This window comes from Actinomadura mexicana, assembly GCF_900188105.1.
Taxonomy (GTDB): domain Bacteria; phylum Actinomycetota; class Actinomycetes; order Streptosporangiales; family Streptosporangiaceae; genus Spirillospora; species Spirillospora mexicana.
Map to the genome: position 1 here is coordinate 56014 of NZ_FZNP01000022.1, position 56541 is coordinate 112554.

General features: G+C 72.6%; 56 protein-coding genes (1 of these 56 only partly in view). 30 read left to right on the forward strand and 26 right to left on the reverse strand.

Annotation, left to right across the window (positions count from 1 at the left end):
• Window positions 1-125 carry the 3' portion of a TerD family protein gene (locus tag CHC11_RS43620; protein WP_143227439.1) on the forward strand. Its footprint begins 1420 nt before the window's first position, so only the last 125 of its 1545 coding nucleotides appear in the window; its start codon lies off the left edge, out of view; its stop codon occupies window positions 123-125.
• 58 nt (window positions 126-183) lie between these two features.
• On the opposite strand, the gene CHC11_RS36135 is transcribed toward CHC11_RS43620, so the two are convergent.
• The 4 genes from CHC11_RS36135 to CHC11_RS36150 all read right to left on the reverse strand — a co-directional run bounded on the left by CHC11_RS36135 (window position 184) and on the right by CHC11_RS36150 (window position 3416).
• Window positions 184-816: an HhH-GDP family DNA glycosylase gene (locus CHC11_RS36135; protein WP_089316396.1), complete on the reverse strand. Its 633-nt coding sequence runs from the start codon at window positions 814-816 to the stop codon at window positions 184-186.
• 70 nt (window positions 817-886) lie between these two features.
• On the reverse strand, window positions 887-1606 hold the full coding sequence (locus CHC11_RS36140; protein WP_089316448.1) for a ribonuclease HII: 720 nt from the start codon (window positions 1604-1606) through the stop codon (window positions 887-889).
• 134 nt (window positions 1607-1740) lie between these two features.
• Window positions 1741-2346, reverse strand: coding sequence for a response regulator transcription factor (locus CHC11_RS36145; RefSeq protein WP_089316397.1), 606 nt, complete (start codon window positions 2344-2346; stop codon window positions 1741-1743).
• 5 nt (window positions 2347-2351) lie between these two features.
• Entirely contained in the window at window positions 2352-3416 is a 1065-nt protein-coding gene (locus CHC11_RS36150; protein WP_143227440.1) for a sensor histidine kinase, read from the reverse strand.
• A 333-nt stretch (window positions 3417-3749) separates the two neighbouring features.
• Here CHC11_RS36150 and CHC11_RS36155 point away from each other — a divergent pair, with 333 nt between their 5' ends.
• Together CHC11_RS36155 and CHC11_RS36160 are read left to right on the forward strand one after the other, a co-directional pair.
• Window positions 3750-6311, forward strand: coding sequence for an AAA family ATPase (locus tag CHC11_RS36155; protein WP_089316449.1), 2562 nt, complete (start codon window positions 3750-3752; stop codon window positions 6309-6311).
• A 146-nt stretch (window positions 6312-6457) separates the two neighbouring features.
• A complete protein-coding gene (locus CHC11_RS36160; protein WP_089316450.1) occupies window positions 6458-7153 on the forward strand; it encodes a histidine phosphatase family protein in 696 nt (231 codons plus the stop codon).
• Between the two features lie 17 nt (window positions 7154-7170).
• Here the strand turns inward: CHC11_RS36160 and CHC11_RS36165 are convergent, their stop codons facing one another.
• The 10 genes from CHC11_RS36165 to CHC11_RS36210 all read right to left on the reverse strand — a co-directional run bounded on the left by CHC11_RS36165 (window position 7171) and on the right by CHC11_RS36210 (window position 17276).
• Window positions 7171-8019, reverse strand: a complete 849-nt coding sequence (locus CHC11_RS36165; RefSeq protein WP_089316399.1) for a 5-oxoprolinase subunit C family protein — start codon at window positions 8017-8019, stop codon at window positions 7171-7173.
• Window positions 8016-8630, reverse strand: coding sequence for a 5-oxoprolinase subunit PxpB (pxpB, locus tag CHC11_RS36170; RefSeq protein WP_089316400.1), 615 nt, complete (start codon window positions 8628-8630; stop codon window positions 8016-8018). Before pxpB ends, CHC11_RS36165 begins: the two co-directional genes overlap by 4 nt.
• On the reverse strand, window positions 8627-9379 hold the full coding sequence (locus CHC11_RS36175; RefSeq protein ID WP_089316401.1) for a LamB/YcsF family protein: 753 nt from the start codon (window positions 9377-9379) through the stop codon (window positions 8627-8629). Before CHC11_RS36175 ends, pxpB begins: the two co-directional genes overlap by 4 nt.
• A gap of 46 nt (window positions 9380-9425) precedes the next feature.
• Window positions 9426-9794 (reverse strand): hypothetical protein, encoded by a 369-nt coding sequence (locus tag CHC11_RS36180; RefSeq protein ID WP_245920208.1) that lies wholly within the window; start codon window positions 9792-9794, stop codon window positions 9426-9428.
• A complete protein-coding gene (locus CHC11_RS36185; protein ID WP_089316402.1) occupies window positions 9791-11932 on the reverse strand; it encodes a TY-Chap domain-containing protein in 2142 nt (713 codons plus the stop codon). Before CHC11_RS36185 ends, CHC11_RS36180 begins: the two co-directional genes overlap by 4 nt.
• Before the next feature lie 59 nt (window positions 11933-11991).
• Window positions 11992-13578, reverse strand: coding sequence for an SseB family protein (locus tag CHC11_RS43625; RefSeq protein ID WP_281258422.1), 1587 nt, complete (start codon window positions 13576-13578; stop codon window positions 11992-11994).
• A 97-nt stretch (window positions 13579-13675) separates the two neighbouring features.
• The gene (locus CHC11_RS36195) at window positions 13676-15214 is read right to left on the reverse strand and encodes a hypothetical protein (RefSeq protein WP_089316452.1); all 1539 of its coding nucleotides are present in this window, start codon (window positions 15212-15214) and stop codon (window positions 13676-13678) included.
• Between the two features lie 187 nt (window positions 15215-15401).
• Window positions 15402-15662 carry a hypothetical protein gene (locus CHC11_RS36200; protein ID WP_143227441.1) on the reverse strand — a complete coding sequence of 87 codons (261 nt, stop codon included), beginning with the start codon at window positions 15660-15662 and terminating at the stop codon, window positions 15402-15404.
• Window positions 15663-15802: 140 nt separating this feature from the next.
• Window positions 15803-16585 carry a cytochrome b/b6 domain-containing protein gene (locus CHC11_RS36205; protein WP_089316403.1) on the reverse strand — a complete coding sequence of 261 codons (783 nt, stop codon included), beginning with the start codon at window positions 16583-16585 and terminating at the stop codon, window positions 15803-15805.
• Entirely contained in the window at window positions 16572-17276 is a 705-nt protein-coding gene (locus CHC11_RS36210) for a molybdopterin-dependent oxidoreductase (RefSeq protein WP_218826391.1), read from the reverse strand. Before CHC11_RS36210 ends, CHC11_RS36205 begins: the two co-directional genes overlap by 14 nt.
• Before the next feature lie 117 nt (window positions 17277-17393).
• Here CHC11_RS36210 and CHC11_RS36215 point away from each other — a divergent pair, with 117 nt between their 5' ends.
• The 3 genes from CHC11_RS36215 to CHC11_RS36225 all read left to right on the forward strand — a co-directional run bounded on the left by CHC11_RS36215 (window position 17394) and on the right by CHC11_RS36225 (window position 22332).
• Window positions 17394-17975, forward strand: a complete 582-nt coding sequence (locus tag CHC11_RS36215; protein WP_089316405.1) for an HhH-GPD-type base excision DNA repair protein — start codon at window positions 17394-17396, stop codon at window positions 17973-17975.
• A gap of 321 nt (window positions 17976-18296) precedes the next feature.
• Window positions 18297-20432 carry a SpoIIE family protein phosphatase gene (locus tag CHC11_RS36220; protein WP_089316406.1) on the forward strand — a complete coding sequence of 712 codons (2136 nt, stop codon included), beginning with the start codon at window positions 18297-18299 and terminating at the stop codon, window positions 20430-20432.
• Window positions 20433-20685: 253 nt separating this feature from the next.
• The gene (locus CHC11_RS36225; RefSeq protein ID WP_179279175.1) at window positions 20686-22332 is read left to right on the forward strand and encodes an RNA polymerase sigma factor; all 1647 of its coding nucleotides are present in this window, start codon (window positions 20686-20688) and stop codon (window positions 22330-22332) included.
• A gap of 188 nt (window positions 22333-22520) precedes the next feature.
• On the opposite strand, the gene CHC11_RS36230 is transcribed toward CHC11_RS36225, so the two are convergent.
• The 4 genes from CHC11_RS36230 to CHC11_RS36245 all read right to left on the reverse strand — a co-directional run bounded on the left by CHC11_RS36230 (window position 22521) and on the right by CHC11_RS36245 (window position 25750).
• On the reverse strand, window positions 22521-23264 hold the full coding sequence (locus tag CHC11_RS36230; protein ID WP_089316408.1) for a YaaA family protein: 744 nt from the start codon (window positions 23262-23264) through the stop codon (window positions 22521-22523).
• A 163-nt stretch (window positions 23265-23427) separates the two neighbouring features.
• Window positions 23428-23658, reverse strand: coding sequence for a DUF7455 domain-containing protein (locus CHC11_RS43090; RefSeq protein ID WP_089316409.1), 231 nt, complete (start codon window positions 23656-23658; stop codon window positions 23428-23430).
• Between the two features lie 119 nt (window positions 23659-23777).
• Window positions 23778-24851, reverse strand: a complete 1074-nt coding sequence (locus tag CHC11_RS36240) for an ABC transporter permease (protein ID WP_218826392.1) — start codon at window positions 24849-24851, stop codon at window positions 23778-23780.
• Window positions 24848-25750, reverse strand: coding sequence for an ABC transporter ATP-binding protein (locus CHC11_RS36245; RefSeq protein ID WP_089316410.1), 903 nt, complete (start codon window positions 25748-25750; stop codon window positions 24848-24850). The genes CHC11_RS36240 and CHC11_RS36245 overlap by 4 nt, the downstream gene beginning before the upstream one ends.
• A gap of 212 nt (window positions 25751-25962) precedes the next feature.
• Here CHC11_RS36245 and CHC11_RS36250 point away from each other — a divergent pair, with 212 nt between their 5' ends.
• The 5 genes from CHC11_RS36250 (at window position 25963) to CHC11_RS36270 (ending at window position 30584) form a co-directional block, all read left to right on the forward strand.
• On the forward strand, window positions 25963-28053 hold the full coding sequence (locus CHC11_RS36250; protein ID WP_089316411.1) for a DNA gyrase/topoisomerase IV subunit B: 2091 nt from the start codon (window positions 25963-25965) through the stop codon (window positions 28051-28053).
• Window positions 28054-28136: 83 nt separating this feature from the next.
• Window positions 28137-28349, forward strand: coding sequence for a hypothetical protein (locus CHC11_RS36255; protein ID WP_089316412.1), 213 nt, complete (start codon window positions 28137-28139; stop codon window positions 28347-28349).
• A complete protein-coding gene (locus tag CHC11_RS36260; protein ID WP_089316413.1) occupies window positions 28346-29473 on the forward strand; it encodes a sensor histidine kinase in 1128 nt (375 codons plus the stop codon). Before CHC11_RS36255 ends, CHC11_RS36260 begins: the two co-directional genes overlap by 4 nt.
• A 15-nt stretch (window positions 29474-29488) precedes the next feature.
• Window positions 29489-30148 carry a response regulator gene (locus CHC11_RS36265; protein ID WP_089316414.1) on the forward strand — a complete coding sequence of 220 codons (660 nt, stop codon included), beginning with the start codon at window positions 29489-29491 and terminating at the stop codon, window positions 30146-30148.
• A 73-nt stretch (window positions 30149-30221) separates the two neighbouring features.
• On the forward strand, window positions 30222-30584 hold the full coding sequence (locus tag CHC11_RS36270) for a hypothetical protein (protein ID WP_143227442.1): 363 nt from the start codon (window positions 30222-30224) through the stop codon (window positions 30582-30584).
• A gap of 59 nt (window positions 30585-30643) precedes the next feature.
• Here CHC11_RS36270 and CHC11_RS36275 read toward each other — a convergent pair whose 3' ends face one another.
• Window positions 30644-31210 carry a thioredoxin family protein gene (locus CHC11_RS36275; RefSeq protein WP_089316416.1) on the reverse strand — a complete coding sequence of 189 codons (567 nt, stop codon included), beginning with the start codon at window positions 31208-31210 and terminating at the stop codon, window positions 30644-30646.
• Window positions 31211-31262: 52 nt separating this feature from the next.
• Here CHC11_RS36275 and CHC11_RS36280 point away from each other — a divergent pair, with 52 nt between their 5' ends.
• Both CHC11_RS36280 and CHC11_RS36285 read left to right on the forward strand, forming a co-directional pair.
• Window positions 31263-31625, forward strand: coding sequence for a nuclear transport factor 2 family protein (locus CHC11_RS36280; protein WP_089316417.1), 363 nt, complete (start codon window positions 31263-31265; stop codon window positions 31623-31625).
• A gap of 428 nt (window positions 31626-32053) precedes the next feature.
• Entirely contained in the window at window positions 32054-32416 is a 363-nt protein-coding gene (locus CHC11_RS36285; RefSeq protein ID WP_089316418.1) for a hypothetical protein, read from the forward strand.
• An 88-nt stretch (window positions 32417-32504) separates the two neighbouring features.
• Here CHC11_RS36285 and CHC11_RS36290 read toward each other — a convergent pair whose 3' ends face one another.
• The gene (locus CHC11_RS36290) at window positions 32505-34994 is read right to left on the reverse strand and encodes a DNA gyrase/topoisomerase IV subunit A (RefSeq protein ID WP_089316419.1); all 2490 of its coding nucleotides are present in this window, start codon (window positions 34992-34994) and stop codon (window positions 32505-32507) included.
• A gap of 167 nt (window positions 34995-35161) precedes the next feature.
• On the opposite strand from CHC11_RS36290, the gene CHC11_RS36295 reads away from it, so the two are divergent.
• From CHC11_RS36295 to CHC11_RS36315, 5 genes are all read left to right on the forward strand, one after another.
• On the forward strand, window positions 35162-36328 hold the full coding sequence (locus CHC11_RS36295) for a lactate 2-monooxygenase (protein WP_089316420.1): 1167 nt from the start codon (window positions 35162-35164) through the stop codon (window positions 36326-36328).
• A gap of 65 nt (window positions 36329-36393) precedes the next feature.
• Entirely contained in the window at window positions 36394-37665 is a 1272-nt protein-coding gene (locus tag CHC11_RS36300) for an alpha-amylase family glycosyl hydrolase (RefSeq protein WP_089316421.1), read from the forward strand.
• Window positions 37666-37756: 91 nt separating this feature from the next.
• Window positions 37757-38401 (forward strand): ATP-binding cassette domain-containing protein, encoded by a 645-nt coding sequence (locus tag CHC11_RS36305; protein WP_089316454.1) that lies wholly within the window; start codon window positions 37757-37759, stop codon window positions 38399-38401.
• Between the two features lie 39 nt (window positions 38402-38440).
• Window positions 38441-39568, forward strand: coding sequence for a histidine kinase (locus CHC11_RS36310; RefSeq protein ID WP_089316422.1), 1128 nt, complete (start codon window positions 38441-38443; stop codon window positions 39566-39568).
• Window positions 39565-40170, forward strand: coding sequence for a response regulator transcription factor (locus CHC11_RS36315; RefSeq protein WP_089316423.1), 606 nt, complete (start codon window positions 39565-39567; stop codon window positions 40168-40170). Before CHC11_RS36310 ends, CHC11_RS36315 begins: the two co-directional genes overlap by 4 nt.
• Before the next feature lie 11 nt (window positions 40171-40181).
• Here CHC11_RS36315 and CHC11_RS36320 read toward each other — a convergent pair whose 3' ends face one another.
• The 5 genes from CHC11_RS36320 to CHC11_RS41790 form a co-directional block, all read right to left on the reverse strand.
• Complete coding sequence (locus CHC11_RS36320; protein ID WP_089316424.1) at window positions 40182-40871, reverse strand: class I SAM-dependent methyltransferase; 690 nt, start codon at window positions 40869-40871, stop codon at window positions 40182-40184.
• A gap of 38 nt (window positions 40872-40909) precedes the next feature.
• On the reverse strand, window positions 40910-41656 hold the full coding sequence (locus CHC11_RS36325; protein ID WP_218826393.1) for an SDR family NAD(P)-dependent oxidoreductase: 747 nt from the start codon (window positions 41654-41656) through the stop codon (window positions 40910-40912).
• 79 nt (window positions 41657-41735) lie between these two features.
• A complete protein-coding gene (locus tag CHC11_RS36330; protein WP_089316426.1) occupies window positions 41736-42317 on the reverse strand; it encodes a TetR/AcrR family transcriptional regulator in 582 nt (193 codons plus the stop codon).
• A gap of 40 nt (window positions 42318-42357) precedes the next feature.
• Window positions 42358-42927: a hypothetical protein gene (locus CHC11_RS36335; RefSeq protein ID WP_089316427.1), complete on the reverse strand. Its 570-nt coding sequence runs from the start codon at window positions 42925-42927 to the stop codon at window positions 42358-42360.
• Window positions 42928-43021: 94 nt separating this feature from the next.
• Window positions 43022-43573 (reverse strand): LPXTG cell wall anchor domain-containing protein, encoded by a 552-nt coding sequence (locus CHC11_RS41790; protein ID WP_179279176.1) that lies wholly within the window; start codon window positions 43571-43573, stop codon window positions 43022-43024.
• A 180-nt stretch (window positions 43574-43753) separates the two neighbouring features.
• On the opposite strand from CHC11_RS41790, the gene CHC11_RS36345 reads away from it, so the two are divergent.
• From CHC11_RS36345 to CHC11_RS36400, 12 genes are all read left to right on the forward strand, one after another.
• Window positions 43754-45016: a sensor histidine kinase gene (locus CHC11_RS36345; RefSeq protein WP_089316428.1), complete on the forward strand. Its 1263-nt coding sequence runs from the start codon at window positions 43754-43756 to the stop codon at window positions 45014-45016.
• Window positions 45004-45651, forward strand: coding sequence for a response regulator (locus CHC11_RS36350; RefSeq protein ID WP_089316429.1), 648 nt, complete (start codon window positions 45004-45006; stop codon window positions 45649-45651). The genes CHC11_RS36345 and CHC11_RS36350 overlap by 13 nt, the downstream gene beginning before the upstream one ends.
• Window positions 45648-46448: a DUF4097 family beta strand repeat-containing protein gene (locus tag CHC11_RS36355; RefSeq protein WP_089316430.1), complete on the forward strand. Its 801-nt coding sequence runs from the start codon at window positions 45648-45650 to the stop codon at window positions 46446-46448. Before CHC11_RS36350 ends, CHC11_RS36355 begins: the two co-directional genes overlap by 4 nt.
• 410 nt (window positions 46449-46858) lie before the next feature.
• Window positions 46859-47881: a methionine ABC transporter ATP-binding protein gene (locus tag CHC11_RS36360; protein ID WP_089316431.1), complete on the forward strand. Its 1023-nt coding sequence runs from the start codon at window positions 46859-46861 to the stop codon at window positions 47879-47881.
• Window positions 47878-48534, forward strand: a complete 657-nt coding sequence (locus CHC11_RS36365) for a methionine ABC transporter permease (RefSeq protein WP_089316432.1) — start codon at window positions 47878-47880, stop codon at window positions 48532-48534. The genes CHC11_RS36360 and CHC11_RS36365 overlap by 4 nt, the downstream gene beginning before the upstream one ends.
• Before the next feature lie 37 nt (window positions 48535-48571).
• The gene (locus CHC11_RS36370; RefSeq protein WP_089316433.1) at window positions 48572-49387 is read left to right on the forward strand and encodes a MetQ/NlpA family ABC transporter substrate-binding protein; all 816 of its coding nucleotides are present in this window, start codon (window positions 48572-48574) and stop codon (window positions 49385-49387) included.
• A 91-nt stretch (window positions 49388-49478) separates the two neighbouring features.
• Entirely contained in the window at window positions 49479-50453 is a 975-nt protein-coding gene (locus CHC11_RS36375; RefSeq protein WP_089316434.1) for an STM4015 family protein, read from the forward strand.
• Between the two features lie 13 nt (window positions 50454-50466).
• A complete protein-coding gene (locus tag CHC11_RS36380; RefSeq protein WP_179279177.1) occupies window positions 50467-51420 on the forward strand; it encodes an STM4015 family protein in 954 nt (317 codons plus the stop codon).
• Entirely contained in the window at window positions 51417-52487 is a 1071-nt protein-coding gene (locus CHC11_RS36385) for an STM4014 family protein (protein ID WP_089316435.1), read from the forward strand. Before CHC11_RS36380 ends, CHC11_RS36385 begins: the two co-directional genes overlap by 4 nt.
• Window positions 52475-53275 carry an STM4013/SEN3800 family hydrolase gene (locus CHC11_RS36390; protein ID WP_179279178.1) on the forward strand — a complete coding sequence of 267 codons (801 nt, stop codon included), beginning with the start codon at window positions 52475-52477 and terminating at the stop codon, window positions 53273-53275. Before CHC11_RS36385 ends, CHC11_RS36390 begins: the two co-directional genes overlap by 13 nt.
• The gene (locus tag CHC11_RS36395; protein ID WP_089316436.1) at window positions 53272-54552 is read left to right on the forward strand and encodes an STM4012 family radical SAM protein; all 1281 of its coding nucleotides are present in this window, start codon (window positions 53272-53274) and stop codon (window positions 54550-54552) included. The genes CHC11_RS36390 and CHC11_RS36395 overlap by 4 nt, the downstream gene beginning before the upstream one ends.
• Window positions 54552-55406: an STM4011 family radical SAM protein gene (locus CHC11_RS36400; protein ID WP_089316437.1), complete on the forward strand. Its 855-nt coding sequence runs from the start codon at window positions 54552-54554 to the stop codon at window positions 55404-55406. The genes CHC11_RS36395 and CHC11_RS36400 overlap by 1 nt, the downstream gene beginning before the upstream one ends.
• Window positions 55407-55495: 89 nt before the next feature.
• Here CHC11_RS36400 and CHC11_RS36405 read toward each other — a convergent pair whose 3' ends face one another.
• Window positions 55496-56494, reverse strand: a complete 999-nt coding sequence (locus CHC11_RS36405) for a helix-turn-helix transcriptional regulator (RefSeq protein WP_089316438.1) — start codon at window positions 56492-56494, stop codon at window positions 55496-55498.
• Window positions 56495-56541 lie beyond the last annotated feature (47 nt).

Sequence of the window (56541 nt, forward strand, 5' to 3'; positions counted from 1 at the left end):
TGGTCGTCCGCCGTGAGGGCCGGTACGTCATGCCGCCGCCCGGCCGTCCGCGCTGGGGCAAGATGTCGGTCGACGAGGCGTACGGCTGGAACCTGGAGTGGGTCGCCTCGCGCGGCAAGGACTGAGCGCCCCGCAAGCTGGTGGACGAGGCCGCCGTCCGGAGATGACGCGTGCGTGCGGGGCTCACGCGGCCTTCAGATGGTCGGCGAACTTCTTGTCCCGGGCCACCCTGACGAGCGCCGCGGTGAGCCGTGCCAGGTCCTTCTCCTGCACCTGCGAGGCGAGCTTCCCGGCGTCGCTGGGCAGGCCGAGCCGCTCGGCGCCCTTCTTCACCTGCCCGTCGACGTAGGGGCGGAGCCAGGGCCAGATGGCCTGCGCCTCGCGGCAGAAGATGTCCACTCCGGTAGGGCCGATACCGGGGAACTCCCGCAGCAGCTCCGCAGCCTTCTTGGGGTCGCGTCCGGCTTCGATGGCGAGCCGCCTCAGATCGCCCTTGTACCTGTCCTGGACGATCTCCGCCACGCCGCCCAGGCGGGACGCGGTGCTCTCGTCGTAGCGGACGTAGTGGCCCCTGCCGAGCGCGTCGACGCGTTCCTGCCAGGTGAGTCTGCCCATGCCGCGTGCCGTGCCGCCCCCTGCCTCGAACAGCTCGCGGGCCGCGGCGAGGGCGATGTCCGAGGAGATGCGGGCGCTCAGCAGGTCGGCCAGGACGAGCAGCTTGAACAGTGCGGCCGGCTGGTCCTTCAAAGTTATGCCGGCCTCCTCGGCGAACGTCCCGCCGGATTCCCGCAGCAGCTTCTTGACGACGGCATCCATGGCATCCACCTCCCGTGTCCGCCGCTCTACCCGAGCCATCAGGGATGACTCATGCGCGGCTCACAGGGGGTCACAGCAAGCTGAGCTGCCCTTCACCGGCGAGTGGGTCCCGGTGCTTCTTCATGTGCCGCCAGCGTGGGAGGTCGTCCAGGTACGACCAAGACAGTCTGTGGTGCGGCGTAGGCCCGTGCTCCTCCAGAGCCTTCTGATGGACGGGTGAGGGGTATCCGGCACTGTCGGCGAACCCGTAGCCGGGGAACGCGCCGTCCAGATCCGCCATGAGCCGGTCCCGATGGACCTTCGCCAGGACGGACGCGGCCGCGACGGTGACCGACCTCTGGTCGGCCTTGATCTCGCACCGGACGCGCCAGGGACGGCTGAGGAAATCGTGCTTGCCGTCGAGGATGACCACATCGGGCTGGACGGGCAGCGACTCCAACGCGCGGACGGCGGCGCGCCTCAGCGCGACGGTCATGCCCAGCTCGTCGATCTCTTCCGGACTGGACGCGCCCATGGCGTGCCCGGCCAGCCAGCCAGGGAGGATTTCCGCGAACGCCTCGCGATGCGCATGCGTGAGGAGCTTGGAGTCGGTCAGCGCGACCGTCTTCTTCCCGCGTCCAGGCAGTACCGGCGGCGGGCTCAGATCCGTCACCGCCGCGCACACCACGACGGGGCCCGCCCATGCGCCGCGCCCGACCTCGTCCACTCCCGCGATCGCGACCGGGCGGCCGCTCCCGGACGGCGCGGCCCGCAGCTCCTCCTCGATCTCGTAGCCCGCCGCCCGCGTCACCTTCGCGGCGGCGGCGGGGGAGGGGACCAGCCCGGGGAGGGCGCCGGTGGAGTCGGTCAAGGGGTCTCCTTAGAGCGCGAACGGCCTGCGCCACCGATCGTAGGGGCGCGCCGTCCCGCGCGCCCGCAGGCAGGTCACAGCCAGCCGTTGTGGCGTGCGGTTCCCACCGCCTCGATGCGGTTGCGCGCCCCCGTCTTGCCGATGGCGGCGGACAGGTAGTTGCGGACGGTGCTCTCCGACAGACGCAGGCGCCCGGCGATGTCGGCGACGGTCGATCCGTCGGCCGCGGCGCTCAGCACGTCCCGTTCCCGTCCGGTCAGCGGGTTCGGGCCCACCGACAGGGCGGCGGTGGCCAGCGCGCCGTCGACGACCTGCTCCCCGGCCAGGATGCGGCGCAGGGCGGCGACCAGGCCCTCGATGGGGCCGTCCTTGACCAGGAACCCGCTGGCGCCCGCCTCCATGGCGCGGCGCAGGTATCCGGGGCGTCCGAACGTGGTGATGATCAGGATCTTGCATGCGGGCAGTTCCCGGCGCAGGTCGGCGGCCACGTCCAGGCCGCTGCGGCCGGGCATCTCGATGTCGAGCACGGCGATGTCCGGTTCCGTCCGCAGTGCCTCGGGCAGGACCCGCGCGCCGTCGCCGACCTGGGCGACGACCTCGATGTCCTCCTCCAGGCCGAGCAGCAGCGCGAGCGCGCCGCGCATCATGCCCTGGTCCTCGGCGAGCAGAATTCTGATCACGGCACTCATCGTCCACCGGCGTCCGCGGTCGCCGTGACGGGGACGGTGACGGTGAGCAGGAAGCCGCCGTCGGGAGCGGGGCCCGCCTGGACGGTGCCGGCGACCACCTCCATCCGCTCGGTGAGACCGCGCAGGCCGTGGCCCCCGGATCCGCCCTGCCCGCTCCTCCCGGCCCCGTCGTCCTTCACCTCCAGGACGGCACTGTCCCCGCCGTTGCGGACGGTGATCTCGCACCGTCCGGCGCCGCTGTGCCGGATGACGTTCGTGACCCCTTCACGCACGGCCCAGCCGAGCAGGGCGTCCGGCCGGGGCGCCAGTGGCGGCCCCGTGCGCCGGACGGAGACGTCCACGCCGCAGTCGGCCAGCGCCGTCCTGGCGGCGTCCAGCTCGTCGGCCAGCCCGCGGCCGCGGTAGCCGCTGACCGCCTGGCGGACCTCCTCCAGGGCCTTGCGCCCGACGGTCTCGATGTCGGCGGCCTGCTCGGCGGCAACCGCGGGGTCGCGTTCGGCGACGCGCCGGACGGCCTGCGCCTTGACCACCATCAGCGACAGCGTGTGGCCGAGCAGGTCGTGCAGGTCGCGGGAGAACCGGAGCCGCTCGCGTGCCACGGCGGCCTCGGCGAGTTCCTCCCGGGCGTCGCGCAGCAGCCCGATCGCGGTGAACAGCCGCAGGATGACCGCGGTCACGACCCCCGCCGTCACGGTCCCGTACCAGTTGGCGGCGAGGGCGCCGCCGTCCTCGCCGCCCAGCAGGCCCGCCAGGACGCTCAGCGACGAGACGCCGCCGACGCCGGCGAACAGGGGCACCTCCGGACGGCCCGACCTGCTGGGGAGATGCCCCACGACGACGCCGGCGGCGAGGCCGAGGAGGGGGAACAGCGTGTACCACCGCCCCTGGAAGGCAAGTGCGGCAGCGAACGTGACTCCCGCCTGGGCGACCAGCAGAAAGATCGGCAGCCGTATCGGGTGGCGCCCGTCGAACGCGGTGCGGACGACGGCGAGATGCAGGAGGGCGAAGGCGGCCAGTACCGGAATCGCGAGCCACAGCGGATGGGCCCGGCCCTTGACCATGTCCCAGACCGGAAACACAAGGATGACGAGCCAGAACACGAACGCCTGGCCACCTGGACCATTACGGTCCAACAGCTTCAAGTCCAAGGCTGGGACACGCCGAATCGGGGTGCCTCTCCAGGGGATCACGTGACGTTCTCCTCGTTCACGGGGCCACGGTACGCGGACCGCCCATGCCGGGAGCAGAGCTGAACATCTACTTCTGGACAGGACGAATGTCCTGCTCTCAGGTGCGGCCTGGGCTCTGCTCCGCACCAGGCAGGCTCGATGTGAGTCAACGAACCGGGCGCGGGTAGTCCCGTTCCGGGCGGTCCTGCGCTTTACTCGCTCTTGATGGCTTTGTTCGGCAGGTCTCGCTCCCGCCCGGCGAAGAACGCCGCGGCGCGGGATCTTTTCGAGCGCCTGAGATGGCGCTACTTCCAGGTCACTCCCGGGCTGAGGTTCCTGGGGGCGGTGCTGCTCGTCGCGCTCGTGCTGGTGGCGACGGTCCTCCTGGACGGGCCGATTCTCGGCGCGGCCGCGTTCACGGTGATTCTGCTTGTCGTCGTCCACCTGACACTGCGCTCGCCCACGGGCATGGCCGTAGTAGCGGTCATCCTGGCCTGGCTGGCCCTATCGGTGCCTCTCGGCAGGCTCTACCCGGGCGAGGGGAGTCCGCCCTATCTGAACCCGTCGCTGCTTCTCGCCCTGCTCGCCGTGCCCGTCGCATTCCTCGCCTTCCGTCTGCGTGGATACGCACCGTGGCGCACGACGCTCCTGGGGCTGGCCGCCGCGGGTGTGGCGACGGCCGCGTGCGCCCACCCGCTGCCAGAGGCCAGCGTTACGCCGGGCTGGCTGGCGGCACTGGCGGTCCTCGCTTACCGGTGGGACCGCGCAAGGCGAGCCGTTCCGGCGGAGGCCTACGAAACGGGTTGGGTGCAGGAGCAGGCGAGCCCTAAGGGGGACGCCATGGCAGGGCCGCGTAAGAGCTCCTCCGGGCCGGAAAAGCGTGACCGGACGGACAGGCCGAGCAGGCCCGACCGGCGCGGTTCCGGAGAGGACGGGGCCGCCGGCACCGCCGCGCAGGCGGTGCACGACCAGCGCGCCGCAGCGCAGGCCGCCGATTCCGGCGCCGCCCCCGAGCGCCAGGCGCCGCCCGAGCGCCGTACGGAGTCGCCGGACATCTCCGTGGCGGACGCGCTCGCGGAACTGGAGAACATGATCGGGCTGGAACCGGTCAAGCGGCAGGTCCGCTCCATCGCCGCGTCCATCGAGGCCGCGCACATGCGCGCCGCCGCCGGGGTGCCCACCGAGAAGCCCATGCGGCACTTCGTGTTCGTCGGGCCGTCCGGCACGGGCAAGACCACCGTCGCCCGCGTGCTGGCCAAGATCTTCTACGCGTTCGGGCTGCTGCCCGAACCCGCCCTGGTCGAGGCCCACCGCGCGGATCTCGTCGGTGAGTTCCTGGGGGCGACGGCCATCAAGACCAACCGCCTCGTCGACTCGGCCCTGGGCGGGGTCCTGTTCATCGACGAGGCGTACAGCCTGGTCAACTCAGCGGAAGGGCAGCCCGACCGGTTCGGCGACGAGGCCGTCCAGACGTTGCTCAAGCGAGCCGAGGACGACCGAGACAACCTGGTCATCATCCTTGCGGGGTACGAGACCCAGATGGCGGAGTTCCTCGACTCCAACCCTGGGCTGGCCTCCCGGTTCGGCACGCGTGTGCTCTTCCCGTCGTACCGGCCCTCGGAGCTGCTGCAGATCGCCGACTACCACACCGCCCTGCGCGAGGACCGGCTCGACGTGGAGGCCCGCAGGCGGCTCGCCGCCCGCTTCGAAGAGGTCGAACGGCGCGGCATCATCGACGACCTGGGCAACGGCCGGTTCGTCAGGTCGCTGGCCGAGGCGGCGGCGCGCGCGCGGGACGTGCGCGTGGTCGAAGCCGTCTCGTCGTCGGGCGCACCGGCCAGACCCACCGCCGAAGACCTGGTCACCGTACGCGCCGAGGACGTGGAGACCGCCTTCGCCGAGGTCACCGAGCGGTTCCGCGGCTACGCCGAGACCCCGACCCTGGACGAGGCGCTCGGCTCCCTCGACGCGATGATCGGGTTGGAGCCGGTGAAGCGGCAGGTCCGCGAGATCGCCGCCCAGTTGCAGGTGGCCCGGATGCGGCAGGAGCAGGGACTGGTCACCCGCCCCCCGACCCGCCACTTCGTGTTCACGGGGCCGCCGGGCACCGGCAAGACCACCGTCGCGCGGGTCCTCGGCCGCATCTTCGCCGCGTTCGGGCTGCTCGCCCGCCCGGAGGTGGTCGAGGCCCAGCGCGCCGACCTCGTCGGCGAGCACCTCGGCGCGACGGCGCTGAAGACGAACAAGGCCGTCGACTCCGCCCTCGGGGGCGTCCTGTTCGTCGACGAGGCGTACGCGCTGAGCAACTCCGGCTACTCGGGCGGCGACGCGTTCGGGGCGGAGGCGGTGCAGACGCTGCTCAAGCGGGCCGAGGACGACCGCGACCGCCTCGTCGTCATCCTGGCCGGATACGACGCCGACATGACCCGGTTCCTGGCCTCCAACCCTGGGCTCGCCTCCCGGTTCGACGTGCGCGTGGACTTCCCGTCCTACGGGCCGGACGAACTGCTCCGCATCGCCCAGCTCATGGCCGAGCAAGGCGGCGACCAGTGGGAGGAGCGCGCCCTGGACGACCTGGCCCTCGTGTTCCAGCGCGCATGCGGAACGGGCCGGATCGACGAGCTGGGCAACGGCCGCTTCGCCCGCTCCATGTACGAGAAGGCGTGCGCGTGCCGGGCGCTTCGAGCGGCACGGCTCGGATCCGCGGCGACCGCCGCCGACCTGACGCTCCTCACCACCGACGACGTCCGGGACGCCTTCGCCGAACTGTCCCACCGCCTCGCCTGACCCGCGCTCCGGGACATCCCCGCCGCGCCTCTCCAGGAAGAGCTGAACCGTCTGGCCCCGTTGCTGGGCTGACCCGCGTCCCGTCTGGAGCGAGACGACCGAACCCCGATGGTTTCCGGTGGGGGCGGTCGTCTAGGGTGCCCAGCGTGGACGAGCGGGATGAGCCGACCGAGTATCGGCAGACGCCGTACAAGGCGCCTGACGGCGCCACCGAAGTCCTTCTCATCAGGCACGGCGCTTCCGCGCCGGCGCGCCCCGACCGGCCGTTCCCGCTCGTGGACGGCCACGGCGACCCCGCGCTCGCGCCCGAAGGACGGGAGCAGGCCGAGCGGGTCGGTGAGCGGCTCGCCGGCGAGCGACTGGACGCCGTCTACGTGACGCCTCTGCGCCGAACCTCCGAAACGGCCGCACCGCTGGCCCGCCGCCTCGGGCTGGAGCCGCGGGTCGAGCGGGACCTGCGGGAGGTCCATCTCGGCGAGTGGGAGGGCGGCCTCTTCCGCAGGATGGTCGCCGAGAACGATCCGGTGGCGCAGCGGATGTTCGCCGAGGAACGTTGGGACGTCATCCCGGGGGCGGAGAAGAACGAGGCGTTCGCCGCGCGCGTCGAGGAGGGTCTCGTCCGGCTCGCGGCGGCCCACGCGGGCGGCCGGATCGCGGTCTTCACCCACGGCGGGGTGATCGCCCAGGCCCTCGCGGCCGCCACCGGCGCCAGGCCGTTCGCGTTCCTCGGCGCGGACAACGGCTCGGTCTCACGGCTGGTCAGGCTCGGCGGCCTGTCGTCGCTCCGCGGCTTCAACGACGTCTCCCACCTGGACCGGTCCTTCCCCGCACCGCCGACCTGAACGACCCGGACGCTGGGCTAGAGCCGGAAACGGAGCTTCTGCCCGGGGCGCAGCTGCGCGGCGTCGGCCACCGCGGACGAGGCGAGCACGGCGACCACCGGGTAGCCGCCGGTGGTCGGATGGTCGGCCAGGAAGATGATGGGCAGCCCGCTGGGCGGCACCTGGAGGGAACCGATGACCATGCCCTCGCTGGCGAGTTCGCCGTCGCGCGCCCGTACGAGGGGTGGTCCGTTCAGGCGCACTCCCACGCGGTTGCTGTCCGGCGACACCTCGTAGGGGGTGGAGGTGAGCGTGGCCAGCGCGTCGTGGGCGAACCAGTCGTCACGGGGGCCGGGCAGGATCCGCAGGATCGGGGTCACCGGTAGGGCCGCCGCGGGCACGACGTCCACATTGATGTGCTGGAGATTCGTGGCCGAACCGATCGGCAAACGGTCACCCGGCGCGAGCGGCGCGGGCCCGAGGCCGGACAGGAGGTCGGTCGAACGGCTTCCCAGCACTTCGTCCACGGCGACGCCGCCCCGTACGGCGGCGTAGCTGCGGAGCCCGGACGTGGGCGTGCCGAATTCGACGACGGCACCTGCCGCCACGAAGCAGGGCGCGTTCATCCCCTGGGCGCGGCCGTCGACGCGCAGCGTCACCGGAGCGCCGGTCACCGCGATCCAGGCGCGCCTGTGGAAACGCAGGGCCGCCCCGCCGAAGGTGAACTCAACGCCCGCCGCGCCCTCCGGGTTGCCCACGAGGCGGTTGGCCAGCCTGAACGCGCGCTGGTCCGCGGCCCCGGACCGGGGGACGCCGAGATGGGCTCGACCCGGCCTGCCGAGATCCTGGACGGTCGCCAGCGGCCCGGGCCGCACGACCTCGATCAAGAACGCTCCTCGGGGACGAACCGGACTTGCGTCCCCGGCCGGAGCAGGGACGGCGGTTCGCGCGACACGTCCCACAGCGGCAGGCGGCTGTGCCCGAGGAGCCGCCAGCCGCCCGGTGACCGGGACGGGTACACGGCCGCGTACGGGCCCGCCACCGCCACCGAACCGGCCGGGACGGCCTTCCTCGGTGACTCGCGCCGGGGCACGTGCAGCGCCGGATCCAGCCCCGACAGGTAGCCGAAGCCGGGGGAGAAGCCCAGGTAGGCGACCGTGTACGACCCCGCGGAGTGCCGCCGGACGACCTCCTCGCGCGACAACCCGGTGAGGGAGGCGACCTCGTCGAGGTCCTCACCGTCGTAGACGACCGGTATCTCCAGCGGCGCTGCGTGGCTCACCACGTCGTCGGACAGGCGCAGTTGCGGGAGGCGCGCGGCCAGGCGGCTCAGGTCGGCGGAATGGTCCGCCACCACCAGGACGGTCCGTTCCCCGGGAATGACGTCCACGACACCGGGCAGCGGGACGTCCCGGAGGGCGGCGTTCATCCGGTGGGCGGTCGCCAGATCCCCGGTCTCCACGAGCAGGGCGGTGTCGCCGACCCGCCGCACTTTCACGCGAACGATTCCAGGACGACGCCCGCTGCGGACAGTGCGGACCGGACCGACTTGGCGAGGACCACCGCGCCGGGGGTATCGCCGTGCACGCAGATGGAACGGGCCCTCAACGTGACCTCGGTGCCGTCCACGGCGACGACGGTGCCGTCCACCGCCATCCGCACCGCGCGCCGCACGACCGTGTCGGGGTCGTCGACGACCGCCCCCGGCTCGCGGCGGGACACCAGAGCGCCGGTCGGGGTGTAGGCGCGGTCGGCGAAGCACTCGGCGACGACGGTGAGCCCGTCGGCGACGTCGTGCACCGCGGAGCCCGGAAGCGTGAGCAGGGGAAGCGACGGATCGTAGGCCCGCACCGCGTCGGCCACCGCACGCGCCTGGACGGGGTCACGCGCGACCCTGTTGTAAAGGGCGCCGTGCGGCTTCACGTACGCCACGCGTCCGCCTTCCGTGCGGGCGATGCCGTCCAGCGCCGCGAGCTGGTACAGGATCTCGGCGGTCAGCTCCGGGGCGGCCACGTCCATCTCCCGCCGGCCGAAACCGGCGAGGTCCCGGTAGGAGACCTGCGCGCCGATCGTCACCCCGCGCTCGACGGCCTCCGCGCACACCCGCCGCATGATCAGCGGATCGCCCGCGTGGAACCCGCACGCCACGTTCGCGCTCGTGATGACGTCGAGCAGGGCCGAGTCGTCGCCCAGCCTCCAGGCGCCGAACCCCTCGCCGAGGTCGGCGTTGACGTCGATGACCGTCATCCTCCGCTACCACCGATCATGCCCCGCTCCCCACCGGTCCCCGTGCTCAGACGGTCTCCTCGCGCAGGTCCTCGACCTCGTGCCGGGACGCCCACGCCTGGTACACGCCCCGGTCGAACGGCTCCAGGCCGAGCCGCTCCGCCACCGGGACCTTGCCGCCGCTGTACTCCACGCGCAGCCAGCCCTCGTGCTCGCCGAGGACCACGAACGGCTCGCCGCGCCACGTGCAGTGCGTGGTCACGTACTGGAGGCGGTCGACGTCCGCCAGGGGCACCACCTGGACGTACCTGTCCGGGGAGACCTGCCTGAACCCCTCCGCGAGCCGCGTGGCGTAGAGGCGCACCTGGTCGCCGTTCGGGCTCGCCTCGTAATCGGCGCCCCGCCAGCCCGCGTAGTAGCCGTGCCGGATGGTCACCCCTGGCCTCCCGGCAGTTTCACGAGCCACCTGCGCAGATCGGCGTCGTAGCCCGCCACGAGGGACTCCCTGCCCTGCGCGTCGAGCCGGTACATCTCGGCCCCGTGCGGCAGGCGCTGGCTCTCGACCTTGAACTCGGGGATCGCGGGCCCGTCGCCCGGCGCGTACCCCGAGCCCGGGAACGGCGCCTTCTCGATCACCCATCCGTCCGGGATGATGCCCATGCTCCACTCGTCGATGCCGCCCAGCGGGCGGCGGAACAGGGAGGGTTTCACGGCCGGCCAGCGGATCACGAAGATCTGCTCGTCCGCCGGGGCGAACGGCGACCCCTCGTACACCAGCCCCAGGGCCCGGATCAGCGCGGCGGGGCTTCTCAGCTCCTGGACGTCCTGGAGCCGGTGCACGTAGCCGGCGACCAGGTCGTAACCGCCTTCCAGATAGTGCTGCACATGCTCAGGGCGCACGGCCTTCTGCATCATCACGACCTGGGATGCGTCAGCAGGCCCCTGCGTCCGGGGCGCCGTGCCCCGCGCCCCGGACGGGGCCCGGGCCCCGCGTTCGACGATGCTGGGCGTTCTCTCCGCGCGGGTCTGCGTGTCGGCGGGCGAGGGTTGCGCGGCCGCGGCCGGGACGCTCTGCTTCCGGGTATCCGTGTTTGGTCGCCTGGGGTCCGTGCGTGGTCGCCCGGTCTCGGCCCGCGCCCGCTCCCGCTGGCCGTAGAGCGGCGCTACAGGAAGCCCGTGAGGGTCGCTCGGCGTCTCACGGGACGGGGTCGATGGGACGGCCGGTTTCCGCGCGGGCAGGCCCTGCGGGTCCACCGGCGTCTGCCGGGCCGCAGGAGGCTCCTTCGCGACCGGTCTTTCCCTGGGGACCGGCGTCTCCCTGGTCGCCGGGGCCTGCCCGGCGACGGGAACCTCGGGACGCCGCGGCGGAGCGGGGGGTCTCCGCGGCGGAGCCGGGGGTGCCTGGGGCGGAGCGGGAGGTGCCTGGGGCGGAGCCGGGGGTGCCTGCGGCGGAGCCGGCCGTTGCTGGGCGGGCGCGCGGGCTCCAGGCGCGGACGGACCGTCCGGCGGCGCTGTGCTCGCGCGTGAGGGCGCTGACGGCGCGGAGGGTGCCTCGGTCCGGGGCCGCGCCGGTTCCGGGCGCTCAGGCGGCCTGGGGGCCTGGCGCCCACCGGGCGGGGCGCCGCGGCCCCCGGCCCGGGACGTGGAGGCGCGCGTCGAGGGGCGGCGCGACGACGGGCCGGCCACGTGGACGTCGGTCGGCACCGGCGGCGTGGGCGTCCGGGGCTCCTCGGGTTCGAGGAGCGCGTTGGCGTCCAGGTAGCACGCACTCGGCAGGCCGGGGTTCACGGCGAGCTGCCACTCCGGGTGCGGCCAGCGCCGCGACAGCTCCGCCAGCGAGGCCTGCCGGTGGTGGACCGCCTGCCCCTGCAGGGAGCGGTCCATGGCCTCGGGCGAGGTGAACGCGAGCACGAACGTGCCGTCGCCGAACTGCGCCGTGGCGAACTGGTGATCGCCGCTCTCCGGATCACCGGGGGAGGGCAGGTGCAGCGTCGCGCGGGCGAGCAGCTCCAGGTAGCCGTGCTGGTCACCGCGTTCGCGGGCCTCGGCCAGGGCCGCCTCCAGGCTCGACCCGGACGGGCGTGCCGGACGCGCCGAGACCTGGGCGGCGCGCTCGTCCTCGGGGACGGCGAGCGCGATGCCGAGACCGGGCAGCGCCAAGGGCCCGCCGTCGGGCCCGGCCCTGCTCGCCTGGTAGACGAGTTCGAGCGGGGACTCGATCCCGTAGACGTCGCGGAACGCGCCCATCATCTGCCCGGCGAGCAGGGCGCACGCCTCCAGCAGCTCCGAGGAGGCGCGGCCGCCGCGCTCGCGGAAGGTGAGCCGGTCCCACCAGTTCTTGCGGTCCTCCTCGTCCGGCGGCTCCCAGCCGAGCGCCCTCAGCCGCCGCTCCTGACGCGACGCGAGCGGGCGGGGCAGGAACGCGCTGCCGACGGCCTCGGCGTCGAGCGTCCCCTCGGAGCGCATCGCCTGGACGTAGGGAAGGCCGCTCGGACCTTGCACGATGAGGAACGACGTGACCGGCAGCCGTGAAAGCTCCAGTGTCAGCCGTTGGGCGAAGTCGTTCCAGTCCACTGGGATCCACTTTCACGTGCGGGGCGGGATTCCGTACTCGACGGTAGCCGAAGGGCGCGTCACTCGGTCCAGGGAGACGGAACCGCGTCGGCCCGCACCGGTGTCCAGGCGCCGCCGATGGCGTCGTAGACGGCGACCGGCACCTGCTCGCCCTCGCCCGCCGAGCGCCACAGGCGCGTGCCGTGCGGCGGCCGTATCGGAACGCCGGCGGGGCGCGGCCCGGGAGCGGGCGCGTGACGCGCCGGCCGGTCCGGCGGTTCGGCGGCCGGGCCGGTGCCCGCCGGTCGGGTGCCGGCCGGCGGGTTCGCGGGCGGCGGCGTGTCGGCCGGCGGATCGTCGGTCGGCGCGCCGAGAGGCGCCGCCGCGGCCGGCTCCGGAGCCCTCGGCGGGGGGCCGCCGGCGTCGAGGGCCGCCCGCAGGTCGGCTGCCGTGAACGGGTCGACCGCCGTGTGGGAGTCGTCGTACGGGACGCCCGCCGCCTCACCCGGCGGCATGCCACCCGGAGCCGCCCCGCCCGGGGCGGGGATGCCGTGCGCCGAACCGTTGACCGGGGGAGCCGAGCCGGCGACGGGGTTCGGCCCGGAGAGCGCGTTGGGGTCGACCGTTCCGTACGGGTTGGACTCGTTCGGCAGAGGGTCGTACTGGAGGGGATCGGGGACCCCGCCTCTGCCGCCCTGCAACCGCCCGATGACGGACGAGTCCAGGAGCACCTCGCTGGGCAGCCCCCAGTTGATGGCAAGGCGCCACGCGGGATCGGGCCAGCCGGCGGCCAGCCTGGCGAACGAGGTGCGACGGTACAGGCCGGGGTGCCGGTCGCCGGTGCGGGCCAGTGCGCCGGGCGAGGTGAACACCGTGACATAGGTGCCGCTGCCGATGGTGATGGTGGGGAACTCGGCGCGGTCGGGGTCCTCTACGGCGGAGGCGGTCGCAGGCAGAACCAGGTCGGCGTTCTCAAGGAGCTTGAAGTAGGCGGTGTTGTCGCCGTTCGCCTTGGCCTCGGCAAGACGCGGTTCGAGCAGTTCCGCGTCCATGCCGGGCAGCGCCTGCTCCGGAAGCGGCAGCGGCGTCCCCGGCGGGGGAGCATCGGCGGCCAGAGGGGCGACGGGCAAGGGGTCGGCGCCGGGCAGTGGCTCGGCACCGGGACGGAAGCCGCCGGAGGACGCGCGGCTCTTGCTCACCCGCGACGGGTCGGCCACCTCGATGCCGAAGTCGAGCAGTTCGATGAGGCCGGACCCGTGCCGGTGGAACGACTCGTACACGAGGTCGGAAGGGCGCCGGACGCCCTGGACGTCCCGGAGCGCCGTGACCATCACGTCGGCCAGGCGCGAGAAGTCGGCGTCGGTCACGCTCAGCATCCCGCCGGGCATGCCCGCCTCCGGCAGCTCCGTCCACCAGTTGCGCGGCGCGGGGTCGGCGGGCGGGCGCCAACCCGCCTCGCTCATGACCTCCTCGTCGGCCAGGGTGAGCAGGAGGGGGCCTTCGAGGAAGTTGTTGCTGACGGCCTCGGCGTACAGCCGGTCGGGCTCGCGCATGGCCTGGACGTAGTGACGGCTCTCGTCGCGTTCGCGCACGATCAGGATCGTGTCCCGTTCGAGACCCGCCAGCTCACGTCCCAGCCGCCGGGCGAACTCGGACCACTCCAACAAGATCACTCCCTACGACCAGGGGCCGGTGCCGACCCCCGCGAGACCGCGCCCGGGACCCGATGATTGTCGCCGGGAGCGCGACGCGCAAACCAGGAGTTCAGTCGGGCGGGGGTTCGTGACGAAGCACACGCAGGGCCTCCCGGAGGGCCTCCGGGTCGTCCCCGCAGCGGTCGAGGACGTCGATGAGCCTGTGCAGGATCTCATGGCGTTCGTAGCCGACGTCCAGCAGCGACTGGGCGGTGTCCCACAGGTGCGGCGGGTCGCCGTCCCACAGCAGCGCCGCGAGCCGCACGTGCGCGGCCAGGTGCTCCTCGTCGCCTCCCGGATGCTCGAACTCCAGCAGGGCGCGGCGGTCGCCGGGGTCGGCCGGGTCGAGCTCCGACAGGTCGACGAGGCCGGGCCGCCCCGCCCGCCGGTGCGTGCCCGACAGGAACGGCAGGGCGAAGGCGCGGCGGGGGAGGGCCTCCAGGTCGCCGTCGGGCAGCAGCCGGTCGACCAGACCCCGGTCGAGGCCGAATGCGGCCGGATCACGGTAGGCCGCGGAGAACTTCGCGGTGGCGTCCCAGAGAGCGTCCAGGGTCGCCCTGACGCCCTCCTCCGGCAGCCCCGTCCGCCGCCCGGCCCAGCGGACCCACGCGGCCAGCACGTGGGGGACGGCCTCCTGCTCCGACGGGGAGAGCAGGACCTTGCGCGGCAGCCAGTCGAGCAGGAACATCTCGCACTTGATCGGGCTGACCCGCAGCGGCCGCCCGAAGTCGTGCGCGCAGCCGTAGTCGATGATCCGGTCCACGCACCGGATCGCCGCGGAGATGTCCGACAGCTCCCCCGCCTCGTCCGAGGCGAGGAACCGCGTCGCGATCGTGGCGCGCCTGTCGCGCCCGTACACCGGAGGCTGGGGCAGGCGGCCGCCGGGCGGAAGGATGTCCACGCGCGCGCGGACGAACGCGTGGTAGGAGCCGAAGTTCTCGTTCACCGGCGGGTCGTCTGTCTCGTCGGTGAGATCCAGGGCGCTCTGCAGCAACGCCTTGGTGTCGCGCGGGTCGAGTTCCTCGAACCGCATCAGCGGGTTGTCGCGGCCTTCGCGGCGGCAGTGGTCGAGAAGCCGGTCCACTCGGGAGGAGACCCAGGCGTCCCGGACCATCCCGCTCGCCGTCGGCCGCCCCGGGCGCGCGGCGGACGCGAACGGGCCGCCGCGCGGCTGGACGATCCCGGCCCTGTTGCGGTCGACCAGGATGACCAGGGCGTGCCTTTCGGCGCCCCCGTAGGTGTAGGTGCAGATGACGGAGTCCTGGTCGCCGTAGACGTCCCGGGACGCGAAGCACGCCTCGGGCTCGACCATGCCGACGCGGTCGGCCCAGCCGGGCCTGGCGACGCCGTCGCTCATCAGTTGCAGCGCCGCGCGTTCGGCCTTGGCCGCCTGCCGCGGGGTGCCCATGTAGGCGATTCCGGTGAGCAGGGCCAGCGCCGCCGGCGTGGCGGCGGCGCCGGCGTAGCCGACCAGGGCCTCGCCGATGACCTCTTCCACGTCGCCGTCCGGGATGCGCTGCCCCCACCAGGCGCCGAGGATCTCGCTGACGATGAGCTCGGCGTCCAGGGGACTGCGCACCGCCAGCAGTTCGCGGGCGTGCTGGAGCATGCCGTCGAAAATCGCCGAGACCTCGTCCGGGGGGTTCGGGCCGTCCCGGGCCGGGTCCCCGGAGGAGCGGCTGCGGCTGCGGGGACTCACCCCTCTAGCCTCTCAGATCCGGCGGGGACGGTGGCCCGGACACCGCCGAAGGCCGGAATGGGTCGCCGTCGCGCCGTACTCGCGGGCGACCGGCCGCTCAGCCCTCTGTCCGGCCGGCGCTGCCGCCGGAGGGCGCGCGCCCAGAGGGCGGCTGCGATTTCAGGATCCCGGTGAGCTGCTCCCGGGCCATCCGCTCGACTCTGTCCGGCGTGGCCTCCAGACCCAGATGGGCCATGCAGGCCTGGACGTCGGCCACACACCGGTGCACCGCGTCCGAGGGGAAGGACGCGAACTCGTCGCAAAGCCGTCGAGCGAGCACGTCACGTGTCTCGTTCCGGTGATCGGCCAGTGCAGGCATCAGCGCACACCTCCGCGCACGGGGTTCCGGCGGGCGGGACGCCGCCGGCGAGACGGAGCGCGCCTAGGACCGGCCCTGGCATGGGAGCTTCAGCGAGAACCCCGCCTCGATGTCACATTCCAGCCCAGACGCGGGCAGAGTCAAGACGTGCCGGGAGGTCGTTCAGCAAAATCTGGACTTCGTTCACCGGAGGTTCCCCGAGGATCGGCCGTCGCCTCGCCCATCTGCGCGCCTGCCCCGTCCACCTGCGCATTCGCTCCGCCGGCGGCCGATCGTCCACCGGCGTCCGGGGTTCCGCCCGCGGCGTCGGCCCAGCTCGCGTGATGCCGTGCGGCCCAGCCACGGTCCACCCGCCCGGTCAACATCCCCGTCAGCGCTTCGCGATCCCGCAGCGCCTCCCACAGGTGCCCGGCGGTCACCGCGAGGACGGCGAGGAAGAGCCAGTCGTGGACGAAGGTGGAGCCCGTGCGCCACCGATCGCCCCACGGACCGGGGAAGGTCATGATCTCGCCGGTGCCGAGCATGACGAGGATCGCGCCCGCGGTGAACGCCGCGTTCAGCTTCTGGCCCGCGTTGAACTTGCCCACGGGCAGGACCCCGCGCCCGTCCCGCACGGCCCTGCGGTCGCCGCGCCTGAGCCACTGCCAGTCCGCGGGCACGAACCTGTTCAACCTGCGAAGGTCGGCCCGGAACGCCCGCGACAGCAGGCCGAGCACGATCGGCACGGGCAGGGCGAACCCGCACCAGACATGGACGGTCCTGACCATCTCCCGGCGGCCCACCAGCGTCGACAGCGGCGGCAGGTACAGCAGCGCCGCGGTCAGCAGGCAGACCAGCATCAGCAGCGCGGTGACATGGTGGATCGAGCGTTCGGCCCGGGTGAAACGCACGAGCCGCGCCGGCGAGGGCTCAGGTCGGCGCATCGCTGCGTCCGTTCGACCGTCCCACCCAGGCGTCCACGTCGTAACCGAGTTCCTCCCAGTAGCCCGGCTTCACCCGGTCGGTCAGTTCGATGCCGCCGAGCCACTTCAGCGACTTGTACCCGTACATGGGCGCGACATACAGCCGCGTGGGGCCGCCGTGGTCGTGGGTGACGGGCTTGCCGTCCATCTGGGTCGCGACCAGGACGTCCCGGCGTCGCGCCTGCTCCAGCGTCAGCGACTCGGTGTAGACGCCGTCGAACGACGTGAACCGCACGGCCCGTGCCTGGGCGGACACGCCGACCGCGTCCAGCAGATCGGGCAGCGCCACGCCGACCCATCGCACGTCCGGCACCCGCCAGCCCGTCACGCACTGGAAGTCCCTGTCGAGCGCTGTCTGCGGAAAATGGGCCAGATCGGCGATCCCAAACGATTGCGGCTTGTCGACAAGGCCGGAAACGGTCACCCGGTGCGTCGCGGCGCTGTGCCGCTTCACGCCAGACGTGACCGAGTAGTAACGGAACCCGCCGGCGGCCGGCAGGACGTCCCCGATCGGTCCGACCGGCGCCAGGGTGCGGCTCACCCTGTCCTGGACGGATGCCCCCACGGCGGCCCCCGCCACGCCGAGGCCGAGCATCCCCAGGACGACTCTTCGTCCTACCGGGCTGCCTTCCGCCCGTTCGTCCTCGCTCACCGTTCTATTCGAGCACCACCGCACGCGGCCCGCCAGGGCCCGGCGGACCTCGTAAGACTTCTGACAGATCCGGGCGTCGCCCCGGACCGGATCCGGGCGCAGCCCTAAACTTGGGCCATGGCCACGAAGGTTCACCTCGCACAGCGCCCAGAGGCCGACGAGCTGCTCGGACGCAGCCCGCTGGCCGCTCTCGTGGGCATGCTGCTCGACCAGCAGATCCCGATGGAATGGGCGTTCTCCGGCCCCTGGACCATCGCGCAGCGGCTCGGTTCGGACGACCTGGACGCCCACGAGATCGCCGCCCATGACCCCGAGCGGTTCGCGGCGCTCCTGGCGGACAAGCCGGCCGTTCACCGCTACCCCGGTTCGATGGCCAAGCGCGTCCAGCAGCTGTGCCGGCACCTCGTGGACCACTACGACGGGGACGCCGAGAAGGTGTGGAAGGACGTCGACAGCGGCAAGGAGCTGTACAAGCGGCTGAACGGCCTTCCGGGCTTCGGCAAGCAGAAGGCGCAGATCTTCCTGGCCCTGCTGGGCAAGCAGTACGGGATCCGGCCGGACGGCTGGCGCGAGGCGGCCGGCGTCTACGGTGAGGAGGGCTCGCACCGGTCCGTCGCCGACATCACCGGCCCCGACTCCCTCGCCAGGGTGCGGGCCTTCAAGCAGGAAACGAAGGCCGCCGCCAAGGCCGCCGAGTAGGGTCGGGAGCAAGGGGGACTCGCCGAACGGGGCGAGTTGACACCCCGTGACCCAAGCACGCCGTAACATCTCCTACTTGCCGTCCATGCCGGGCAACCCCGCGCCCTTCCATGACGGTGTCCGAAACCGACGAGTTCGTCCGGGGCCGAAGGGACAAGGATGTTCAGCAGGGCTTCCGTAGGCGGCGAACCATCGGGATGATGAATACCTGACTCCGACCGGTGTTGTGATGGAGGCGGGAGCGTTAACCTGCTCCCATTCACTCATAGTGATGAATAATTGCCGCGCGGTACGGGACCCTCTGGGGCGGAGGTGTTGTCGTTGAGCACCGAGACGTCCGTCCCGCATCCCCGCGTCTCAGGGGTGGAGGGGCAGCCCATGGATGCGTCCGACGCCGCGCTGTACGCGACCTTGCTGAAGGAAGCGCCCGAAGGGCTGGCGTTCTTCGACCGCGACCTGCGTTGCCGCCGGGCCAACGACGCGCTCGCGGAACTGCTGGACGTGCGCGTCCGCGATCTCCAGCAGCGCCGGCCCTCGGAGGTGCTGCCCGAGGCTCTCGCGGCGGCGTTCGAGACGGCGCTGCGGAAGGTGATCGCCGAGGACCGCCCGGTGAGCGACCTCGAACTCGTCGTCCCGGCCCGCCCGCCCGAGGCGCCCGGCGCGGCGCCCGGCGTGGCCACCGCCGTCGAGGAGCGCATCCTGGCGTGCACGTGGCTGCCCGCCAAGGGCGGCGGCGACGAGCGGCCGGGCGTCGTCCTGACCGCCCTGGACGTGACCGAGCGGCGCAGGGCCGAGGAGGTCATCCGCCGCAAGGAGCAGCGCTACCGCTCACTCGTGGAGGCCAGCGCCCAGGTGGTGTGGGTCGCCGCACCGGCCGGCGGCGTGATCGACGACGCACCCGAGTGGCGCGCCATCACCGGCCAGACGCCGGACGACTACGCGGTCGGCGGCTGGCTGTCGGTCGTGCACCCCGAGGACCGGCCCCGCATCGAGGCGCACTGGCGCGACTGCGTCGAGGAGAACCGGGTCTTCGAGACGAACTACCGCATCCGCACCAAGAGCGGTAACTACCGGCACTTCGACGTCAGGGCCGTGCCCATCTGGCGCGGCGACGCGGTGATCGAGTGGGTCGGCGCCAACACCGACGTCACGGGGCAGCGCGAGGCCGAGGAGATGCGCGGCCGGCTGACCGAGCAGCTGTCGGCGGCCGCGCTGCGCACCGCGCGCCTCCAGCAGGCCACCTCCATGCTCGCCGAGGCCCTGACCGTCTCCCAGGTGGTCCAGGTCATCACCGAGGTCGGACGGTCCGCCATCGGCGCCGACTACTCCGCGGTGGCGCTGCTGGACGACGACAAGCTGCGGCTCAGCATCGTGGCCCCGTCCCAGCCGGGCACGGAGGGCGAGACGTCCTCGGCGTCCCGCGACGGGATCAAGGTCAGCGACCAGACCGTGATGTCGGTGGCGGTGCGCGAGAGCCGGCCGTTCCTGGCCGAGCACCCCGACAGCCTGCGCCTGCAACTGGGCCACGGCGAGCGGGACCTGTTCGCCCAGCACACGGGGGAGCGCGCCTGGGTGGGCCTGCCGCTGCTCGCGGCCGGCGCCCCGATCGGCGCGCTCCGCTTCTCGTTCACCCGGCCCAGGGAGATCACAGAGGAGGAGCGGGTCTTCCTGGAGGCGCTCGCGGGCCAGTGCGCACTGGCCGTGGAGCGGGCCCTGCTGTTCGAGCGCGAGCACAAGACCGCCGAAGAGCTGCAGAGGAGCCTGCTGCCCAGCGACCTGCCGCAGCTGCCGGGTATGGCGCTGGCCGCCCGCTACAACCCCGCGACACGCCACGTGCAGGTGGGCGGCGACTGGTACGACGTCTTCCGCCTCGCCGACAACCGGCTCGCCGTGGCCGTCGGCGACGTGATGGGCAAGGGCGTCCTCGCCGCGGCCGGAATGGGCCGCGTCCGCAACGCCCTGCGCGCCCTCGCGCTGAACGATCCGCGGCCCGCCGCCGTCCTGGCCGGGCTCGACCGGCTGTTCAGCGCCACCGAGGACGAGGAGCAGTTCACCACCGTCGTCTACGCGGTCATCGACCCGGAGACCGGTCAGGGGGAGCTCAGCAACGCGGGCCATCCTCCGGCCCTGCTGATCTCGCCCCACAAGCCCGCCCGCGTGAGCACGCGGGAACCTGGAACGCCCCTCGGCTGGCCGAGCCAGCGGCAGCAGACAAGTTTTTCCATCGAGACCGGCAACACTGTGGTCTTCTATTCCGATGGACTTGTGGAGAACCGTAGGCGTGGGGTGGACGCCGGGCTTGAGGAGCTTGTCGCCGTCGCGGCGGACGCCCCACCTGAAGTGGTAGGAGATCCCGAGAGACTCGTCGACTTCCTGGTCGATCGGATGCTTGCCGGGTATGAGCAGGTAGACGATGTGACCGTGCTTGCCCTGCACGTCCCGCCCAAGTCCGAGTGAACCCCGCCGAAGACGGCGCCGAGACGGTCCGAGACGTTCGAAGGACCGCCCCGCGCCCTCTAAGGTGGAGTGTTACCGGGTAGGACTCCGAGGCGGAATGCGCAGCAGTGCCAGAATGCTTGACCCAGAGAGAGCGGGTACGCTGCGGTCCCGCACCGGGAGGTCCGCTCCGTGTGTGGTCCCACCCAGTGTGAGGCCGAGCCCGTCAGGGCACTTGGGTCAACCAAGCCACACGTTCGTTCGAGAGGTATTTGTGTCGCCTGCTAGCTCGACCTCGAAAGCGTCAGATCTGCACGATCACGTCATCGCGCAACTGATCGAGCGTGGACGGTCCCAGGGTTACCTCGACGCCGACGACGTACGACGTACGTTCGAGGAGGCCGACATCCCCGTGTCGAAGGCCTCCAGCATTCTGCGGAGCCTCAGCAAGGAGGGTGTGACCGTCATGGTGAGCGCTGCCGACTCCGCGGCGCCCAAGCGTCCGCGCAAGCGCGCGACGCCGCCGGCACGCAGGCCCAAGACCGCCGCCGCCGCCAAGGAGCAGCCCGACACGGTGACCGCCGTCGTCGGCGACGACGCGCCGGAGGAGGCCGTCGCCGAGCCGCGCCCGGCCGCTCCCAAGCCCGCGCCGCCGAAGAAGGCCGCGCCGGCCAAGGGCGCCAAGGCGAAGAAGGGCGCGCCGGCGAAGAAGGGCGCCCAGCCGGCCAAGGCCGCCCCGTCCGACAAGGCCGACAAGGGCGATGACCCCGACGTCGACGACGAGGTGGACGTCGACCTCGACGCGGACCTGACCGACCTCGAGGTCGAGCTCGTCGAGGTCGACACGCCCGAGGTCGACACGCCCGAGGCCGAGGAGGAGCCCGCCGCCGCGCCCGTCGCGAAGGCCGCCGCCCCGAGCGGCAAGGGCGACACCCCGTCCGAGGAGGAGGGGTTCACCCTCGGCGACGACGACGAGGACGCGCCCGCGCAGCAGATCGCGGCCGCCGGCGCCACCGCCGACCCGGTCAAGGACTACCTCAAGCAGATCGGCAAGGTGCCGCTGCTGAACGCCGAGCAGGAGGTCGAGCTCGCCAAGCGGATCGAGGCCGGCCTGTTCGCCGAGGAGCGCCTGGCCGTCGCCGGTCCCTCGATGTCCGAAGAGGACCTTGAGGACTTCGAGTGGATCGCCGAGGACGGCCGCCGCGCCAAGAACCACCTCCTGGAGGCCAACCTCCGCCTGGTGGTCTCGCTGGCCAAGCGCTACACCGGTCGCGGCATGCTGTTCCTGGACCTGATCCAGGAGGGCAACCTCGGCCTGATCCGCGCCGTCGAGAAGTTCGACTACACCAAGGGCTACAAGTTCTCCACGTACGCCACCTGGTGGATCCGGCAGGCCATCACCCGCGCGATGGCCGACCAGGCCCGCACCATCCGCATCCCGGTGCACATGGTCGAGGTCATCAACAAGCTGGCGCGCGTGCAGCGGCAGATGCTCCAGGACCTGGGCCGCGAGCCCACCCCGGAGGAGCTGGCCAAGGAACTCGACATGACCCCGGAGAAGGTCGTCGAGGTCCAGAAGTACGGCCGCGAGCCCATCTCGCTGCACACGCCGCTCGGTGAGGACGGCGACAGCGAGTTCGGCGACCTCATCGAGGACTCCGAGGCCATCGTCCCGGCCGACGCGGTCAGCTTCACGCTGCTGCAGGAGCAGCTCCACTCCGTCCTGGACACGCTCAGCGAGCGCGAGGCGGGCGTGGTGTCGATGCGGTTCGGCCTCACCGACGGCCAGCCGAAGACGCTGGACGAGATCGGCAAGGTGTACGGGGTGACCCGGGAGCGCATCCGGCAGATCGAGTCCAAGACCATGTCGAAGCTGCGCCACCCGTCGCGTTCCCAGGTCCTGCGCGACTACCTGGACTGACCGGCCGCGCCGCGTACCGACCGACGGCAGGGCCCCGGCGAGAACGTCGGGGCCCTGCCGCGTACCGGTCGCGCACCTCCGCGTACCGGTCGCACTTTCGCGTACCGGGTCGCGAACCGTCGTGTGTCGGTCGCGTCTTCGCGTGGGGGTGGTGCACCGCCGCGGGTCGTCGGTCGGTGTGCGTGCCGTCAGTCGTGCAGGACGACGTCGAGGTTCGCGCCGTTCAGCTCGACGGTGTGGCCGAGGCCGGCGACGGCCTTCAGCAGTTCCTCCGGGGTGCGCGGCGCGGCGCCCGCCTTGATCAGGTCGTGGGCGATCCGGCCTCGGGTCGCCTTGGCCATGTGGCTGACGACGGTGCGCTCGGCGACGCCGCCGGCGAGCCGCTCCCGGAACACCCGGACGGAGACCGCCGGGCCGGGCGCCTTCCACACCGACGCGTACGGACCGGACCGCATGTCGACGATCAGGTCGTCGTCCAGCCGGAGGGCCTTGCGCATCGCCGGGCGCCACGACGCCCCCAGACCGCCCCCAGACGGCAGCGAAACCCCCATGGACAGCCGGTAGGGCGGGACGCGGTCGGTGAGCCTCAGCGCGCCCCACAGCCCCGAGAACACGATGATCTGCCGGGCGGCGGCCTCGGCGTCCAGATCGGCCAGGTCGAGGTTGTCGTAGAGGACGCCGGTGTAGAGCCGCGCCGCCGGCAGGGTCGGCGCCTTGCGCAGCGCCTTGTTGCGGGCGAGGGCCTCGCCCGCCTGCCCGGCTGGAAGGCCGAGCACCTCCGCCGCGTCGGCGCTCCGGCACGCCTTCGCCAGGGCCGCCAGGACGCGCCGCCGCACCGGCGTCAGGCCGGGGAAGCTCAGCGAGGCGAGATCGAGGGGCGGACCGTCCCCCTCGGCGGCCTTCTTCTCCGACGGCGGCAGCAGGATGTGCACGATTCTCCCGATGATGCGTCCGATACTTCGCTACATTAAGTGATCGGACAATGACGTCCAGTGACGATGTCCATTCGGATCTGGGAAGCGCCGAACGGGTGGAATGCGAACGGCGGCCACCGTCTCCGGTGGCCGCCGTCCTTGGCTCGCTCTATTTGGAGGTCTACCGCTCCTCATCAGCAGCGGCGGCCGGGGATTCGGTGAGCCGGTCGGTCTCGTCCTGTATGTCGGCCCCATTGGAGCGGAGGGCCTCCGCGTATCTGCGACCGTGGTGGGCGCAGAACAGAAGGTCGCCGCCGCCTACAAGGACCGCACGGACGTAGGCCTGAGCGCCGCAGCGGTCGCATCGGTCGGCGACGGTCAGCGGCTTGGTTGGGGCAAGGGCTCCAGTCACGGCACCTTCCTCATGCTCGGGGTCGGTACTTAGGACAACATCTAACCCGACGTCGGCGTTCCCAACCTGGTTCTTCGTACGCCCACAGCAGAATGGCCCAATTAGTGACCGAGGTCACATTAGACGGCGTCCCACCGGAACAGACGCACGGCGATCAAGGCGCCGACGACCGCGACCCCCAGCAGAACGGCGATCTGGGGCAGCGCGGAGGTCGGCCCCAGACCCCGGCCCATCACATTGAGCATGCCCTCGTTGAGATAGCGCAGGGGGAAGATGTAGGACAGCGTCCTCATCCAGCCCGGCGAGGCGTCCAGCGGGAAGAACGAGCCGCCCAGGAACGCCATCGGCAGCACGATCAGCTGCGTCACCGCCTGCGCGGTCTCCTGCGTCTTGGCCCACGCGCCGATCACCATCCCGATCGACAGGAACGCCAGCACGCCCGCGATCACCATCGGGATCGCCATCCACCAGGCGCCGCTGAGCTTCAGGCCGAACATCGGGAGCTGCGCCACGACCACGAACAGCGCGAACTGGACGAGGGCCACGGCGAGGCTCACCGCCACGCGCGCGGCGAACACGGTGGGAACGGGCGCGGGGGAGAGCTGGAGGCGGCGCAGGATCCCCTTGGTCCGCCACGTGACGAGCGTCTGGGACGCCCCGAAGACGCCGGCCGACGCCAGCGCCCAGCCCAGCAGGCTCGGCGTGAAGAACTGGATGGCCTTCAGCGAGTCGTCCTCCACCCGCCGGTCGGCCAACCGGTAGGCGGGCGGCTTGCCGGAGGCCGAGAGGTTCGCGGACTGGACGACCGAGTTCATCAGCCCCCGGACCGTCCCGGACTTGACCTGGTCGGCCGCCGAGTAGTGGACGACCAGCTCGCCCCCGCGCTGCTCCACGACCGCGTCCGCGTCGCCCTTCTCCACCGTGCGCAGGGCGGCCGCGCGGTCGGAGGCCTTCTCGACCTTCAGGACCTTGCCGAGCTCGCCCGCTCCCTGCGCCACCGCCTGGTCGAGGACCGGCGCCCTGCCCACCTCCAGGACCTTCACCTTGGACGTGGACTGGTGGCCGAAGATCCCGCCGAAGACGACCAGGAACATCAGGGGGAACAGCACGGTGAAGAACAGCGCGGTGCGGTCGCGCCGGAAGCCCAGGAACATCGCCCTGGACAGGCTCTTGAAACTCTCGTACGTGCTCACGCCCTGTACTCCCGTCCGGTGAGCTCCAGAAAGACGTCCTCCAGGGTCGCGCCGCGGATCTGGACGCCGTCCAGCGCGTCCTTGGCGGCCATGGCGGCGACCACCGCTGAGGGGTCGCGGGTGGAGATGGTCAGCGAGACGCCGTCGTCCTCGGCCTCGTCCGCGCCCGGCAGGAGCCGCGCGTCTCCCACGTCAAGGACGCCGCTGGCCACGCTGATCCTGGCCGGGGCGTCCAGCCCGCGAACCAGCACCGCCGGAGGGCCGAGCCGCAGGATCCTGCCCGCGTCCATGATGGCGACGCGGTCGCAGAGGATCTCCGCCTCGTCCATGTAGTGCGTGGTCAGGACGATGGTGCGGCCCTCGGTGTTGATCGACCGGAGCACGTCCCACAGGTTGCGGCGCGCCTGCGGGTCCAGCGCCGCGGTGGGCTCGTCCAGGAACACGAGTTCGGGGTCGTGTACGAGCGCGCACGCTATGGACAGGCGCTGCGCCTGGCCGCCGGAGAGCTTCTCCACACGGGTGTCGGCCTTGTCGTCCAGGCCGACCAGTTCGAGCATCGCGTCGGCCTTCTTGGCAGGGACGCCGTAGAGGGAGCCGAACGTCCGCAACTGCTCGCGCGCGGTCAGCCGCTCGAAGAACGACGACGCCTGCAACTGGACGCCGATCCTGGGGAGAAGCTTGGAGTTGCGCGGCCACGGGGACAGGCCGAGCACGGTGAGGTCGCCCTCGTCGGGCTTGCGCAGCCCCTCGACGATTTCCAGCGTGGTGGTCTTGCCCGCGCCGTTCGGCCCGAGGATGCCGAAGAACTCGCCCTCCTCGACGGCGAACGTCACCCCGTCCACGGCCCGGACGTCCCCGTATCGCTTGCGGAGGCCCGTGACCTCGATCGTTTGCGCCATGGGAGGACACTAGGGATGAATGAGGCCTTCACACACCCACCCAAAGGTGGAGGTCCGGGTCTGGAAGTCGGAGTACGGGTAGCCTGGCGAACCGTACGGGGCCCTCCCGCGCCGGCGTGCGGAACGTCGGCGGCGGCGAGCCTTTCGGTGGACTGTCGGCGGCCGGGGGTACCCTGCTGCCGACCGTCCTACCCCCGAGGAGCACACGCACGTTGACCGCCGCGACCGCCGAAGCGACAACCGAAGACCCGCACGGCTACTCCGCCCGGCACCTCTCGGTGCTGGAGGGGCTGGAGGCCGTGCGCAAGCGACCCGGCATGTACATCGGGTCGACCGACAGCCGTGGCCTCGCGCACTGCCTGTGGGAGATCGTCGACAACTGCGTCGACGAGGCCCTCGCGGGCTACTGCACGCACATCAGCGTCACGATGCACGCCGACGGCTCTTTCGAGGTGGGCGACAACGGTCGCGGCATCCCGGTCGACCTGGAGCCCAAGACGGGCCTGCACGGCGTCGAGCTGGTCATGACGCGGCTGCACGCGGGCGGGAAGTTCGGCGGCGTGTCCTACACGGCGTCCGGCGGCCTGCACGGCGTCGGCGCCTCCGTGGTCAACGCCCTGTCCGCGCGGCTGGACGTGGAGGTCGACCGCGACGGCCACACCCACGCGATCAGCTTCCGGCGCGGCCTGCCCGGCGAGTTCGCCGACGAGGGCCGCCCGAACGCCCGCTTCAGGAAGCGGTCGGGCCTGCGGCAGATCCGCAAGGTCGCCAAGAAGACCACCGGCACCCGCACGCGCTTCTGGCCCGATCTGCAGATCTTCCTGAAGGACGCCACGGTCGAGCAGTCCCTCATCCTCGACCGGATGCGGCAGACCGCCTTCCTCATCCCGGGCCTGACGATCGACGTCCGCGACGAGCGCGGCGAGGAGATCCTCGACGAGACGTTCCGGTTCGACGGCGGCATCAGCGAGTTCTGCTCCTACCTCGCCAAGGACGCCCCGATCGTCGACGTGCTGCGGCTCCAGGGGCGCGGCCACTTCACCGAGACCGTCCCCGTCCTCGACGACCAGGGCCACCTGACGCCCACCGACGTCGAGCGCGACCTCGAGGTCGACGTCGCGCTGCGCTGGGGCAACGGCTACGACACGATCACCAAGTCGTTCGTCAACGTGATCGCCACCCCGAAGGGCGGCACGCACGTGCGCGGCTTCGACCGCGCCGTGCTCAAGGTCCTCAACGAGCAGCTCCGCGCGACGAAGCTGCTCAAGAACGGCGACGAGGACGTCATCAAGGAGGACGTCCTGGAAGGCCTCACCGCCGTGGTGACGGTCCGCCTGCCCGAGCCGCAGTTCGAGGGCCAGACCAAGGAGGTCCTCGGCACGTCCGCGGCGACGCGCATCGTCTCCCAGGTCGTGATGCGCGAGCTGCGCGCGATCTTCGAGAACCCGTCGCGCGGGCAGAAGCAGCCGCTGCGCGCCGTCCTGGAGAAGGTGGTCGGCGCGGCCAAGACGCGCATCGCCGCCCGCACCCAGCGCGACAACCAGCGCCGCAAGAACGCCCTGGAGAACTCCGCCCTCCCGGCCAAGCTCGTCGACTGCCGCTCCACCGACGACCGCAGCGAGCTGTTCATCGTCGAGGGCGACTCGGCCCTCGGTACCGCCAAGCTGGCCCGCGACTCCGAGTTCCAGGCGCTGCTGCCGATCCGCGGCAAGATCCTGAACGTGCAGAAGGCGTCCGTCGCCGACATGCTGAAGAACACCGAGTGCGCCGCGATCATCCAGGTGCTCGGCGCCGGGTCGGGGCGGACGTTCGACGTCGAGGCCGCCCGCTACGGGCGCGTGGTGATCCTCGCCGACGCCGACGTCGACGGCGCGCACATCCGCACGCTGCTGCTCACCCTCTTCCACCGCTACATGCGGCCCATGCTGGAGGCCGGGCGGATCTACTCCGCCGTCCCGCCGCTGCACCGCATCGAGCTGGTCAAGCCGCGGAAGGGGCAGGAGAAGTACATCTACACCTACTCCGACGCCGAGCTGCGGCAGCGGCTCGTCGAGCTGGAGCGCAAGGGCCAGCGCTGGAAGGAGCCGATCCAGCGCTACAAGGGCCTCGGCGAGATGGACGCCGACCAGCTGGCCGAGACGACGCTCGACCCCCGGCACCGGGTGCTGCGCCGCGTCCGCATCGAGGACGCCGAGGAGGCGGGCAAGGTGTTCGACCTGCTGATGGGCAGCGAGGTCGCCCCGCGCCGCGCGTTCATCACCGCCGGAGCCGCCGAGCTTGACGTGGAGCGCATCGACACCTGATCGAGGGCCTCCACCCTGGGGTGGAGGAAAAGTCCAGCCGGGCGCCGATCCGCGCGCGGGGCCCCGCTGCCTACTCTCTGGGCATGAACACGCTGGACGACGTCCTCCTCGCCGCCCCGCTCCGCTTCCGGCGGTTGCGGGCGAGTCCCGCCGACGCGCTCCGGGCGTGCGCCGTCCCGCCGCTCCTCGCGGCGGTCGCGGTGGCGGTCGTCCAGAACCGCGTCGCCGGGCTGCGGGCGAAGAGCCCGGACGGCGCCGTGCCGGAGGGCGCCGTGCCGGTCAGCGCCGTGCCGTGAAGACCACCGGGGAGCGGATCACCCGGATCGTGGTCGTCAACGTCCTGCTGACCTGGGGTCTCGTCGCCTACGTCCGCGCGATGCTCAGCGCCGACCCCGCCCCCGCGCTGCACGGCGCCGGCCTGGCCCTCGTCGTGCTCAACGTGGTCATGTTCGCGTTGCTGGGGAGCGGCATCTGGCTCGGACGGGAGAGCGAGGCGCGGCGCCGGCGGCCCGGCATCGTCCTTCTGCTGGGGGCCATCGGTTCGGCGATGGCGCTGTACGCGCTCGCCCCCGACTCCGGCAACGGGTTCTTCTTCTCCATGGCCGGGCTGTGGATGCTGCTGATGTGGCTGCCGGTGCCGGGGGGCATCACGGTGAGCGCGCTGACGCTCGCCGCGATCGGCGGGCTGGGGGAGGCGTTCGGCGCCGGCGGCGCCGACCTCGGTCAGATGGCGGCGGTCGCGGGCATCACCCTGGGCGCGCTCGCGAGCCGCCAGGGCAAGGCCGCGCAGGAGGCGACCCGCCGTGCGGAGGCGGCCAACGCGGTCCTGGCGGAGCGGTCGCACATCGCGCGGGAGATCCACGACATCCTGGCCCATTCGCTGTCGGCGCAGCTCGTCCATCTTGAGGGGGCGCGGCTGCTGCTGGCGCGGGACGGCGACCGCGTCCAGGCCCTGGACCGGGTGGAGCGTGCGCGGAACCTCGCCCGCTCCGGACTGGAGGAGACCAGGCGGGCCCTGGCCACGCTGCGCGGGGAGATGCCGCAGCCGAAAGAGGTCATCGAGGAGCTCGCCGAGGAGTTCTCTGCCAGCACCGGACGTCCCTGCGACGTGCTCGTGACCGGCGCACCGCGCGAACTGCCGCCGCAGGCCGGGCTCGCGGTCGTCAGGACCGCGCAGGAGGCGCTCACCAACGTCCGCAAGCACGCGCCCGGCGCGCGCGCCCATGTCGCCCTGCGGTATCTCGTCGGCAAGGTGGAGCTCGAAGTGACCGACACGGGCGGCACCGAGCCCGTCGCGGTGCCGGACGGCGGCGGGTACGGCCTCGTGGGGATGCGGGAGCGTGCGGAGTTGATCGATGGCACGCTGGTCACCGGACCGGACGGCGAGGGATTCCGCGTGTCCCTCAGCGTGCCGGCCTGACGGGAGGGGCGAGCGGTGAGCGACACGGCGAGGATCCTGGTCGTCGACGACCAGACCGTGGTGCGGGAGGGCCTGGTCCTCCTGCTGGAACTGCTGCCCGGCATCGAGGTCGCGGGGGCGTGCGGCGACGGCGAGCAGGCCGTGGCGATGGTCGCCGAGCTGCGTCCCGACGTCGTCCTGATGGACCTGCGCATGCCGCGGATGGACGGCGTGGAGGCGACCCGCCGCATCAGGGCGGCGCACCCGGACGTCGGGGTCGTCGTCCTCACCACCTACGCCGACGACGAGTCGATCTTCGCCGCGCTGCGCGCCGGGGCCCGCGGCTACCTCACCAAGGACGCCGACGCCGACGAGATCGCCCGCGCCGTCACCGCGGTCCGCGGGGGAGCGTCGCAGCTCGACCCGGCCGTCCAGCGCCGCCTGGTCGAGGCCGTGGCCGCCGGCGACGCCCCCCGGCGGTCCGCGGGCGGCGGGCTGCCGGACGGCCTGACCCGGCGCGAGGCGGAGGTGCTCGCCCTCATCGCCCGGGGACGCTCCAACGCCGAGATCGCGGGCGACCTGTTCATCTCCGAGGCGACCGTCAAGACGCACATCAACAATCTGTTCGCCAAGGCGAACCTCCGCGACCGGGCCCAGGCCGTCACCTACGCCTTCCGGCACGGCCTCGGCGGATGATCTTCGGTCAGGGTCCGGCAAGGGCCGGGTCAAAGCCCCTTCCCGAGTCCCCGCGCGGTCCCAGCATGGGACCGTGCTCAGAACCTGCATGATCGCGGACTACCTGCGCCCTTACGCGCAATGGCGGATCAACCGCCCCGACCCCTGCGACGACGGCCGCAACGCCCGCGCCGCGATCGGCCTCATCGACGCGGCCGCCTACGTGAACGGGCTGGATGACAGCGAACGCGTCATCGTGCGCATGGCCATCGCCGGCTGCTTCACCCTGGGCCGCTTCAACCCGGGCGCGGAAGGGGAGAAGGTCATCCGGTCCTGGCACTACGACGACGCCTCCGGCAGCCCGGCCGACCTCATGGAGATCCTGGCGGACTGCGCCGAACGCGGCCTCGGGACTCCGGTGCCGCGTCCCCGCGAAGGCCAGACCACCCTGGCGTGAGCGGTCCGCCGTCGTTGCGGCGGTGCGACCGCACGCGTGGTCATGTGATCTCGTCGTGGTCACCCCGGCTCGTTGCCGGGCTTCCACTTGATGCCGCAGCCGAGGCTCGGCGTGTGCGGCTCGGGGACGTCCCTGCCGGCCATGACCAGATCCAGCGCGGACCTGAGGGCGGTTCCGTCCGCCTTGACGTCGTTGCCCGGCCTCGCCCCGTCGAACTCGCCCCGGTAGGCGAGTGCGCGCCCCCGGCCGTAGACGAAGAAGTCGGGCGTGCAGGCGGCCTTGAACGCCCTGGCCGTCTCCTGCGACTCGTCCACCAGGTAGGGGAAGCCGAATCCGGCCCTCTTCGCCTGCCTGCGGAGGTGCTCGGCACCGTCGTCGGGATAGTTCGCGACGTCGTTGCTGCACACGGCGACGGTGGCCAGCCCCTTGACCGCGTACTCGGCGGTGAGAGCGCCGATCCCGTCCTCGATCCGCCGCACGTAGGGGCAGTGGTTGGACAGGAACACGACCAGGAGGGCCGCGGCGTCCGGGAAGTCGTCGTCCGATACGTACCCGCCTTCGACGGAGGGCAGCCGGAACGCGGGAAGGGGGGAGCCGAGCGGAACCATGAACGATGCGATGGCCATGCCCCCATCATGACCCATCGGTAACCAAGCGATCGCTTGCTAGGCTTCGCGCATGCCCTCCCAGGACCACATGAAGCAGGCGCTCCAGACCTACGTCGACGCCCTCAACGCCGCCGACGCGGCGACCGTCACCGGCCTCTATGCCGACGACGCCGTCATCGAGGACCCGGTCGGCCACCCCCCGATCAGCGGCCGCGCCGCCATCGAGGAGTTCTATGCCAACGCCATCGCCGGCGGCGCCAAGCTCACTCTCGACGCGCCCATCCGCGGCTCCCACGGCGACCGCGCCGCCATGGCCTTCACCGTCGACGTCCCCGGGATGCGCGTCCACGCCATCGACGTCATGACGTTCGATGCCGAAGGCAAGATCGTCCGCATGGAGGCCCACTGGGGGCCCGACGACATCGAGACCTGACGTCCCGGACGGGCGCTGCCGCGCCTGCCCGGCGAGGAAGGCGACCTCGTCGCCGTCTCGCCGCCGGTGCGACCGCCGATCCTGCGGGTCCAGGAGCCGGTCCGTCCTCGCCGCCGCGACGGACGGACCGGCGACCTCGGAACATGAGGCACGAGTGACCGGATGCGGACGCGCACTTTCTGTAACTAATCGGCTACCGCAGGTAAGAGGCATGGGAAGCGGGTCAGACCCTCTCCCAATCACGGTATGTGCACGCTCCGTAATCAAGTGGGGCGCCTGGGCATCTAGCAGCCGAGCGTGACGTGGTGAACACTCCTTGTGTTCGGTATCACCGGCTTACCCGCCGTCCCTCGCGCCTCCCGCCCACCCTGCGTCTCCGGGGTGCGCGTGTGCGCCGGCGGCGGGGAGCAACCGTCGAAGGAGAGCACATGCCGTCGATCAAGACCACCGCTCTTGCCCTGGCCGCGACCGCCATGGCGACCGGCCTCGCCACCGCCGGGGTCGCCAGCGCCCAGACCCCCTCCAAGCCGGCCGCGCCCCGTGCCGCCGCCGTTCCGCCGGGCTATCAGATCGTCGCCCTGGCGAACGCCAACGTCCCCAACTTCCAGCGGCGGGTCGTCGTCTGCCCCGGCAGCAAGCACGTTCTCGGCGGCGGCGGGGAGGCGCGCGGCAACGGCGCCATCCTGGTGGGCTCCTTCCCCACCGACGACGGTCGCGGCTGGATCGCGCTCGGCCGCCAGATCGGTTACAACGACGTCGGCATCAGCGTCTACGCGATCTGCGCCGACTGACGTAACCCCTCCCGCCGATCCCGGGAGCCTTCGCGGCGCCGGCCGGTGAGAGGAAGAGGCCCCGGGCGACCGCCCGGGGCCTCTCGCGTCATTCCTCTTCGGAGGGGTCTGCTTCGGGGGCCGGGCCGATGGGGCCGCTGACGGCGGTCAGGGGCGTGTGCAGCTCCTCGCCGGAGCCGTCGCGGCGGCCCATGGTGACGTTGAGCGTCGCCGGTTTGCCGTTGGCGCCCGCCGCCCGCAGGGGCGTCAGGGCCGCCCATGCCTGAAGCAGCACGTCCTCGCCCTTGAGGAAGCGGTGGGCGCGGACGCCGCCGGTGGCGCGGCCCTTGGGCGGGAAGTCGGCGAAGTCGGCGAGTTTGATCGCGCCGGTCTGGGTGCCGGGCAGCGCCGAGGACGAGCCGGAGACCGTGATGACGCGGGCCTCGCGGGACGGGTCGAGGGCGCCGAACCACAGGACGCTCGCGCCGGAGCCGAGCTTGATGCCCGCCATGCCTCCGGCGGCCCGGCCCTGGGGACGGACGAGGGACGCGGGGAAGTGCAGCAGCTGGGCGTCGGTGCTGATGAAGACGAGGTGCTGCTCTTCGGACATCAGATGGACGGCGCCGACCACGCGGTCGCCGTCCTTGAGGCCGATGACCTCGAACTCGTCACGGTTGGCGGGGAAGTCGGGGACCACCCGTTTGACCACGCCCTGGGCGGTGCCCAGCGCCAGGCCGCCGCCTTCCTCGCCGACGGAGCCGATGCCCACGATCGTCTCGTCCGGTTCCAGATCGACGTACTCGGTCACCGGCGCCCCGCCCGCCAGGGACGGGGGCGTCGCGGACGGCGGCAGCGTCGGCAGGTCCAGGACGTCGATGCGGATCATCCGGCCCAGGGACGTCACCGCGCCGATCTGCCCGCGGGCCGTGGCGGGCACGACCGAGGTCAGCACGTCGTGCGCGGCGCGGGGGCCGCTGTCGGGCAGGGGCGAGGCGTCGTGCGTGCGGGCCATGAGGCCGGTGGCGGACAGCAGCACCGTGCACGGGTCGTCGGCCACCTCCAGCGGCACGGCATCCGCGGCGGTGTGGCCCGAGGACTCCAGCAGGATGGTGCGGCGCGGGGTCGCGAACTCCTTGACGACCTCGCCCATCTCCTTGGAGACGACGCCGCGCAGCTTCCTCTCCGAGTCGAGGATCGCGGTCAGCTTGGCGATCTCCTTGGCGAGCTGCTCCTTCTCCTTCTCCAGCTCCAGGCGGTCGAACCGGGTGAGGCGGCGCAGCGGGGTGTCGAGGATGTACTGCGCCTGGATCTCCGACAGCTCGAAGATCTGCATGAGGCGCTGCTTGGCCTGGGCGGCGTCGTCGCTCTGCCGGATGACCTGGATGACCTCGTCGATGTTCAGCAGGGCGACGAGCAGGCCCTCCACCAGGTGGAGGCGGTCCTCGCGCTTCCGGCGCCGGAAGAGGGAACGCCTGCGAACGACGTCGATGCGGTGGTCGATGTAGACCTGGAGCAGTTCGCGCAGGCCGAGCGTGCGGGGCTGGCCGTCGACCAGGGCGACGTTGTTGATGCCGAACGTCTCCTCCATCGGCGTCAGCCGGTAGAGGTCGGCGAGGACGGCCTCGGGGTTGAAGCCGTTCTTGATCTCGATGACCAGGCGGAGGCCGACGGTGCGGTCGGTGAGGTCCTTCAGGTCGGCGATGCCCTGGATCTTCTTGGCGTTGACCAGTTCCTTGATCTTGGCCTTCACGCGCTCGGGGCCGACGGCGTAGGGCAGCTCGCTGACGATGATGCCCTTGCGGCGGGGCGTGACGTTCTCGACGGAGACCGTGGCGCGGGTGCGGAACGTCCCCCGGCCGCGCTCGTAGGCGTCGCGGATGCCGTCCAGCCCGACGATCTTTCCGCCGGTGGGCAGGTCGGGGCCGGGGACGAAGCGCATCAGCTCCTCGAGCGTGGCCTCCGGGTGGTCGATCAGGTGCCGGGCCGCGGCGACGACCTCGCCGAGGTTGTGCGGCGCCATGTTCGTGGCCATCCCGACCGCGATACCGGACGCGCCGTTGACCAGCAGGTTCGGGAACGCGGCGGGCAGCACCTCCGGCTCGTGCTCCTGCCCGTCGTAGTTGGGCCGGAACTCGACGGTGTCCTCGTCGATGGAGGCGACCATCAGCATCGCCTCGCGGGACAGCCGCGCCTCGGTGTACCGCATGGCGGCGGGCATGTCGTCGCCGCCGAGCGATCCGAAGTTGCCGTGCCCGTCCACGAGCGGCATCCGCATCGCCCAGGGCTGCGCCATCCGCACCATCGCGTCGTAGATGGCGCTGTCACCGTGCGGGTGCAGCTTGCCCATGACCTCGCCGACCACGCGGGCGCACTTGACGTGCCCCCGGTCGGGGCGCAGCCCCATCTCGTTCATCGAGTACAGGATCCGGCGCTGGACGGGCTTCATTCCGTCGCGCGCGTCGGGAAGCGCCCGCTGGTAGATGACCGAGTAGGCGTATTCGAGGAAGCTGCCGCGCATCTCGTCGGAGACGTCGACATCGACGATGTTCTCCTCGAAGTCCGGCGGAGGTGGAGGGGCTGGGGATCCGCGTCGTGCCATGCCCCACATTGTGGCCGGTCCCGGGGACATCTTTCGCCCACCCCACCGGGTGATCCGGCCAAGTCGGCGGATCGATCCCGTTTCGTCACCTCCGCGGACCTGGCAGATTGAGCGGGAGCCGTTTCGGTTTCCGCAGGTGGAAGTTCGTCGAGCAGGTGGAGGTTTCGTTGAGCGGACTGGCCGACTTCCAGAACTCGATCTATCTGCAGGGGCTCGGGGGCGCCCGGCCGGCGCTGCCCACGGACCTGACGAGGCTGGAGGGCCTCGCCGAGCGGTCCCTGTCTGCGCAGGCGTTCGGCTACGTGGCCGGGTCGGCGGGCAGCGAGGCGACCGCGCGGGCCAACCGCGCCGCGTTCGACCGGTGGCGGATCGTCCCGCGCATGCTGCGGGACGTCGCCGAGCGCGACCTGTCCGTGACCGTGCTGGGCACCCCGATGCCGTCGCCGGTCCTGCTCGGCCCCATCGGCGTGCAGTCGATCCTCCATCCGGACGGCGAGCTGGCCGTCGCGCGGGCGGCCGCGGCCGAGGGGCTGGCGATGGTGCTGAGCACCGCGTCCTCGTTCGGCATCGAGGAGGTCGCGGAGGCGAACGGGGACGGGCCGCGCTGGTACCAGCTGTACTGGCCGAAGGACAGGGAGCTCGCCGTCAGCTTCCTGGAGCGGGCGAAGTCCGCCGGGTACACCGCCCTCGTCGTCACCCTCGACACGTTCACGCTGGCGTGGCGCCCGCGCGACCTGGACCAGGCCTACCTGCCGTTCCTGCGCGGGATCGGGGTCGCGAACTACTTCGGCGACCCGGTGTTCCAGAAGGCCGTCGGCGGGCCCGTGACGGAGGCCAACCGCGACATGGCGCTCCTGCACTGGGTCGCCAACTTCGGCAACCCCGGCCTGACCTGGGACGACCTGATCTTCTTGCGTGAGCACTGGGACGGGCCCATCGCGCTCAAGGGCATCCAGCACCCCGACGACGCCCGCCAGGCCGTGGACGCCGGGATGGACGCCGTCATCGTCTCCAACCACGGCGGACGCCAGGTGGACGGCGCGGTCGCGTCGCTGGACGCCCTCCCCGGCGTGGTCGAGGCCGTCCGCGACCAGGCGACGGTCCTGTTCGACAGCGGTATCCGGACCGGGGCGGACATCGTCAAGGCGCTCGCCCTCGGCGCCGAGGCGGTCCTGGTCGCGCGCCCGTACGCGTACGGGCTGGCACTGGGCGGCCAGGCCGGCGTCCAGCACGTCCTGCGCTGCCTCCAGGCAGAGTTGGAGCTCACCTTGGCGCTCTCCGGCATCAAGCGTCCGGACGAGCTGCACCCGGAGATCCTCGTGCGCGCCTCCTAGCCGGCGCGTGGGGCCGAGGCCCGCCCGCCGGACTTTCGCAAGCGATAGCGGGTAGGGAGGGGCGCATGCACTGGCCCGATCACGCCATCTGGTGGCACGTCTATCCCCTCGGCTTCGTCGGCGCCGAACCTGGGGCCGCCGCCGCGCCGGAGCCGCGGCTCGGACGGATCGCCGGCTGGCTCGACCATCTCGTCGGCCTCGGCTGCAACGGCCTCGCGCTCGGCCCGGTGTTCGCGTCCGAGACGCACGGCTACGACACCGTCGACCACTACCGGGTCGATCCCCGGCTCGGCGGCGAGGACGACCTGCGGCGGCTGGTCGACGAGGCGTCCGGCAAGGGCGTCCGCGTGCTGCTCGACGGCGTCTTCAACCACGTGGGGCGCGGTTTCGTCCCCTTCGCCGATGTCGCCGCCAAGGGCGACGCCTCCGCCTACAGGAAGTGGTTCCATGCCGACCTGCGCACGTTCGAGGGCCACGACCGGCTCGTCACCCTGAACCACGCCGAACCCGAGGTCGCCGACTACGTCACCGACGTCATGACCCACTGGCTGGAGCGCGGCATAGACGGATGGCGCCTCGACGCCGCCTACGCCGTCCCACTGGACTTCTGGCGGCTGGTCACAGACCGCGTCCGCGCCCGCTTTCCCGATGCCTGGCTCGTCGGCGAGGTCATCCACGGCGACTACGCGCGCCTTGTGGAACAGACGGGATTCGACTCCGTCACCCAGTACGAGCTGTGGAAGGCCATCTGGAGCTCACTGAACGACCGGAACTTCTTCGAACTCGCCCACGCGCTGGAACGCCACAACGGGATGCTGGCCAAGTTCGCCCCGCAGACCTTCCTCGGCAATCACGACGTGACCCGCATCGCCACCCGGCTGACCGAACGACGCGATCTGGCCCACGCACTCGTGCTCCTGATGACCGTCGGCGGCGTCCCGTCCATCTACGCGGGGGACGAGTTCGCCTTCGAAGGCGTCAAGGAGGAGCGCGAGGGCGGAGACGACGCCATACGGCCGCCGTTCCCCGCCCGCCCCGGCGAGGTTCCCGGTCACGGCGGCGCCCACCACCGGCTTCATCAGGACCTGATCGGCGTGAGACGGCGCCATCCGTGGCTCGTCCGGGCACGGACCACGGCGGCCACCTTGACCAACACCGCCTTCTCCTACACCGTGGAGGACGGTCCGGAGCGGCTGGGAGTCGTCCTGAACGCGGGCGAGGAGCCCGCGAAGGTGGGTCTGCCCGCCGCCGGCTGGACGTGCGTGGCCGGTGACGCGGCGTTCACGGGCGACGGCGCCGTCGTCCCGCCCTCCGGATGGGCGATCGCCGAACCATGACATTCGTCATGGGGCACCCCTGAGAACTTCATGATCGTTTCCTGACGTCCGTGACTGCACGCCCGCGCGGACGCCGGGCAGCATGGAGTCCATGAAGGCACCCGTGATCGAGGTACGCGACCTGGACCTGAACGAGGCCGTGCGCAACGTCTCGTTCACCGTGGCGCAGGGCGAGGTCTACGCGCTGCTGGGCCGCTACGGCTCCGGCAAGACGGCCCTCCTGGAGATCCTCGCGGGACTGCGGCGGCCCGCCGGCGGAACCGTCCGGCTTCGCGGCGCCGACCCCTACACCGATCGGGACGCCGCGCGCGCCGCCGCCGTCTGGCGCGACGGCGGCCTCTTCCCGGGGCTGACCGTCGCCGAGGTGGTCGACACCTGGCGGCGCTGGACCCTCGACCCGCTCACCCGCGACGAGGCGCTGCGCCTGGTCGGCCTCACCCGGCTCGCCGACGTGCCGTTCGAGCGGCTGACCGCGGGGCGGCGGCGCATGCTCGACCTGGCGCTGGCCCTGGTCGGACGGTCGGACGTGCTCGTCCTGGACGAGCCCACCGCCGGGCTCGACGGCGGCGCCGCACGCGAGGTGTGGTCGGTCCTGGCGAGGCTGGCCGAGGACGGGGCCGCCGTGGTGGTCACGACCCGCGACCCCGACGAGGCGTGCCGCGCCGACCGGGTCGGGATCCTGGACGAGGGCCGCCCGGCCACCGGGCGGGACGCCGCCCGCCTCCGCGCCGCCTGAGCCCCCGCGCCCCCCTTGACGGCCGCATACGCTGGGCGCGTGCAGCCCAGGATCCCCCGTCCCACCGTCATCGCCGCGATCATCGTGGGGATGACGGTGCTGACGCTGGCGGGGTTCCTGCTGCCGGCGCTCTGGTACGAGTTCGTCGACCGGCGGGACGCCGGACGCCTGATCCCGGCCCTCCTCGGGACCGGCGCCGCCTTCGCCCTCTACGCCCGCCTCCTCTGGCAGAACCTGATGCGCCGCACCGCCCCCGCGCACAGGCTCGGGCTCGCCGCGATCGCGGCGATCTGCTGGGTGCTGCCGCCGCTGCTCGACACCGGTCAGGGCTGGGGGAACGCGCTCCTGGTCCCCGCCGGGCTGATCGCCGTCGTGCTTCCGGTGCGCGAGGCGATCGCCGTGACCGCGGCGGTGACCGTCCTGACCCCCGTCTACGGCGTGCTCCTCGGGCTCCCCGCGCTGACCGTCCTCTACGAGGTGACGGGCGTGCCGCTCGGCGCCTTCTCCGGATACGTCACGGTCTGGCTGTTCCACGTCGTCCAGGAGCTCCGGGAGGCGCGCGCGGAGCTGGCCCGGTCCGCGGTGGGGGAGGAGCGCCTCCGGTTCGCCCGCGACCTGCACGACGTCCTCGGCCACAGCCTCCAGGCCGTCGCGCTGCGCGCCGAGGTGGCCGAACGGTTCGTCGAACGCGACGACGGCCGCGTCCGCAAGGAGCTGACCGAGATCCAGACGATGGCGCGGGACGCGGTGCGGGACGTGCGCGAGGTCGTCCGCGGCTACCGCGCCACGTCCCTGCGCACCGAGCTGGACGGCATGTCCGCCGTCCTGCGCGCCGCCGGGATCCGCTGCGAGCGCCCCGAGGTGTCGCCGGAGCTGCCCGCCCACGTCCACGAGCCGCTCGGCTGGGTCGCCCGCGAGGCCGCCACCAACCTCCTGCGGCACTCCAGCGCCACCTGGTGCGAGATCACGCTCCGGGCCGGCCGCGACCGCGTCCGGCTGGAGATCGTCAACGACGGCGCGGCGCGTCGCGCCGCGGGGGACGCCGGCAGCGGCCTGGCCGGGCTCGCCGAACGGATCACGGCCGCCGGCGGCGTCTTCCACGCGGGCCCCGCGGGCGACGGGACGTTCCGGGTGACGGCCGCCGTCCCCGCGAAGGGAGACGCATGATCCGCGTGCTGCTGGCCGACGACCACCTCCTGATCAGGGAGGCGCTCGTCCTGCTGCTGGAGACCGAGGACGGCATCGAGGTCGCCGCCGACGTCGGGCGCGGCGATGAGGCCGTCGAGCGCGCCCTCGCCCTCGGGCCCGACGTCGCCGTCCTCGACATCGACATGCCGGGACTGGACGGCCTCGCCGCGGCCGAGCGGCTGTCCCGCGAGCTGCCCGCCTGCCGCCTGGTGATCGTGACCGCGCACGGCCGCCCCGGCAACCTGCGCCGCGCCATGGCCGCCGGCGTCCGCGGCTTCCTCGGCAAGGACGCCCCCGGCCGCCGGCTCGCCCAGGTCATCCGGCAGGTCGCCGCGGGCGCCCGCTACATCGACCCCCAGCTCGCCGCCGACGCCCTCGCCGCCGAGGAGTGCCCCCTCACCCCGCGCGAACTCGACACCCTCCGCGCCGCCGCCGACGGCGCCCCCGTCTCCCGCATCGCGCGCACCCTGGGCCTCTCCGAGGGCACCGTCCGCAACTACCTCTCCGCCGCCGTCACCAAACTGGGCGCCGACAACCGCCACACCGCCGCCCGCACCGCGGAAGATCTCGGATGGCTGTAGCGCCCGGCGGATCAGCGCCGGGCCAGCACCAGGGAGCCTCGTTTCGTCACCGGGAGGGGGGTGCGCAGGCGGGTGGCGGCCTCGGCGGCCTGCGGGCGGGGGACCTGGCGGGCGACCAGGTAGTCGCGGACGGCGGCCTGGTCGGGGAGGGTGAGCAGGGGGGCGTCCCAGCGCTCCACCTCGACCTCGCCGAAGACCTCGCCGACGCGGGCCGGGGCCTCCTCGGCGTCGAACGTGGTCGGCTCGGGGCGCCACACCGGCGACAGCTCGGGGCTGTCGGTCCGGCAGATCGCGGTGACCAGGAGCAGGCCCCCCGGGGCGAGGACGCGGCGGGCCTCGCGCAGCGCCCGGCCGGGGTCGCCCAGTTGCGGGAGCAGGTTCACGGCCACGGCGGCGCCGAACGTCCCGTCCCGGAACGGCAGGCGCAGCGCGTCCGCCCGCAGGCGCGGCGCCGGGTGGGCGGTCACGAGCTCGGCGGAGACGTCCAGCCCGACGAGCCGGAACGGCGGCGGGTGGGGGAGGGCGTCGCTGAGGCCGCCCTCCCCGCAGCCGATGTCCAGGACGCGGGAGGCGCCCGAGCCCAGCAGCTTGAAGGCGATGTGGTCGTGCAGGCTCCGCGCCCCGATCAGGTACTTCCTGGTGACCCTGGCGGCGAGACGGAAGCGTTCAGGGCCGGAGTCGCGATCGGGTGTGAGGGCCATGCCGGGAGTCTGCCCGGTGTACCGCCCGGAAAGCGTCGTCAGGCGGTGACGCCTCCGTCGACGACCAGGTCGTGGCCGACCACGTGGGACGAGGCGTCCGAGGCCAGCCACAGGATGGTCTCGGCCACCTCGGCGGTGTCGGCCACACGGCCCGACGGCGTGGCGCGCATCCGCTCGGCGCGCCCGGCGGGCGTCTCGCCGGGGTGCAGCGACATCGGCGTGTCGGTGGCCCCCGGGCTGACGGCGTTCACGCGGACGCCGTCGGCGACGTGGTCGAGCGCGGCGGTGCGGGTGAGGACGCTGACCGCCGCCTTGGACGCCGCGTACGCCGCGAGGCCGGGGCGGCGCCCGTGCGCGCCGATGTTGGACGAGACGTTGACGATCGCCCCTCCGCCGTGGGCGCGCATGTGGGCGATCTCGTGCTTCATCGACAGGAACACGCCGGTCAGGTTCACCGCCAGGACCTCGTCCCAGGCGGCGGCGTCGACGTCGGCGACGGGTCCCGCGGCGCCGAAGATCCCGGCGTTGTTGACGGCGACGTGGAGGCCGCCGTGGCGGCCCGCGACCGCCTCGACCATCCCGGCGGCCGACGCGGGGTCGGACACGTCCGCGACGACATGGTCGGCCCGGCCGGGGCCGATCTCCTTCACCGCCCCGGCCAGCGCCGCCGCGTCGCGTCCGGCCAGGACGACGGTGGCGCCCTGCCGGGCGAAGGCGTGGGCGGTGGCGCGGCCGATGCCGCCGGCGCCGCCGGTGATGAGGACGATCTTGCCGTCGAATCGCACGTGAGCTCCCAAAATATTGGATCGATCGGTCTTAAATAAGGGGCGAAAGAAGCCCCACCGGGAGGCGGGGCGGGTCCGGTCAGGTGAAGAGGGCGGCGGCCTGGCGGGTCGCGTCGCGGAGGCGGTGGTCGTCGGCGGGGGCGCGGCCGAGGACGCGCATGCCCTGGAAGAGGACGAGCAGGAGGCGGGCCAGCGCGCGGGGGTCCTTGTCCGGGGACAGTTCGCCCTGGGCCCGCGCCCGGGTCAGTGCCGTGGTGAGCGCGGCCTCCAGGAAGTTCCAGCTCGCCTCGACCAGGCGCGCGGCCTCGGCGTCGCGCGCGGCCAGCTCGACCGCGGTGTTCACCACGAGGCAGCCGAGCCGGGGCCGGCCGTGCGCCGACTCCTCGGCGTAGCGCTCGATCAGCGTACGGACCGCCGGCAGCACGGGCCCGGGCTGAGACAGCGCCTCGGCGATCTTCGGGTCGGTGTCGCGGAGGTAGCGTTCCAGGGCCTTCAGGTACAGCTCGCGCTTGCCGCCGAACGTGGCGTAGACGCTGGCCCGCGCGATGCCGAGGTGCGCCACGAGGTCGGCCATGGAGGTCGCCTCGTACCCGCGCTCCCAGAACAGCTCCAGCGCGCGCCGCAGCGCGGCGTCCGGATCGAACTCCTTCGTCCGTGCCATGGGGACGACGATAGGCGTTTCAAGAACGAACGGTCAAATATCAGGCCTGCGACGCCACCGGGACGGACGGGTGGTCCAGGTCCATGACGGCCAGCACCGCGCCGTCGGAGGCGAGCGCCTCCACGACCGGCCCCCGGCGGGCGCCCCAGACCACGACGACGTGCCCGTGCTCGGGGACGTCCAGGATCCGCTTGCCGACCCGCACCCGCGCGACCTCGGAGGAGACCCGCAGCCGCGCCTCGTTCACCCACTTGGCGCCCCACGGCAGCAGCCGGTTGGCGTTGCGCACCGTCCGGCCCGACCCGTACTTGAGCAGGTAGCGCCCCATCTCGCCGGACGAGCGGCGCGCCAGCGGCTCGTCGGGGGCCGACCCGCCCGCGCCGCCCAGCTCCATCCACTCGCCGTCGCGGCGATGGAACGTCCAGCCCTCGATGAACGAGGACGCGGAGTCCCCCCACTGGTACAGGAACGTGACAACGGCGATGTCGCCGTCCCTGTCGAGCCCGAGCGGAAGGTAGTCCCGGCCTTCGGCGAAGGCGGCGGGAGCGGGGACGGGGAGGCCGTCCCGGAGGAGCCGCAGGCACTCCTCGTGCACCTCGTGGTCGTTCATGATGGGGGACCTCTGATCGTGCAGGCAGGACAAAGGGCCCTCCCGCGAGAGGGCCCCACGTGGCATTCACTCTAGAGGTCCGGCTCGTCTGGTTTCACCCGTCTGACGTACTCCCGACAAGCCTTTGCCATCTGTCCTTCACCTCATGGTCGACCACCGGTCCGCGGGGCCGGAACGCCCGCGCGGCCAGGGCGGCGCACAGTGCGGCCAGCGGTAGTTCCACCCCCGCGGCCAGGGCGATCGCCACCGCCCGCTCCGCGCCGGGCGCGGCGGTCATCACGTCGAACCAGGCGTCGACGGCCAGCAGCGCCCCGGCCGCGGCGGCGCCCAGGCCGTGGCGCGGATCGCGGCGGACGAGCAGGACGCCGGTGCCGAGCAGGGCGGCGGCCTCCATCGCGTCCAGCCCCACCCAGGCGGCGGACCAGTTCGACACCGTGGCGGTGGACGGCAGGGTGGCGGCGAGCGACCACATCCAGGGCACCAGCGCCGCGGCGCCCCCGACGAACGCCCAGCCGAGCCGCCGGCCTCCCCCCGTCCGTCGCGCGACGGGGCCGGGCGGCCCGTACCGTCCGGAACGAGGACGGCGCCGGACGGCGACCGCGGAACGGGACGAGGGGGGACCGGGACGGGTGACGACGGCGACCATGGGAACTCCTGCGGACGGTGATCGGTGCGCATCCGCTGCCCGGATGCATGACCGAAGCCTCTCCGGAACCCCGCGCACGATCAGTAGCGCACCCTTCCGACCCGGGGTGGCACTGGGTTCACCCCCGGCCCTGCACCCTGGTTCATGGCGGCGCCCGAAGTGGGGCAATACGGTTTCCCCATGGCATCCCTCTCCGCGGTCCGGCGCGTCCGCGTGCACGCTCCGTGGTCGGCCGCGGCATGGCGCGACACGGTGTTCGTCGCCTCCGGGGTGCCGCTGCAGCTCGCCGGCTGGCTGATCCTCGGCTCCTTCTGGACGGTCTGGACACCGGTACGCGTGACGCCGGTCCTGCTGCTCACCGGCGCGTCGGTGGTCCTTCTGCTGCTCGCGCTGCGCCCGCTGACGTCCTGGCAGCGGGAGCGGTGCTGGGCGGTGCTCGGCCTCGACATCCCGCGCATGCCCGACTTCGACGGCGGGCGCGCCTGGGACGTGCTGCGCGACCTCCGCTCGCCCGAGCTGTGGCGGGTGCTCCAGTACCACCTGCTGGCCGGGCCGTGCCTCGCCTTCGGCGGGCTGGTCGTGATCGCGGCGTGGGCGGCCGGGCTCGCCCTCGCCACGTCCGCGACCTACGCCTGGGCGGTGCACTCCACCGGCCCGCTGACAACCGGCCATCCGCAGCGCGTCGCCGTCCTCACCGCGGTCGGCGTGCTGCTCCTGGTCGCGGCGCCGTGGGCGGCGGCGGGTGTCCGGCGCCTGGACGCCCGCGCCGCCGCCGCGCTGCTCGGCCCCGACCGCGCGCAGGAGCTGCAGCGGCGCGTCGAGGACCTGGCCGAGAAGCGCGCCAGCGTGGTGGACGCCGCCGACATCGAGCGCCGCCGCATCGAGCGGGACCTGCACGACGGCGCCCAGCAGCGGCTCGTCTCCCTCGCGCTGAACCTCGGGCTGGCGCGCGAGACGCTCGACGGCGTCCCGGACGAGGCCATGCGCGTGATCGTGGAGGCGCACGAGGAGGCCAAGGCGGCGCTGACCGAGCTGCGCGACCTGATCCGCGGCCTGCACCCCGCGGTGCTGGAGGACCGCGGCCTGGACGCCGCCCTGTCCGGTGTCGCCGCGCGGGTGCCGCTGCCCGTCCGGCTCCGCGTCGACATCGAGCCGCGCGCCTCCTCCACCGTCGAGGCCGTCGCCTACTTCGTCGTCTCCGAGGCGCTCACCAACGTGGTCAGGCACGCGCGCGCGAACGAGGTGGACGTCCGCGTGGCGCGCCGCGGCGACGCGCTGCTGGTGACCGTCCGCGACGACGGCGCGGGCGGCGCCGACCCGTCCGCCGGGACCGGCCTGACCGGGCTCGCCCGCCGCGTCCGGTCCGTGGACGGTACGTTCCGGATCACCAGCCCCGCGGGGGGCCCGACGACCGTCACCGTGGAGTTGCCGTGCGCATTGTGATCGCCGAGGACTCGGTCCTGCTGCGGGCGGGGCTGATCAAGCTCCTGGAGACCTCCGGGTTCGAGGTCGCCGCGGCCGTCGGCGAGGCCGAGGGGCTTCTCGCCGCCGTGCGCGAGCACCGGCCCGACGCGGCGATCGTGGACGTCCGGATGCCGCCCGGCTTCACCGACGAGGGCGTCCGCGCGGCGCTGGTGATGCGGCGCGAGACGCCTGAGACCGCGGTGCTGCTGCTGTCGCAGTACGTCGAGGAGCGGTACGCGGCGGACCTGCTGGCGACCAGCACCAGCGGGGTCGGCTACCTGCTCAAGGACCGCGTCGCGGACGTCTCGGTGTTCCTGGACGCGCTGCGCCGGGTCGCCTCGGGCGGCACCGCCCTGGATCCCGAGGTCGTCTCGCAGCTGCTGCTGCGCCGGCACCGCGACCCGCTCGACCGGCTCACCCCCCGCGAGAAGGAGGTGCTCGCCCTCATGGCCGAGGGCCGCTCCAACGCGGGCATCGCGGCAGCGCTGGTGGTGAGCGAGAGCGCGGTCGCCAAGCACATCAACAACATCTTCGCCAAGCTCGACCTCCCGCACGCCGAGGGCGACCACCGCCGCGTCCTCGCCGTGCTGCGCTTCCTGGGCGGCGAGGGGTGACGGCCCCGGCCGCCCCGGTCCGGCCGAGGCGCCGCGCCGTCTGGATCGCGCTGGCGCTCGCGACGGCGCTGGCCGTGGTCTTGCCCACCGGGCTGCTGGCGTTCGGCCGGGCCGTCCAGCGGACCTCGACGTCCATGACCCCCTACCGGCACGCGATCCGGGAGGTGCGGCTCGACGTGAGCAGCGCCGAGGTCTCGATCGGGCCGGGATCGGACGGCGAGGCGCGCGTCTACAAGAATCTCCGCTGGGGGCCGAACCGGCCCGAGTTCACCGAGTCGCTGGTGGACGACGTCCTGTTCGTCACCTTCCGCTGCTCGGGGCCCGACTGGCCGGGCACCGAATGCGGGGCGGACATCGACGTCCAGATCCCGGCCGGGACGCGCGTGTCGGCGGTCTCCGGCTCCGGGCGGATCGGCGTCCGCGGGGTGACCGGCGACCTCGACCTGCGGACCGGGTCCGGGCGGATCGACGTCACCGGCGCGCGCGGGCGGCTGCGGCTGCTGGCCCGCTCCGGTGAGATCAGGGGCCGCGCGCTCGCCGCACCCAAGACCCGGGCCGACGTGTCGTCGGGCGCCCTCGACCTCCGCTACGCCGAGCCGCCGGGCGCGGTGGACGCCTCCGCCGGCGCCGGCACCGTGAAGATCATCGTCCCGCCGGGCTCGCGCTACCGGGTCGCGGGGTGGACGGGCGCGGGCAGCGCCCACCTCAACCCGGCCGTCTACGACGACCGCTCGGCCCGCCGGATCTCCGTCCGCAGCGGCTCGGGCGAGACCTACGTCGACTACCGCGATGACTAGGGCGAACGTCGCGATCCGGAGCGACGAGCATCACACCGGGCGGAGTTGCGTCATCGGTGTTCGGCCGGTTAACTGCTGACATGCCTTCCGTACGCCCGTGCCACGAGCACCGCCCGCCGATGCGGCGGGCCATGCGGCGTGCGTGCTGCCGGCGAATGTGTGACCGCTGAGGGCCCCCGCCTGAGACTCGCGCCCCGAAGCGAGCGAACTCCGACCCCCTGAGTCGCGCATGTGTTTCGAACGCCACCTGCTGAGCCACGCGCCGTACCCGCCCGGTCTCTCCTGACCCCGCGGCCCTGAGCGCGGGCGCCGCCCTGGCGCGTCCTCCGACATCCGGCGCATTCCGAACGCCGACCCGTCCCGAACGTCGCCGCCCGTCCGGCGGCCCCCGTCCGCATGGGTGATTCCCTGTGATTCAGATCGAAAAACTTCGTAAGGTCTACCGCGGCCGCGGCCGCGAGGTGGCCGCCGTCGACGGCGTCGACCTGACCGTCGCCGAGGGCGAGGTCTTCGGCGTGCTCGGCCGCAGCGGCGCCGGCAAGAGCACCCTGCTGCGCTGCGTCAACCTGCTGGAGCGCCCGGACGAGGGCCGCGTGGTGGTCGGCGGCCGGGACCTGCCGGCGCTGCGCGGCGGGGAGCTGCGCCGGGCGCGCCAGGGCATCGGCATGATCCACCAGCATTTCGGCCTGCTCGGCAGCAGGACCGTCGCCGGGAACGTCGCGTTCCCGCTGGAGGTCATGGGCGTACCGCGCGCCGAGCGGGCCGGGCGCGTCGCCGAGCTGCTGGACCTCGTCGGGCTCACCGAACACGCGAAGGCCCACCCGGCGCAGATCTCCGGCGGCCAGAAGCAGCGCGTCGGCATCGCCCGGGCGCTCGCCGGACGGCCGAAGGTGCTGCTGTCGGACGAGGCGACGTCGTCGCTCGACCCCGAGACGACCGCCTCGATCCTGGAGCTGCTGCGCGACCTCAACCGCCGGCTCGGCCTCACGATCCTGCTCATCACCCACGAGATGGACGTGGTGAAGCGCATCTGCGACTCGGCCGCGGTCATGCGGGAGGGCCGGTTCACCGAGGCGGGGCCGGTGCCCGCGCTGCTCGCCCGTCCGGGCTCGGAGCTGGCGCGGGGCCTGTTCCCGCTGCCGCCCGCCGAGCCCCGCGACGGCACGACGCTGGTCGAGGTCACCTTCACCGGCGGCGCGACCGACGAGCCGTTCGTGTCGGCGCTCGCCCGCAGGTACGCGCTGGACGTCAACATCCTCGGCGGCGCCGTGGAGACGGTCGGCGGCGAGCGCGTCGGCCGGCTCCAGCTCGAACTGCCCGGCGACCCGGCGGGCAACGCCGCGCAGCTGGCGTTCCTGCGCGAGTCCGGCCTGGCCGTGCGGGTCGTGAACCCCGTGCAGGTCGTGAACCCCCTCCAGGAGGACCCCCGATGAGCTGGGACGAGGTCATGCCGCTGCTGTGGCCCGCCACCCGCGAGACCCTCTACATGACCGGCGTCGCGACGCTGTTCACCGCCGTCCTCGGGCTCCTGCTCGGGGTGCTGCTGGTGATCACCGAGCGGGGCGGGCTGCTGCCCGCGCCGCCGGTCAACGGCGTGCTCGGCGTCGTGGTCAACATCGGCCGGTCGCTGCCGTTCCTGATCCTCATGGTGGCGATCATCCCGTTCACCCGGGCGGTCGTCGGCACCAGCATCGGCAACGCCGCCGCGATCGTCCCGCTGACCGTCGGCGCCATCCCGTTCTACGCGCGGCTCGTCGAGATCGCGCTGCGCGAGGTCGACCCGGGCGTCATCGCCGCGGCGGACGCGATGGGCGCCACCCGCCGCGAGATCGTCGGCAAGGTCCTGCTGCGCGAGGCGCGGCCGGGCCTGGTGTCCGGGCTGACCGTCACCGTCATCGCGCTCATCGGCTACACGGCCATGGCCGGGACGGTCGGCGGCGGCGGGCTCGGCAACCTCGCCGTCGTCTACGGCTACGAGCGCTTCGAGACCAAGGTCATGGTCTCCACCGTGGCGCTGCTGGTCGTCATCGTCCTGATCATCCAGGCCGCGGGGGACCTCGTCGCCCGCCGGCTGACCCACAAGTAGCACCGACCCCTCGGAACCGCAGAGAAAGGCACTCCTCGTGCTTCGCAGACTCACCGCCGCGCTGGCCTCCGTCACCCTCCTCGCGGGCCTCACCGCCTGCGGCTCCTCCTCGGCGTCCGACGATCCGGACGCCCCGCTCAAGGTCGCGGTCAACCCCGTCCCGCACGGCGACATCCTCAAGTACGTCAAGGACGACCTGGCGGGCAAGGCAGGGCTGAAGCTGGAGATCGTCACCTTCAGCGACTACCAGCAGCCGAACACCGCGCTGAAGGAGAAGCAGGTCACCGCCAACTACTTCCAGCACGTGCCGTTCATGGAGGAGTTCGAGAAGAAGTCCGGGACGAAGCTGGCGTTCGTCGCGCCCGTGCACCTGGAGCCCCTCGGCGTGTACTCGAAGAAGGTGAAGAGCCTGCAGGCCGTCCCGCAGGGCGCGACCGTCGCCGTGCCGAACGACCCGGCCAACGAGGGGCGCTCGCTGAAGCTGCTCGCCGCCAACGGCCTGATCACCCTCAAGCCGGACGCGCCGGCCAGCGCGACCGAGCGGGACGTCGCGAGCAACCCCAGGGGCCTGAGGTTCAAGCCGCTCAAGGCCGCGCAGCTGCCCCGCTCGCTGGAGGACGTCGACCTGTCGGTGATCAACGGCAACTACGCCATCGAGGCCGGGCTCGCCCCGAACAGGGACGCGCTCGCCGCCGAGAAGGCCGAGGGCAACCCCTACGCCAACGGCATCGTCACGCTGCCGGAGGACAAGGACGACCCGCGCGTGAAGAAGCTCGTCCAGCTGCTGCAGGGCCCCGAGGTGAAGAAGTTCGTCGAGGACAAGTACAAGGGGTCGGTGCTGATCGCCTCCTGATCCCGGGCCCGTTCCCCGAACCGCGGAAATCGGCGCGATCTGTCCGTCGGTCCTGATAGGACATGTGCCGACGATCAGGCGAAGGGGACCCATGGCCATTAATCAGCACCTTGAGGAATACGTCGGCCTGCCGGTGGCCACGTTCAACGAGGACACCGGCACCGAGGAGGAGGACGACGGCCGCGGCGCGGCCACCGATCCCGTCAGCGGGGAGGAGTTCCCGCCCGCGGGCGAGGCCGCCTGGTTCGTCGGCACCTCCTTCGACGAGGAGCCGTTCGGCGAGGTCTTCGCGCGGTTCCTGGAGACGGTCGACACCACCGAGGTGACGGCGCTGATCATCGGCTACTGGGGCGCGTCCTACGAGCTCGAACAGGTCCCCGACCCGGTGTCGCTGCTGACCGGGGCGGCCGCGTCCTTCCCGAAGCTGCGGTCGCTGTTCCTCGGTGACATCACCTTCGAGGAGGCGGAGATCTCCTGGATCGAGCACGCCGACATCACGCCCCTGTTCGCCGCGTTCCCCGGCCTGGAGCGGCTGGAGGTGCGCGGCGCGCAGGGGCTCGTCCTCGACCCGGTCAAGAGCGAGACGCTGAAGGTGCTGCGGTTCGAGTCCGGCGGGCTGCCGGCGCGGATCGTCCGCGCCGTCGGGGCCAGCGACCTGCCCAATCTGAGGCACCTCGACCTGTGGCTCGGCGAGGAGAACTACGGCGGCGACACCACCGTCGCGGACCTCGCCCCGTTCCTGTCCGGCGAGCGGCTGCCGGCGCTGCGCCACCTCGGCCTGGAGGACAGCGAGATCCAGGACGAGATCGCGGCGGCGGTCGCCGGTGCGCCCGTCGTCGCCCGGCTGGAGTCGCTGAGCCTGGCGATGGGCGTCCTGACCGACCAGGGCGCCGAGGCTCTGCTGGCCGGCCAGCCGCTCACCCACCTGCGCGAGCTGGACCTGCACCACCACTTCCTGTCCGACGCGATGGTCGAGCGGGTGCGGGCGGCGCTGCCCGGCGTCGAGGTCGACCTGGACTGCCAGTCGCCGGACGGCGACTGGCACTACATCGCGGTGTCCGAATGAGCGGGGTGTCCGAATGATCCAGGAACGCCTCTCCACCTTCGCGGGGCTGCCGGTCCGCACCTTCGACGGCGAGCCGGACGGCCCGCTGCCCGAGCCGGGGGACGTGGCCTGGGGCGTCTACCACCACGTCCACGACAACGGCGTGTGGGGCGCGGAGGTCCCCGAGAACCTCGACCGCCTCCTGAAGACGGTCGACACCACGAAGGTCACCCACCTTGTCATCGGCTTCTGGGGGTTCACCCGCGAGGAGTTCGACCCGGTGGGGTGGCTGGTGGACAACGCCGGGCGGTTCCCCCGCCTGCGCGCGCTGTTCTTCGGCGACATCCTCGACTGGGAATGCCACATCTCCTGGATCCAGAACGGCGACATCTCGCCGCTGTTCGACGCCTATCCGGGGCTGGAGCACTTCGAGATCCGCGGCGCGTCCGACCTGCGGTTCGAGCCGCTGCGCCACGAGCGGCTGAAGGTGCTGCGGATCGAGTCCGGCGGGCTGCCGGTCGAGGTCGTGCGGGCGGTCGCGGGCGGCGACCTGCCCGCGCTGGAGCACCTGGACCTGTGGATCGGCTCGGACCAGCACGGAGGGTCGTCTTCGGCCGAGGACTTCGCGCCCATCCTCACCGGGGAGCGGTTCCCGTCCCTGAAGCACCTCGGCCTGGAGAACGGCCCGTTCCAGGACGAGCTGGCGGAGGCCCTGGCGAGCGCCCCGGTCGTCGCCCGGCTGGAGTCGCTCAGCCTGGCCATGGGGATGCTGTCCGACCGGGGGGCGGAGGCGCTGCTGTCCGGGCAGCCCCTCACCCACCTGCGCAGCCTCGATCTGCACCACGCCTTCCTGAGCGAGCCCATGGCCGAACGGCTCCGGGCGGCGCTGCCCGGCGTCGAACTCGATCTCGAGGACGCGCTGGGGGAGGCGTCGTGGGTGGGTCGGGAATGGGCTTTCAGCGACTCCTACGTCGCGGTGTCGGAATGACGCTCGCGGTGGTCGGCACCCCCGGCGACCGGCGTCCCGCGCTGTTCGCCGCGGCGTGCCGGTCCGCCGGGCTGCGCGAGCCGCGGCTCGTGCCCTGGACGGACGTGCTGCGCGGCGCCCCGCTCTCCTTCGGGGCGGGCGAGGCGGTCCGCGTCGACTCGCCCGGCGAGGACCCCGAGGCCGACGCGCTGCTGCGCGGTCCCGGCGCGCCCGAGCGGGTGGGCGGCGGGGCGCGCTGGCACCGGACGTTCACGGCGGCGCTGCGGCGGCTGTCGTCGGCCGCGTCGGCGTCCGGTGCGCGCCTCCTCGGCGACGTCGAGGAGATCGCGGTCATGTTCGACAAGCGGCTGACCCACGCCCGCCTTCTCTCCGCGGGCGTCCCCGTCCCGGCCGCCCTGCCCGAGGTCACCGGGTACGGGGAGCTCCGTTCCCGGATGGACGAGGCAGGCGAGCGGCGGGTGTTCGTGAAGCCGGCGCACGGCTCGTCCGCCTCCGGGGTGGTCGCGCTCCAGACCGCCCCGGGCCGCGTGCGGGCCGTGACGTCGGCCTTCCTGGCAGGCGACCGGCTGCTCAACTCGCTGCGCGTCCGCTCGTACGAGACCGAGGACGAGGTCGCGACGCTGATCGACCTGCTCGCGCCGGACGGCCTGCACGTCGAGCGGTGGCTGCCTAAGGCGGCGCTCGGCGGGCGCGTGTTCGACCTGCGCGTCGTCGTCACCGCCGGCGAGCCCACGCACGCGGTCGTCCGCACCAGCCGGACCCCGATGACCAACCTGCACCTGGGCGGTGCCAGGGGAGACCTGGGGGCGGTGCGGCGCGCGCTCGGGGAGGGCGGCTGGAAGCGGGCCCTGGACGTGTGCGCGCGGGCCGCCGCCTGCTTCCCGGGCAGCCCGATGGTCGGCGTCGACCTGCTCGTGGGATTCGGGCTGAAGCGGTTCGCGGTGTGCGAGGTGAACGCCTTCGGTGACCTGCTCCCCGGGCTGACCGGCCTGTCCGGAAGCTCCGCTGAGGGACTGGACACCTACGGCGCCCAGGTCAGGGCGATGGCGCACGCATGCACGACATGAACGCGGTCATCGGCAGCCACGACGTGCTGCTGGTGACCCTCGACACGCTGCGCTACGACGTCGCCGCCGAACTGGCCGCCGCGGGGGAGACGCCCACCCTCACCGGGCTTCTTCCAGAAGGCCGCTGGGAGCGCCGCCACACACCCGGCAGTTTCACCTACGCCGCGCACGCGGCGATGCTGGCGGGCTTCCTGCCGACGCCCGCGTCGCCCGGCCCGCATCCGCGGCTGTTCGCCGGCGCCTTCCCGGGCAGCGAGACGACCGCCCCCGGCACGTGGACGTTCGACGCCGCCGACCTGCCGACGGGCCTTGCCGCCGCGGGCTACCACACGGTCTGCGTGGGCGGCGTCGGGTTCTTCAACAAGCTGACGCCGCTCGGGTCGGCGCTGCCGTCGCTCTTCGCCGAGAGCCACTGGGAGCGCGGGTTCGGCGTGACCGACCCGGAGTCGCTGCCCAACCAGACCGACCGGATCGCCGAGATCATGGCGCGGCTGCCCGCCGAACGCCGCCTGTTCCTGCTGCTGAACGTCGCGTCCCTGCACCAGCCCAACTGGTTCTACCTTGAGGGCGCCACAAGCTCGAACGGGGACACCCGTGCGAGCCACGCCGCCGCCCTCCGGCATGTGGACGCGCACATCGGCAGGGTGCTCGGGCTGATGCGCCGCCCGTGCTTCGTCATCGTCTGCTCCGACCACGGGACGGCGTACGGCGAGGACGGCCACACGGGCCACCGCATCGGCCACGAAGTCGTCTGGACCGTTCCGTACGGGGAGTTCGTTCTGTCGTGAACCCATATCAGGCGTACGTGTACGCCTATCCGCACAAGACCGCCTACCGTCCGCTGCAACCGGCACCCGGGCTGCGTGACGTGTGGGAGGGGGAGCCGCTCGACGCGCTCTTCCTGTACCTGCACGTTCCCTTCTGCGAGATGCGGTGCGGCTTCTGCAACCTCTTCACCCGCACCGGCGCGCCCGAGGAGCTGACCGGCGCCTACCTCGACGCGCTCGACCGCCAGGCGACCGCCGCCCTGAACGCCCTGGACGGTGCCGCCTTCGCCACCGCGGCCTTCGGCGGAGGGACGCCGACCTACTTCACCGCGTCCGAGCTGGAACGGCTCTGCGGCATCGCCGGACGGTTCCCCGGGTTCGGGTCGATCCCGCTGGGCGTGGAGACGTCCCCGGCGACCGCCACCACCGACCGGCTGGCCGTCCTCGCCGAGCACGGCACCACCCGCGTCTCCATCGGCGTGCAGAGCTTCCTGGACGAGGAGGCCCGCGCGGCCGTCCGGCCGCAGAAGCGCGCCGAAGTGGAGGCCGCGCTGGACCGCATCCGCGCCGTGGGGTTCCCCGTCCTCAACATCGACCTCATCTACGGCATCGACGGCCAGACACCCGCGACGTGGGCGCACTCCTTGGACGCCGCTCTCACGTGGCGTCCGGAAGAGGTCTACCTGTACCCGCTCTACGTCCGTCCGCTGACCGGCCTCGGACGCCGCGCCCAGGACTGGGACGACCAGCGCCTCACCCTCTACAGGCTCGGCCGGGACCACCTTCTCGGCGAAGGCTACGAGCAGGTGTCGATGCGGATGTTCCGGCTGCCGTCCTCGGGCGCGGGCGGCACGGAATACTGCTGCCAGACGGACGGCATGGTCGGCCTGGGCTGCGGAGCACGCTCCTACACCTCCCGCCTCCACTATTCGTTCGAGTACGCGGTCGGAGCCGGGCAGGTGCGTTCCATCATCGACGACTATGTGCGCGAGACCGACTTCACCACCGCCCGCGTCGGCTTCACTCTGGACGCCGACGAACGCCGCAGGCGGCATCTCGTCCAGTCCCTTCTGCAAGCGACCGGCGTCGACCTAAGCACCTACCGCGCGCGCTTCGGCAGCGACCCGATGGACGACTTTCCCGCTGACTTGAAGCCGTTCGCTGAACGCGGATGGCTGGAGACGTCCGAAGACGCCCTCCGGCTGACTCCTGAAGGGCTCGCCTACTCCGACGCCATCGGCCCGGCGCTCTTCTCGTCCCGCGTGCAGGCGCTGATGGCCTCCTACGAGGCGCGGTGATGGACCATCTGACGATCCTCTACCGAGGGCCGCTGGCCAGTTGCGACTACGACTGCCCGTACTGCCCGTTCGCCAAGCGCCGCGACACCCCGGAGCAGCTCCGCGCCGACCGCGCCGCGCTCGAACGCTTCACCGAGTGGGTGTCGCGTTGCGGCCACCGCGTCTCGGTCCTGTTCACGCCGTGGGGCGAAGGGCTCGCCCGCTCCTGGTACCGGCGCGCCCTGACCGACCTCAGCCACCTTCCGCACGTGGACCGGGTGGCGATCCAGACGAACCTCAGCCACCGCGTGTCATGGACGGCCGGCGCCGACCGCACACGGTTGGCGCTGTGGGCGACCTACCACCCCGGCCAGGTCCCGTACGAGCGGTTCCTGGGCAAGTGCCTGGACCTGGCGGCGCGCGGGGTCCGCCACAGCGTCGGGATCGTCGGGCAGCCGGAGCACCTCGACGCCGCCCGCCGCCTCCGCGCCGACCTTCCCGCCGGAACCTATCTCTGGGTCAACGCGGCCGAAGGGCGCACCTACGGCGACGACGAGGCCGCCTCCTGGACCGAGATCGACCCCCTGTTCCCCGTGAGCCGCCACCCGCACGCGAGCCGCGGCCTCTCCTGCCGGACGGGGGACACGGTCGTGTCAGTGGACGGCGACGGCACGGTCCGCCGCTGCCACTTCGTCCCGTCCGTCCTGGGCAACCTCTACGACGGCTCGTTCCGTGCCGCCCTGGCGCCCCGCCCGTGCCCTCTCGACACGTGCGACTGCCACATCGGCTACGTCCACCTCGAACCCCTCGGCCTCTACGACGCCTTCGCCGACGGCATCCTCGAACGAATCCCCGCCCTGTTCAGCCGTCCCTGACCTCGTCCGCGCGGTGAACCGCACGACGGCAGCGACATCGGGCGGCGGGGACCGAGGCGGGTGCGCGCCGCCGGAGCAGGCACCGCTGTTCAGCGGTCCCGGCCCTGAGCCGAAGCCTGCTCCTGCCCGCGCTGTTCATCTGGACCGGAGGTGTAGCGGCCGGCGAGTTCGGCACCGATCCGGGCGAGTTCGCGCTGGACGGTGCGTGGCTCGACGACGTCGAGCAGCGTCCCCCAGCCGGCGAGGTGGCGGGCGATGTCCAGGGGGGTCGGGGCGGCGAGGCGGACCCGGACACGCCCGTGGCCGGCCTCACCGTCGGTGTGGCAGTGCCGTCCGAACTGCTCGCGCAGGACCGGCACGAACCGCTCCTCGATGAGCACGGTCGCCCACGTGCGCGAGCGTCGCTTCTCGATCTCGTCGACGACCTCCTGCCAGGCGGTGGCGAGGGTGAAGTCGTCGGGGCGTCCGGCGGGAAGGCCGGTCGGCTCGGCCCGGGTGATCCGGTCGACGCGGAAGGTCCGCCGTCCTCGGTCGGTGTCCGCCAGCAGATACCAGATGTCGTCCTTGTCGATCAGGCCCCACGGGTCGACCAGCCGTTCCGTCGGTTCCCGGGTGCGGCCGGCGTAGGTCAGGCGGACCTTGCGGCGCCGGATCACGGCGGTCTGCAGCAGGTCGACCATCGCGGGCCGGGGGCGGTCCCGCTCGCCCCACCGGACGGGGTCGACGATCGTCGCGTCCATGGCGGCCTCGGCGTCGGTGCGGAAGGTCCGCGGCAGGGCTCCCATGAGCTTGCGCAGCGCCGCTCCGGCCTCGGGTGAAACGGCGGCGGCGGGGCCGGCGAGCAGGAACAGGGCCTGCGCCTCGGCCGCCGTCAGACCGCTGAGGTCGGTGCGGGCGCCGCCGACCAGCTGCCAGCCGCCCCCGCGACCCGGCTGCGGGTAGACCGGGACGCCGGCCGACGCGAGCGCCTCCAGGTCGCGGCGGGCGGTGGCCACCGACACCTGGAGTTCCGCCGCCAGGTCGGCGGCGGTCACACGACCACGGATCTGCATGAGCAGCAGGACGGCGACGAGGCGGTCAGCACGCATGGAACCAGATTCTCAGACAAAGTGCTCAGAAGATGAGCACTTTACCG

Bases quoted from the DNA above. Each gene is read 5' to 3' on its own strand.
- CHC11_RS36135 (WP_089316396.1), bottom strand. From the start codon at position 816: ATGGATGCCGTCGTCAAGAAGCTGCTGCGGGAATCCGGCGGGACGTTC.
- CHC11_RS36150 (WP_143227440.1), bottom strand. From the start codon at position 3,416: ATGGTCAAGGGCCGGGCCCATCCGCTGTGGCTCGCGATTCCGGTACTG.
- CHC11_RS36155 (WP_089316449.1), top strand. From the start codon at position 3,750: ATGGCTTTGTTCGGCAGGTCTCGCTCCCGCCCGGCGAAGAACGCCGCG.
- CHC11_RS36175 (WP_089316401.1), bottom strand. From the start codon at position 9,379: ATGACGGTCATCGACGTCAACGCCGACCTCGGCGAGGGGTTCGGCGCC.
- CHC11_RS36195 (WP_089316452.1), bottom strand. From the start codon at position 15,214: ATGCTCCAGCACGCCCGCGAACTGCTGGCGGTGCGCAGTCCCCTGGAC.
- CHC11_RS36200 (WP_143227441.1), bottom strand. From the start codon at position 15,662: ATGCCTGCACTGGCCGATCACCGGAACGAGACACGTGACGTGCTCGCT.
- CHC11_RS36205 (WP_089316403.1), bottom strand. From the start codon at position 16,585: ATGCGCCGACCTGAGCCCTCGCCGGCGCGGCTCGTGCGTTTCACCCGG.
- CHC11_RS36215 (WP_089316405.1), top strand. From the start codon at position 17,394: ATGGCCACGAAGGTTCACCTCGCACAGCGCCCAGAGGCCGACGAGCTG.
- CHC11_RS36245 (WP_089316410.1), bottom strand. From the start codon at position 25,750: ATGGCGCAAACGATCGAGGTCACGGGCCTCCGCAAGCGATACGGGGAC.
- CHC11_RS36255 (WP_089316412.1), top strand. From the start codon at position 28,137: ATGAACACGCTGGACGACGTCCTCCTCGCCGCCCCGCTCCGCTTCCGG.
- CHC11_RS36275 (WP_089316416.1), bottom strand. From the start codon at position 31,210: ATGGCCATCGCATCGTTCATGGTTCCGCTCGGCTCCCCCCTTCCCGCG.
- CHC11_RS36280 (WP_089316417.1), top strand. From the start codon at position 31,263: ATGCCCTCCCAGGACCACATGAAGCAGGCGCTCCAGACCTACGTCGAC.
- CHC11_RS36285 (WP_089316418.1), top strand. From the start codon at position 32,054: ATGCCGTCGATCAAGACCACCGCTCTTGCCCTGGCCGCGACCGCCATG.
- CHC11_RS36290 (WP_089316419.1), bottom strand. From the start codon at position 34,994: ATGGCACGACGCGGATCCCCAGCCCCTCCACCTCCGCCGGACTTCGAG.
- CHC11_RS36300 (WP_089316421.1), top strand. From the start codon at position 36,394: ATGCACTGGCCCGATCACGCCATCTGGTGGCACGTCTATCCCCTCGGC.
- CHC11_RS36305 (WP_089316454.1), top strand. From the start codon at position 37,757: ATGAAGGCACCCGTGATCGAGGTACGCGACCTGGACCTGAACGAGGCC.
- CHC11_RS36315 (WP_089316423.1), top strand. From the start codon at position 39,565: ATGATCCGCGTGCTGCTGGCCGACGACCACCTCCTGATCAGGGAGGCG.
- CHC11_RS36320 (WP_089316424.1), bottom strand. From the start codon at position 40,871: ATGGCCCTCACACCCGATCGCGACTCCGGCCCTGAACGCTTCCGTCTC.
- CHC11_RS36330 (WP_089316426.1), bottom strand. From the start codon at position 42,317: ATGGCACGGACGAAGGAGTTCGATCCGGACGCCGCGCTGCGGCGCGCG.
- CHC11_RS36335 (WP_089316427.1), bottom strand. From the start codon at position 42,927: ATGAACGACCACGAGGTGCACGAGGAGTGCCTGCGGCTCCTCCGGGAC.
- CHC11_RS41790 (WP_179279176.1), bottom strand. From the start codon at position 43,573: ATGGTCGCCGTCGTCACCCGTCCCGGTCCCCCCTCGTCCCGTTCCGCG.
- CHC11_RS36345 (WP_089316428.1), top strand. From the start codon at position 43,754: ATGGCATCCCTCTCCGCGGTCCGGCGCGTCCGCGTGCACGCTCCGTGG.
- CHC11_RS36365 (WP_089316432.1), top strand. From the start codon at position 47,878: ATGAGCTGGGACGAGGTCATGCCGCTGCTGTGGCCCGCCACCCGCGAG.
- CHC11_RS36375 (WP_089316434.1), top strand. From the start codon at position 49,479: ATGGCCATTAATCAGCACCTTGAGGAATACGTCGGCCTGCCGGTGGCC.
- CHC11_RS36380 (WP_179279177.1), top strand. From the start codon at position 50,467: ATGATCCAGGAACGCCTCTCCACCTTCGCGGGGCTGCCGGTCCGCACC.
- CHC11_RS36385 (WP_089316435.1), top strand. From the start codon at position 51,417: ATGACGCTCGCGGTGGTCGGCACCCCCGGCGACCGGCGTCCCGCGCTG.
- CHC11_RS36390 (WP_179279178.1), top strand. From the start codon at position 52,475: ATGCACGACATGAACGCGGTCATCGGCAGCCACGACGTGCTGCTGGTG.
- CHC11_RS36400 (WP_089316437.1), top strand. From the start codon at position 54,552: ATGGACCATCTGACGATCCTCTACCGAGGGCCGCTGGCCAGTTGCGAC.
- CHC11_RS36405 (WP_089316438.1), bottom strand. From the start codon at position 56,494: ATGCGTGCTGACCGCCTCGTCGCCGTCCTGCTGCTCATGCAGATCCGT.